The 56505-nt window shown below is 49.0% G+C and carries 63 protein-coding genes and 1 pseudogene (2 of these 64 cut by a window edge); 49 read left to right on the top strand and 15 right to left on the bottom strand.

Annotated elements, in window-relative coordinates; all coding sequences use genetic code 11:
* Nucleotides 1-527: the 3' portion of a YqaA family protein gene (locus L6439_RS13860; RefSeq protein WP_168182210.1), read on the top strand. Its footprint begins 85 nt before the window's first position; the window shows 527 of its 612 coding nt (coding positions 86-612); its start codon lies beyond the left edge, outside the window; it ends in the stop codon at nt 525-527.
* Nucleotides 528-572: 45 nt separating this feature from the next.
* On the opposite strand, the gene L6439_RS13855 is transcribed toward L6439_RS13860, so the two are convergent.
* The 3 genes from L6439_RS13855 to L6439_RS13845 all read right to left on the bottom strand — a co-directional run bounded on the left by L6439_RS13855 (nt 573) and on the right by L6439_RS13845 (nt 3163).
* Complete coding sequence (locus L6439_RS13855) at nt 573-1757, bottom strand: MFS transporter (protein ID WP_213469342.1); 1185 nt, start codon at nt 1755-1757, stop codon at nt 573-575.
* Complete coding sequence (locus L6439_RS13850) at nt 1754-2374, bottom strand: winged helix-turn-helix domain-containing protein (protein ID WP_331253386.1); 621 nt, start codon at nt 2372-2374, stop codon at nt 1754-1756. Before L6439_RS13850 ends, L6439_RS13855 begins: the two co-directional genes overlap by 4 nt.
* A gap of 282 nt (nt 2375-2656) precedes the next feature.
* Nucleotides 2657-3163, bottom strand: a complete 507-nt coding sequence (locus L6439_RS13845) for a DoxX family membrane protein (protein WP_168182207.1) — start codon at nt 3161-3163, stop codon at nt 2657-2659.
* Between the two features lie 280 nt (nt 3164-3443).
* Here L6439_RS13845 and L6439_RS13840 point away from each other — a divergent pair, with 280 nt between their 5' ends.
* The 3 genes from L6439_RS13840 (at nt 3444) to L6439_RS13830 (ending at nt 5799) form a co-directional block, all read left to right on the top strand.
* On the top strand, nt 3444-4091 hold the full coding sequence (locus L6439_RS13840; protein WP_213469343.1) for a DsbA family oxidoreductase: 648 nt from the start codon (nt 3444-3446) through the stop codon (nt 4089-4091).
* 672 nt (nt 4092-4763) lie between these two features.
* Complete coding sequence (locus tag L6439_RS13835) at nt 4764-5327, top strand: hypothetical protein (RefSeq protein WP_237096867.1); 564 nt, start codon at nt 4764-4766, stop codon at nt 5325-5327.
* Between the two features lie 25 nt (nt 5328-5352).
* On the top strand, nt 5353-5799 hold the full coding sequence (locus tag L6439_RS13830) for a hypothetical protein (RefSeq protein ID WP_213469344.1): 447 nt from the start codon (nt 5353-5355) through the stop codon (nt 5797-5799).
* A gap of 73 nt (nt 5800-5872) precedes the next feature.
* Here L6439_RS13830 and L6439_RS13825 read toward each other — a convergent pair whose 3' ends face one another.
* The gene (locus L6439_RS13825) at nt 5873-6517 is read right to left on the bottom strand and encodes a hypothetical protein (protein ID WP_213469345.1); all 645 of its coding nucleotides are present in this window, start codon (nt 6515-6517) and stop codon (nt 5873-5875) included.
* Nucleotides 6518-6682: 165 nt separating this feature from the next.
* Here L6439_RS13825 and L6439_RS13820 point away from each other — a divergent pair, with 165 nt between their 5' ends.
* From L6439_RS13820 to L6439_RS13760, 13 genes are all read left to right on the top strand, one after another.
* Nucleotides 6683-7063: a VOC family protein gene (locus L6439_RS13820; RefSeq protein WP_168182203.1), complete on the top strand. Its 381-nt coding sequence runs from the start codon at nt 6683-6685 to the stop codon at nt 7061-7063.
* A 156-nt stretch (nt 7064-7219) separates the two neighbouring features.
* A complete protein-coding gene (locus tag L6439_RS13815) occupies nt 7220-8341 on the top strand; it encodes an NAD(P)/FAD-dependent oxidoreductase (protein WP_213469444.1) in 1122 nt (373 codons plus the stop codon).
* Nucleotides 8342-8530: 189 nt separating this feature from the next.
* Nucleotides 8531-9544, top strand: coding sequence for a thiamine pyrophosphate-dependent dehydrogenase E1 component subunit alpha (locus tag L6439_RS13810; RefSeq protein WP_168182202.1), 1014 nt, complete (start codon nt 8531-8533; stop codon nt 9542-9544).
* Between the two features lie 12 nt (nt 9545-9556).
* Nucleotides 9557-10540, top strand: coding sequence for an alpha-ketoacid dehydrogenase subunit beta (locus tag L6439_RS13805; RefSeq protein ID WP_213469346.1), 984 nt, complete (start codon nt 9557-9559; stop codon nt 10538-10540).
* Nucleotides 10541-10558: 18 nt separating this feature from the next.
* Nucleotides 10559-11752 carry a dihydrolipoamide acetyltransferase family protein gene (locus L6439_RS13800; protein ID WP_213469347.1) on the top strand — a complete coding sequence of 398 codons (1194 nt, stop codon included), beginning with the start codon at nt 10559-10561 and terminating at the stop codon, nt 11750-11752.
* A 20-nt stretch (nt 11753-11772) separates the two neighbouring features.
* Complete coding sequence (locus L6439_RS13795; RefSeq protein ID WP_213469348.1) at nt 11773-12912, top strand: acyl-CoA dehydrogenase; 1140 nt, start codon at nt 11773-11775, stop codon at nt 12910-12912.
* 14 nt (nt 12913-12926) lie between these two features.
* On the top strand, nt 12927-14273 hold the full coding sequence (locus tag L6439_RS13790; RefSeq protein ID WP_213469349.1) for an acetyl-CoA carboxylase biotin carboxylase subunit: 1347 nt from the start codon (nt 12927-12929) through the stop codon (nt 14271-14273).
* A gap of 63 nt (nt 14274-14336) precedes the next feature.
* On the top strand, nt 14337-14549 hold the full coding sequence (locus tag L6439_RS13785; RefSeq protein ID WP_168182197.1) for an acetyl-CoA carboxylase biotin carboxyl carrier protein subunit: 213 nt from the start codon (nt 14337-14339) through the stop codon (nt 14547-14549).
* 22 nt (nt 14550-14571) lie between these two features.
* A complete protein-coding gene (locus tag L6439_RS13780) occupies nt 14572-15471 on the top strand; it encodes a hydroxymethylglutaryl-CoA lyase (RefSeq protein ID WP_168182196.1) in 900 nt (299 codons plus the stop codon).
* Nucleotides 15472-15488: 17 nt separating this feature from the next.
* Nucleotides 15489-17027, top strand: a complete 1539-nt coding sequence (locus L6439_RS13775; RefSeq protein ID WP_168182195.1) for an acyl-CoA carboxylase subunit beta — start codon at nt 15489-15491, stop codon at nt 17025-17027.
* A 149-nt stretch (nt 17028-17176) separates the two neighbouring features.
* Entirely contained in the window at nt 17177-18073 is an 897-nt protein-coding gene (locus L6439_RS13770) for a LysR family transcriptional regulator (RefSeq protein WP_168182194.1), read from the top strand.
* A gap of 171 nt (nt 18074-18244) precedes the next feature.
* Nucleotides 18245-19447 (top strand): macrolide family glycosyltransferase, encoded by a 1203-nt coding sequence (locus tag L6439_RS13765; RefSeq protein ID WP_213469350.1) that lies wholly within the window; start codon nt 18245-18247, stop codon nt 19445-19447.
* 251 nt (nt 19448-19698) lie between these two features.
* Nucleotides 19699-21222 carry a thiol-activated cytolysin family protein gene (locus L6439_RS13760; RefSeq protein ID WP_168182193.1) on the top strand — a complete coding sequence of 508 codons (1524 nt, stop codon included), beginning with the start codon at nt 19699-19701 and terminating at the stop codon, nt 21220-21222.
* 204 nt (nt 21223-21426) lie between these two features.
* On the opposite strand, the gene L6439_RS13755 is transcribed toward L6439_RS13760, so the two are convergent.
* Nucleotides 21427-22041 (bottom strand): DNA integrity scanning protein DisA nucleotide-binding domain protein, encoded by a 615-nt coding sequence (locus tag L6439_RS13755; protein ID WP_168182191.1) that lies wholly within the window; start codon nt 22039-22041, stop codon nt 21427-21429.
* A gap of 21 nt (nt 22042-22062) precedes the next feature.
* A complete protein-coding gene (locus tag L6439_RS13750) occupies nt 22063-22677 on the bottom strand; it encodes a diadenylate cyclase (RefSeq protein ID WP_168182189.1) in 615 nt (204 codons plus the stop codon).
* Nucleotides 22678-23026: 349 nt separating this feature from the next.
* On the opposite strand from L6439_RS13750, the pseudogene L6439_RS13745 reads away from it, so the two are divergent.
* The 11 genes and pseudogenes from L6439_RS13745 to L6439_RS13695 all read left to right on the top strand — a co-directional run.
* Nucleotides 23027-23196, top strand: a pseudogene (locus L6439_RS13745) (DoxX family membrane protein); the annotation flags it as partial.
* A gap of 71 nt (nt 23197-23267) precedes the next feature.
* Nucleotides 23268-23882: an NAD(P)H:quinone oxidoreductase gene (gene wrbA / locus L6439_RS13740; protein ID WP_168182187.1), complete on the top strand. Its 615-nt coding sequence runs from the start codon at nt 23268-23270 to the stop codon at nt 23880-23882.
* Nucleotides 23883-24169: 287 nt separating this feature from the next.
* Complete coding sequence (locus L6439_RS13735; RefSeq protein ID WP_213469351.1) at nt 24170-24763, top strand: NADPH-dependent FMN reductase; 594 nt, start codon at nt 24170-24172, stop codon at nt 24761-24763.
* 17 nt (nt 24764-24780) lie between these two features.
* Nucleotides 24781-25830: a 2,3-butanediol dehydrogenase gene (locus L6439_RS13730; RefSeq protein ID WP_213469352.1), complete on the top strand. Its 1050-nt coding sequence runs from the start codon at nt 24781-24783 to the stop codon at nt 25828-25830.
* Between the two features lie 526 nt (nt 25831-26356).
* Entirely contained in the window at nt 26357-26932 is a 576-nt protein-coding gene (locus tag L6439_RS13725; protein ID WP_168182181.1) for a sigma-70 family RNA polymerase sigma factor, read from the top strand.
* Complete coding sequence (locus L6439_RS13720) at nt 26922-27776, top strand: hypothetical protein (RefSeq protein ID WP_213469353.1); 855 nt, start codon at nt 26922-26924, stop codon at nt 27774-27776. Before L6439_RS13725 ends, L6439_RS13720 begins: the two co-directional genes overlap by 11 nt.
* Nucleotides 27751-28623, top strand: coding sequence for a carbohydrate ABC transporter permease (locus L6439_RS13715; protein WP_237096866.1), 873 nt, complete (start codon nt 27751-27753; stop codon nt 28621-28623). Before L6439_RS13720 ends, L6439_RS13715 begins: the two co-directional genes overlap by 26 nt.
* A 13-nt stretch (nt 28624-28636) precedes the next feature.
* Nucleotides 28637-29515, top strand: coding sequence for a carbohydrate ABC transporter permease (locus tag L6439_RS13710; RefSeq protein ID WP_213469354.1), 879 nt, complete (start codon nt 28637-28639; stop codon nt 29513-29515).
* Nucleotides 29516-29535: 20 nt separating this feature from the next.
* Nucleotides 29536-30696, top strand: a complete 1161-nt coding sequence (locus L6439_RS13705) for an efflux RND transporter periplasmic adaptor subunit (protein WP_213469355.1) — start codon at nt 29536-29538, stop codon at nt 30694-30696.
* 50 nt (nt 30697-30746) lie between these two features.
* Entirely contained in the window at nt 30747-32069 is a 1323-nt protein-coding gene (locus L6439_RS13700; protein ID WP_237096865.1) for an ABC transporter substrate-binding protein, read from the top strand.
* Nucleotides 32070-32118: 49 nt separating this feature from the next.
* A complete protein-coding gene (locus L6439_RS13695) occupies nt 32119-32748 on the top strand; it encodes a hypothetical protein (RefSeq protein ID WP_237096864.1) in 630 nt (209 codons plus the stop codon).
* A 551-nt stretch (nt 32749-33299) separates the two neighbouring features.
* Here the strand turns inward: L6439_RS13695 and L6439_RS13690 are convergent.
* Entirely contained in the window at nt 33300-34106 is an 807-nt protein-coding gene (locus L6439_RS13690; RefSeq protein ID WP_168182171.1) for a class I SAM-dependent methyltransferase, read from the bottom strand.
* Between the two features lie 322 nt (nt 34107-34428).
* On the opposite strand from L6439_RS13690, the gene L6439_RS13685 reads away from it, so the two are divergent.
* Nucleotides 34429-35430, top strand: a complete 1002-nt coding sequence (locus tag L6439_RS13685) for a hypothetical protein (RefSeq protein ID WP_168182169.1) — start codon at nt 34429-34431, stop codon at nt 35428-35430.
* Between the two features lie 212 nt (nt 35431-35642).
* On the opposite strand, the gene L6439_RS13680 is transcribed toward L6439_RS13685, so the two are convergent.
* Nucleotides 35643-36590 (bottom strand): choline kinase family protein, encoded by a 948-nt coding sequence (locus tag L6439_RS13680; RefSeq protein ID WP_213469357.1) that lies wholly within the window; start codon nt 36588-36590, stop codon nt 35643-35645.
* Between the two features lie 317 nt (nt 36591-36907).
* On the opposite strand from L6439_RS13680, the gene L6439_RS13675 reads away from it, so the two are divergent.
* The 18 genes from L6439_RS13675 (at nt 36908) to tnpB (ending at nt 50752) form a co-directional block, all read left to right on the top strand.
* A complete protein-coding gene (locus tag L6439_RS13675; protein WP_006677932.1) occupies nt 36908-37204 on the top strand; it encodes a BMC domain-containing protein in 297 nt (98 codons plus the stop codon).
* Between the two features lie 23 nt (nt 37205-37227).
* Nucleotides 37228-37521, top strand: a complete 294-nt coding sequence (locus L6439_RS13670) for a BMC domain-containing protein (protein ID WP_006677931.1) — start codon at nt 37228-37230, stop codon at nt 37519-37521.
* 36 nt (nt 37522-37557) lie between these two features.
* Nucleotides 37558-38700, top strand: a complete 1143-nt coding sequence (locus L6439_RS13665; RefSeq protein WP_213469358.1) for a 1-propanol dehydrogenase PduQ — start codon at nt 37558-37560, stop codon at nt 38698-38700.
* 95 nt (nt 38701-38795) lie between these two features.
* Nucleotides 38796-41303 carry a choline trimethylamine-lyase gene (gene cutC / locus L6439_RS13660; RefSeq protein WP_331253387.1) on the top strand — a complete coding sequence of 836 codons (2508 nt, stop codon included), beginning with the start codon at nt 38796-38798 and terminating at the stop codon, nt 41301-41303.
* A gap of 99 nt (nt 41304-41402) precedes the next feature.
* Nucleotides 41403-42365, top strand: a complete 963-nt coding sequence (cutD, locus tag L6439_RS13655) for a choline TMA-lyase-activating enzyme (protein ID WP_213469360.1) — start codon at nt 41403-41405, stop codon at nt 42363-42365.
* An 84-nt stretch (nt 42366-42449) separates the two neighbouring features.
* A complete protein-coding gene (locus tag L6439_RS13650; protein ID WP_168182216.1) occupies nt 42450-42803 on the top strand; it encodes a BMC domain-containing protein in 354 nt (117 codons plus the stop codon).
* Nucleotides 42804-42909: 106 nt separating this feature from the next.
* Nucleotides 42910-43614 (top strand): cobalamin adenosyltransferase, encoded by a 705-nt coding sequence (locus L6439_RS13645; RefSeq protein WP_213469361.1) that lies wholly within the window; start codon nt 42910-42912, stop codon nt 43612-43614.
* Complete coding sequence (gene eutJ, locus L6439_RS13640) at nt 43572-44411, top strand: ethanolamine utilization protein EutJ (RefSeq protein ID WP_213469362.1); 840 nt, start codon at nt 43572-43574, stop codon at nt 44409-44411. The genes L6439_RS13645 and eutJ overlap by 43 nt, the downstream gene beginning before the upstream one ends.
* Complete coding sequence (locus L6439_RS13635) at nt 44412-44732, top strand: BMC domain-containing protein (protein ID WP_168182154.1); 321 nt, start codon at nt 44412-44414, stop codon at nt 44730-44732.
* Nucleotides 44719-44982: a EutN/CcmL family microcompartment protein gene (locus tag L6439_RS13630; protein ID WP_168182152.1), complete on the top strand. Its 264-nt coding sequence runs from the start codon at nt 44719-44721 to the stop codon at nt 44980-44982. Before L6439_RS13635 ends, L6439_RS13630 begins: the two co-directional genes overlap by 14 nt.
* A 228-nt stretch (nt 44983-45210) precedes the next feature.
* Nucleotides 45211-45867 carry a cupin domain-containing protein gene (locus L6439_RS13625; protein WP_213469363.1) on the top strand — a complete coding sequence of 219 codons (657 nt, stop codon included), beginning with the start codon at nt 45211-45213 and terminating at the stop codon, nt 45865-45867.
* A gap of 14 nt (nt 45868-45881) precedes the next feature.
* Nucleotides 45882-46700, top strand: a complete 819-nt coding sequence (locus L6439_RS29690) for a BMC domain-containing protein (RefSeq protein WP_213469364.1) — start codon at nt 45882-45884, stop codon at nt 46698-46700.
* Nucleotides 46701-46727: 27 nt separating this feature from the next.
* The gene (locus L6439_RS13615; protein WP_213469365.1) at nt 46728-48200 is read left to right on the top strand and encodes an acetaldehyde dehydrogenase (acetylating); all 1473 of its coding nucleotides are present in this window, start codon (nt 46728-46730) and stop codon (nt 48198-48200) included.
* A complete protein-coding gene (locus L6439_RS13610) occupies nt 48200-48847 on the top strand; it encodes a phosphate propanoyltransferase (RefSeq protein WP_213469366.1) in 648 nt (215 codons plus the stop codon). The genes L6439_RS13615 and L6439_RS13610 overlap by 1 nt, the downstream gene beginning before the upstream one ends.
* A 12-nt stretch (nt 48848-48859) precedes the next feature.
* A complete protein-coding gene (locus L6439_RS13605; RefSeq protein ID WP_143800334.1) occupies nt 48860-49141 on the top strand; it encodes a BMC domain-containing protein in 282 nt (93 codons plus the stop codon).
* 105 nt (nt 49142-49246) lie between these two features.
* The gene (gene eutM, locus L6439_RS13600; RefSeq protein ID WP_087443500.1) at nt 49247-49528 is read left to right on the top strand and encodes an ethanolamine utilization microcompartment protein EutM; all 282 of its coding nucleotides are present in this window, start codon (nt 49247-49249) and stop codon (nt 49526-49528) included.
* Nucleotides 49529-49769: 241 nt separating this feature from the next.
* Nucleotides 49770-50381: a PocR ligand-binding domain-containing protein gene (locus L6439_RS13595; protein ID WP_237096863.1), complete on the top strand. Its 612-nt coding sequence runs from the start codon at nt 49770-49772 to the stop codon at nt 50379-50381.
* A gap of 206 nt (nt 50382-50587) precedes the next feature.
* Nucleotides 50588-50752 carry an IS66 family insertion sequence element accessory protein TnpB gene (gene tnpB / locus L6439_RS29685; RefSeq protein WP_213469367.1) on the top strand — a complete coding sequence of 55 codons (165 nt, stop codon included), beginning with the start codon at nt 50588-50590 and terminating at the stop codon, nt 50750-50752.
* 20 nt (nt 50753-50772) lie between these two features.
* Here the strand turns inward: tnpB and L6439_RS13590 are convergent, their stop codons facing one another.
* Nucleotides 50773-51219 (bottom strand): hypothetical protein, encoded by a 447-nt coding sequence (locus L6439_RS13590; protein ID WP_213469368.1) that lies wholly within the window; start codon nt 51217-51219, stop codon nt 50773-50775.
* A gap of 289 nt (nt 51220-51508) precedes the next feature.
* Between L6439_RS13590 and L6439_RS13585 the strand changes: the two genes are divergently transcribed.
* The gene (locus L6439_RS13585) at nt 51509-52213 is read left to right on the top strand and encodes a transposase (RefSeq protein WP_213469369.1); all 705 of its coding nucleotides are present in this window, start codon (nt 51509-51511) and stop codon (nt 52211-52213) included.
* A gap of 83 nt (nt 52214-52296) precedes the next feature.
* On the opposite strand, the gene L6439_RS29680 is transcribed toward L6439_RS13585, so the two are convergent.
* The 3 genes from L6439_RS29680 to L6439_RS13575 all read right to left on the bottom strand — a co-directional run bounded on the left by L6439_RS29680 (nt 52297) and on the right by L6439_RS13575 (nt 54005).
* Complete coding sequence (locus L6439_RS29680; RefSeq protein ID WP_420540595.1) at nt 52297-52377, bottom strand: hypothetical protein; 81 nt, start codon at nt 52375-52377, stop codon at nt 52297-52299.
* Between the two features lie 63 nt (nt 52378-52440).
* Nucleotides 52441-52851 carry a cupin domain-containing protein gene (locus L6439_RS13580; RefSeq protein ID WP_420540594.1) on the bottom strand — a complete coding sequence of 137 codons (411 nt, stop codon included), beginning with the start codon at nt 52849-52851 and terminating at the stop codon, nt 52441-52443.
* A gap of 410 nt (nt 52852-53261) precedes the next feature.
* On the bottom strand, nt 53262-54005 hold the full coding sequence (locus tag L6439_RS13575) for a YheC/YheD family protein (RefSeq protein ID WP_213469370.1): 744 nt from the start codon (nt 54003-54005) through the stop codon (nt 53262-53264).
* Between the two features lie 262 nt (nt 54006-54267).
* Here L6439_RS13575 and L6439_RS13570 point away from each other — a divergent pair, with 262 nt between their 5' ends.
* Nucleotides 54268-54411 carry an SGNH/GDSL hydrolase family protein gene (locus tag L6439_RS13570; RefSeq protein WP_237096862.1) on the top strand — a complete coding sequence of 48 codons (144 nt, stop codon included), beginning with the start codon at nt 54268-54270 and terminating at the stop codon, nt 54409-54411.
* A 120-nt stretch (nt 54412-54531) separates the two neighbouring features.
* On the opposite strand, the gene L6439_RS13565 is transcribed toward L6439_RS13570, so the two are convergent.
* From L6439_RS13565 to L6439_RS13555, 3 genes are all read right to left on the bottom strand, one after another.
* Nucleotides 54532-54915: a VOC family protein gene (locus L6439_RS13565; protein WP_168182124.1), complete on the bottom strand. Its 384-nt coding sequence runs from the start codon at nt 54913-54915 to the stop codon at nt 54532-54534.
* 147 nt (nt 54916-55062) lie between these two features.
* Nucleotides 55063-55527, bottom strand: coding sequence for a DinB family protein (locus L6439_RS13560; protein WP_213469371.1), 465 nt, complete (start codon nt 55525-55527; stop codon nt 55063-55065).
* A gap of 368 nt (nt 55528-55895) precedes the next feature.
* Nucleotides 55896-56505, bottom strand: the 3' portion of a protein-coding gene (locus tag L6439_RS13555; RefSeq protein ID WP_213469372.1) for a Cfr family 23S rRNA (adenine(2503)-C(8))-methyltransferase. 422 nt of this gene lie beyond the right edge of the window; the window shows 610 of its 1032 coding nt (coding positions 423-1032); its start codon lies beyond the right edge, outside the window — the gene reads right to left on this strand; its stop codon occupies nt 55896-55898.

Genomic DNA, 56505 nt, shown 5'->3' with positions numbered 1-56505 from the left:
CGATACCCGCTTTTTTCCTGCAGGTGTCGCTCAGCTTGCTCGATCCGTCCAATGCGCTGTGGCTGGCGACGATCGGCTATATCGCCTGCCTGCTCGGGACGCCGTTCGGCTATCTGATCGGCAAGGGGCTCGGCCATTCCATTATGTACAAATTTCTCAAGAAGGAATGGGTCGATTCCGCCAACGCGATGTTCAAGAAGAGGGGAGAAGCGGCCATTCTTATCGGTTCGTTCACGCCGATTCCGTTTAAAGTGTTCACGATATTGTCCGGCTGCCTTAACTTCCCGTTATGGCGCCTTATCGCGTATGCTGCCCTGGGAAGAGCGGTCAAGTTCTATGCTATCGGCATCTTGTTCTATCTCTATGGCCGTTCGGCGGAAGGGATGGTTCACAAGGTCTCCCTTTACATTTTCTTTATCGCGGTCCCGATTATTGTCGTATTCCTGCTGCTTCGCAAGAGGCATCTCAAAAGAAAGGAAGCGGCCGCTGCGAAAAATATCGAGCAGTCCAGCAATCATATCGGATGAAACATAGCCGGCACCGAAAGTCTATCGGAAGCCGGCTTGTTTGTTTTATGTACGGGGAAGGCTTTGAGCCGCACGGAATCGCCGGCGCGCGATCAGAACGGCTGCCATGCTCAAGGCCGCATAGATGAGCAGCAAAGCGGGCAGAGACAGCAGATCCAAGGTCATCCCCGTGAAGATGAGCGAGACTTGAATGGTCGTCGTTTCGATCATCCGCTTGAAGGAAAAGAATCGGCCTAATGCATCTTTTGAAATCAGGACCTGGGCTTCCATGTTGGACAGCGGGATGAATAACCCGGAGGCCAGCCCAAACAGCGAAAATGCGGCCAGTTGGAGCGGCATATTCGCAGGAATCAAGGCAAGCATACTGACAATGACCGCGAATGCGCCGGCAAATAAAATAGTGCTTTTTCCCCATCTTGCGGCAAGCCTCTTCATGAATACCCCCGCCACGAGAATGGAGGTACCTTCCACCGCATAGATAATGCCTTTTAAGCTGTCCATCCGATGCTGCTCGCTGATCTCTATCGTAAATAAGTTCAGGCCGCCAATGAACAAAAAGGGAATGCATGTAAGGATTAATAAGTTCGGTACGGCAGGCTCTGCCCGCATAAGCTGAAACAGCTCGGAGAAGGCCGGCTTTTGGCGGTTCTTATTCGTATGCGGATGGGGAGCATGCTCCATGCGCAGCATCAAAGTTAATGCAATTAATAGGAGATAGATAAGGCCGGACAAAATAAAGATAAGCTCCAGCGAGATGAACGTAATTAAAATTCCGCCCAGAGCGGTTCCGAGTATTCTGGCCACGGTAGCCAAGTTGAAATTGAGCATGTTGGCTCGCATGAGCTGCCGTTCCGGCACGAGAGCGGGAATGACGGCATTGATCGTTGGAAAATAAAACGTTGACGCGATGACGATGATCATTTGAAAGGCAACCATAAACCAGACGTTAGAGCTCCAAATGGCCCACATCATTAACGCGATGGCCAGTATTCGGATGATCCCGCTGAACAGCAAGATTCGCTTGGGATGAAAGCTGTCAATGATTCTGCCCGCATAGGGGGACAGGAAGATTCCGAATAGGGCTCCCGACACCAAGATCGAGGATTGGTAAAAGCGCGAATCCAACGTTTCGCTTAAAAACTGCAGGCTGCCGATGGTGCCAATCCAAGCGGCTGATTCCGATACGAACACGCCGCTGAGAAGGAGCCACATATTTTTGCTGGATGTCATGAACCTTCCTCTTCCTTTCCGAACACAGATGGACTGCTGTCTTGCCGTTGAAACGCGATGAGCGTCATCATGTACGGTTTTGCATCGGGCCCTGGCGTCTGTTCACTTCCCTTGAAATGCTTTTTATATAATTCTTTAAACTCCATGAGAAAGCTGGTGAATTCCGCCTCCGTCGCATGGAAATGATAGGTGGATGCAATATTTTTTCGGATCTCTTGATTGTCTGCGCTCAATTGAAATGTCTCGGGCGGCGCTTGCTCAATCTCATTGCGGGTCGTTAGCACTGTCTCTAAAAATACTTGTCGTGACGTCTCAATCAGCTCGTGGCTCGGAAGCAGGTCGTCGCTTGGAATAAATCTTCGGGCGATCGAACGATAAAATTTCTGCATAATCCCGTTTTTCTCTTCCTCTTTCACGATTTCGATAATCCCATGCTTCTCCAATTCTTTGAGATGAAAATAAATTTTCGTTTTTGGGATTTGCAGCAGCTCCGCCAGCTGCTGCCCGGTGTATTCTTTTTTGATCAGATTCATTAATATCTTGGTGCGCAGCGGATCGCTAATGATCTTCAGCTTATCCAGCGAATCAATGATAAACAGGTCCTGTTGGGTCATCATATTCACTCCCTATTGAACGTTCAAATTTATTTGACCATTCAAAAATAACATACAACCATGTTGGGATCAAGCTTCTTGGGTTCATAAAAATACCCGTGAAGAAGCTCACTTTGGTCAATCAAAGTGTTCCTTCACGGGTCTCGATCGGTTTAGGCTGGATGAGCGCGAAACGCGTATGGTATGATGGGCTTATCTTTGACAGGAATATATACGCTTTAATTTATGCGCCGAAAAGTGGGTCTGAGGCGGATGGGCCGCCTGGCACGGATAATCGTGACCGGATTATGCCGATGGCGCGGCGTTATGAGGCGATTGGCTGCGAGCCGGCTTCAGCTTGCTGAGCAAGTAGCGATCAAGACCGAAGCGGCCGGCGTTCGTGTAAGCCACCAGAATGAACATCGTTAGGAGCATCATCACCGGGTTGATGCTAATAGAGCCGCTTAGCAGAAATGACGTATTCATCACGATGCCGAAAAAAGCGGAGGTGCGGGTCAGTACGCCCAGGATGAGGCCGATGCCTACGAGAAGCTCGCCCCACTGCACCATAAGGCTGAACAGATTGGCATGGGGGAGCGCAACATGCTCCAGGAACGACGCCCACCAGCCCTGAACGACGGGACTTTCTCCGCCGGCTTTCGCCACGGCGCTCTTCAAAAATCCGCTCGCGTCAAAGCTTCCGGCAAATAGCTTGTGAATGCTGGCCGATATCCAGGTGTAGCCCACATATATGCGGATTGCCAAAAGCAGCACGGATGCCCACACGTTCCTCCTTAAAAATTCGATCATCAACAATTCCTCCTTCAATTTTTGGGAATATGCCATAAATAGGCTACATAAACACTTTAAAGCGCAAGTGTCAAAATATCAAGATTCAAGAAGGAGATTTTGCAAAAAAATACGCCCAAATGTATTACATATTCATCGTGTTGGTATAAGAAACAAAGAAGTTGACTATCATTTAAGTTGTAACTATAATAGTTACATCAGGCCGTGAATGGCGGCTATTTTTTGAATTGGTTGTAACTATTAATGTTACACCATGGAATGTTCAGAAGGTGAGGGAACGATAATGACGGTAAAAATCAAAGCCTATTCCGATTTCATATGTCCATTTTGCTATCTGGGAAAAGGTCCGTTGGACGAGATTGTGAACGAGAAGGATGTCGAGGTAGAGTGGATGCCATTTGAGCTGCGCCCAGCGCCTTATCTGAAGATTGATCCTTGGAACGAGCCGGAGAAGCTGCGCTCATGGGAGGCCTTTATTTTGCCGACAGCGGAGAAGCTTGGGCTCGATATGCGCCTGCCTCGGGTGTCCCCGCATCCGTACACATATTTGGCATTTGAAGGATATCAATTTGCGAAAGAGCAGGGGAAAGGCAACGCCTATATGAATCGCGTGTTCGCCGCTTTTTTCCGGGAGGAGCAGAACATTGAAGAGATCGATGTGCTGACGAAGCTGGCAGGGGAAGCAGGGTTGGACACCGCTGCCTTTCGCGAGGCTCTCGTCTCCCGCAAATACCGGGATGCTCACCAAGAGGCCCTCAAGCATGCGTATGAGGACCGCATTACGGCCGTGCCGACCTTCATTATCGGCGACCAGATCATTCAGGGACTTGCCAGCAAAGAGCGGTTGGCCCAGGCCATTGAACGGGAAGCATCCAAGCAGCCGGCGCAATCTGTCGAGGGATTGCAATGCCGTATTGACGGGCGTTGTTAATCCCGTATCGTCAAGGAGACGCTTCGTTCCCGGGTACCGGCCGAGAATTTTGAAGCGGCCAAACCGGTGGAAGAGGGATGAAGCAGTGAAATGCTGCGTGGATGCATCAATTTCTGCTTTTTAAGCCGCTATTTGGTGAAATTCCTGCAAAAGTACATTATTTTCATCGATTTTTGTTTTTTATCGATTGGGTTGTCAGAAATTGATGCTGTTATGCAGGATTCCCTGTAACGGAGTACACATCATAAAGGAAAGGTGCATTTTTGGAGTTTTCGGCGAGTCGAGCTGAGAATCAGGGGGGCGGTTTGCGATTGCTCTTGTAGATGATCCCATCCAAACTCTTGATATGTCATCTTATTTTCAACATGTAATCTATTTACTCGCGGCCCAAGCTGCCTGGCTAAGAACGGCTTTTAAGCTCCTGTTTCCCTTCATGGTTCGGGAGCTTTTTTCTTCCCCGCACTTTCGTCGTTCCCCGGACTTAGCACCTCAGCGTTCACAATCGATTCGAGTAAGGCTCTTCCGGATAAGCCAAGCTGCATCATTTGGGACCGCCCCATGTTGTATACAATATTTTAAAACATATTCGGCTATTGATTGTAATCGGTAGAAATGGTAAATTAAATCTAGTAATAGAATATTTTGCTAGATTAGCGGGGTGATGATGAGTCTTTGCGTAAAAAAATCATGGTTCCCATCATTCTTTTCATCGCAGCGGTTAGCACCACGGTATACCTGCAAGAGAGCAGCCCCCTGTTTTCCCGATCCGAAGAGGTAACATTGCAAGAAGCCCTTGCGCTCGGCATGGAGAAAGCCTTGGAATGGGATGGGTCGGCCGTGCCTTTTTATTTAACCAGCGTGGACGATGAATTCGGAACCCTAAGCGGGGAACAAGGCAGAAGAGAACGTTGGAATTTGCAAGTAGGAACGCCGGATAACAAACGAGCGGTGATCGCGATTCGCAAGGGCGTTGTCGAAGGAATTTATCCCGGTGTCGGTCCGTTTGTAGACACTCATGTAATCAAGAGAGAAGAGGTGGTGTTCGATAGCCCGGAGTTATTGACCAGGAGCAGGGCAGAGCATGATTTGCTGCCGGGCAAGGACTGGGCGAACGGCTATCACTTTGTGCTCCAAGTGTTGGATGGCAAAGCAACGATTACGGTCATTGGCTTGGATAAGGCATCCCATCAGCAGAAAATCGTATTTGAATCCTCATCAAGTTTGACGATGAATTAAGCGAATGTAATCGGGAGGGAATCGAATGAAAAAAAGTGTACTGGCCATTCTTCTCGCCGCTATTGCAACTCTATCGCCCACCGCTCCAGTCTCTGCTGCCACGACTTACACGAATCAAGATTTCACGGCTTATCTTGGCCCGGCCGGCGTGAGCAAGCCCGTATTTGCCAGCGGCGCTTCCGCATATATCGGAGGAGTTGCGGTCCATCCGTCCTCCTGGGGGAGCAGCAATTGGAACAAGCCCATCTATCCCTTCGGCACCATGTTGGTGTTAACGGGGAATAACCGGATTGTGACTCCGGATGGTTCTTCCTTGAACACATTTATCGTGGAAGACACCGGTGACCTGAACAATACGAAGGGTCTCTCCTATCGATGGGTGGATGTGTATTTTGGAAAATATTCTACCGCGAACTATAGTGCCGCCATTCAATTCGGCAAGAAGAAATTCAGCTATACCGTAATTGATTAGAGCGCTTTAGAGCGCTTTGGATGCCTAGAGAACGCCGCTGACTTCCAAGTGGGAGCAGAGCGGCGTTTTTACGTTAAAAGATACTATAGTCGATCTCGTCGCCGGTTGAAGTCGATAGCTGAAAATATATCGATCTGCCGGGGGCCGGATTATCGATCGTAACGATTTTCAGGCCGGAATGCACGGGTGTTCCTTCAATGACGACCTGCCGGTTATCATAAATTATCTTTTTGACGTCGGTATTCATCACCACGACCAGGATTTTGTCCAGCGGCAGCGAAGTTAATTGGTTATAAGCATTCTCCATCTCTTTCACGATGCCCACGTTATGAATAAAGTCATACAGCGCGGAAGCATTCGTTGGGGACGTGAACAACCGATGCTTGGCGAAGTGGATTCGATTGGGCACATATGACCAGCGCTCGTAGGTGCTGTGCCAATAAGGCAAATAAGAAGGCCGATCCCATTGGGGAAGATCGGCAATCACCTTATAGGCGATCGTTTTTCCTTTCTTCCGTACATCAGAAATTGCCCTTAAATTTTCGGGCGGCTTTGACTGCTGAAAGGGCGGATTAGGCAACGTAACGGGAGATGGCGGTTCAAGGTTCCCTAATTGTTGCTTGTTAGGCGGAGACAGCGCATAGGACAGCGAATGAGGCGCGACCGCGCCGAACGTAATTATCGTGATGAACAGCAACGATTTGAGGCTCGTATTCATGGACGGCTCCTTATTGAAATTTGTTTTTAGTTTGTTTCTTTCAGGAAGAGTTATTCCGGGCATCATGCTGGCGCAATAGCGAGAGGGGGGATGGCTGCAGGCCGGACAGGACAGAATTAGGGCTGGATGGGTTCGTATTTGCAAGTAGAAGGGAGCAAAAAGTTGATGATTCATAAAGTCGGTCAGATTATGCTGTATGTAAATAACCAGGATGAGGCCGTGAAGTTTTGGACCGAAAAGTTGGGCTTTCAAGTTATTTCTGAAGAAAATAACGGTCAAGGCATGAGATGGATTGAAATTGCCCCGACCGAGGGCGCCGAGACAAGCGTCATTCTTCATAATAAGGAGTTCGTTGCTACCATGTCGCCCGAACTCAATCTGGGAACCCCTTCTTTACTATTTTTTACGGAAAATCTCGATGAACTGCATCAGGATCTAGCCAATAAAAATGTCAAGGTCGGAGACATTGTAACCATGCCGTCCGGCAGAGTGTTTAACTTTGCGGATCAGGAAGACAATTACTTTGCCGTGATGGAAAAGAAGTAAGTAAATTCTTCCATGAACAATTCGGAGATGAAGCTGCCGGCATGATCGGCAGCTTCGCTTGCGTTTACGGGTTGGCTTGGGATAAAGCGCTGCGGAATATACTTCGACGCAGGATGCGCTATAATGGATACAGTGATGGAAGAAAGGGACGTGTTCATGAAGAAAGTCATTGTAATCGGAGCAGGGATTCTAGGGGCATCGACAGCCTATCAGTTAGCAAAGCTGGGTGCGGATGTCCTGATCGTCGACCGCAATGATAAAGGGCAGGCTACGGATGCCGCGGCCGGCATTATCTGCCCCTGGCTGTCGCAGCGGCGCAATCAGGCCTGGTACCGGCTAGCCAGAGCCGGCGCGCGTTTTTACCCCGGGTTGATCAAGGAACTCATGAGCGAAGGGGAGACGGACACCGGCTATGCCCAGGTTGGCGCTCTGAGTATCCATGATGATAGGGAGAAAATCAGAAAGATGGAGGAGCGGGCGCAGTTGCGAAAAGCGGATGCGCCGGAAATCGGTGACATTACCCGGCTGAATGAGCAAGCAACCCATGAGCTGTTTCCTCTGTTGGCGGAAGGGTATCATTCGGTTCATATTAGCGGGGCCGCCCGTGTCGACGGCCGCGCGCTGCGCGATGCGCTCGTCCGATCGGCTCGAAGAAACGGGGCTGTCCTGATCAACGGGGATGCTGCGCTCCAATATCAGTCGAACCGCGTAACCGGAATCGCGGTCGGTTCCCGAAGCTTCTCGTCTGACGAAGTCATCGTGTGTGCAGGGGCGTGGGCCAATCAACTGCTGCAGCCCTTAGGCATTCACTTTCAGGTAAGTTATCAAAAAGCGCAAATCCTGCATTTACAGGTTCCGGATAGGCAAAACACGGGCGTCTGGCCGGTCGTGATGCCGCCTTCCGATCAATATCTGTTGGCTTTTGACCAACAAAAGATCGTGATGGGAGCGACTCACGAAGATGATATCGAAGGCTATGATACAAGGGTAACCGCAGGGGGAATCCAGGAGATTTTGAATAAAGGCTTGGGCTTGGCGCCGGGCTTGGCGAACAGCACGGTTCAAGAGGCGAGAGTCGGTTTTCGTCCTTTTACGCCCGGCTTTCTTCCGGTGATAGGCGCTGTGCCTGGCTGGGATGGCTTGATCGCGGCCAACGGACTTGGAGCGTCCGGCTTGACGATGGGCCCATTTATTGGGTTCCAGCTCGCAAAGCTGGCCTTAGGAATGGATCCGGATATCGCTATCCATGATTATGATATTCGCAAAGCAATGGCGTGAGCATCAACAAAAACAGACCAAAACTGTAACCGTACAGTCTTGGTCTGTTTTTTCTGTTCATTCGCTATCGTTGGCTATATTTTTTAGGCATAGTTTCTATGCACAATATATATTTCTCGCTGGAAATGACGGTATGTAAAATAAAGGGAACCGCAGTATGCAGCGGCACAATTGTCGGAGGGATACGATATGAATAAAACCGGACATGGTCAAGCCGAGAACCGGCACCAGGCGCTAGGATTATCGGATCAGCAAGTCCTTGAAATGTATCGGAATATGGTGTTGGCCCGAAAAGTAGATGAACGGATGTGGATTCTGAATCGTGCGGGAAAGATCCCTTTTCTCGTGTCTTGCCAAGGTCATGAAGCAGCGCAGATTGGAGCGGCTTATGCGTTGGATCCAACGACAGATTTTCTGTGTCCCTATTATCGGGACATGGGGATGGCCATTGTTTTCGGGATGACGGCCAATGAATTGATGCTTTCCGCATTTGCCAAGGCGGGAGATCCCAACAGCGGAGGACGTCAAATGCCGGGGCATTACGGGAGTAAAAGACGGAATATTCTTTCGGGGTCGAGTGTCGTATCGAGTCAAGTGCCGCACGCTGTTGGAATCGCTTTCTCTGGAAGAATGCAGGGAGAAAAGCTTGTCGCGTTAACGGCCTTTGGCGACGGGGGCAGCAATCAAGGAGAGTTTCACGAAGCGGCGAACTTCGCGGGGGTGCACAAGCTTCCTGTCATTTTCTTCTGCGAGAATAACAAGTATGCCATCTCTGTTCCCTTTTCCAAGCAGGCGGCTTGTGAAAGTATCGCGGATCGGGCAAAAGGTTACGGGTTTCCCGGCATCAGTGTCGATGGCAATGATCCCTTGGAAGTATATAGGGTCACGAAAGAGGCGGCCGATCGGGCAAGAAGAGGAGAAGGGCCAACGCTTATCGAGGCGGTCGTCTATCGTTTGGTTCCTCATTCCAGCGACGACGATGATCGAACCTACCGTTCCCGTGCAGAAGTGGAAGAAGCCAAGAGGAAGGATCCGCTCATAACCTTCAGCAATTATCTTAAAGATTTGGGGCTATTAGATGAACCTGCAGAGAAGGAAATCCATGACCGGCTGCTCATGGAAGTCGATGCGGCCACGGAATATGCGGAAAATGCTCCGGATTCGGCTCCGGAAGATGCCCTGAAGCACGTTTATGCAGAATAGGGGGAGTGAGAAATGGCCGTAATTTCTTATCTTGATGCCGTGACCCAAGCTCTTCGGGAGGAAATGCAGCGAGATAAAAGGGTGTTTGTGCTAGGAGAAGACGTCGGCGTACGCGGAGGAGTGTTTCGGGTTACACAGGGGTTCATTGAGGAATTTGGAGAACAAAGGGTTCTCGATGCGCCGCTGTCGGAAGCGGCCATTGCCGGTGTGTCGGTCGGGGCAGCCGCTTATGGATTGCGGCCTGTGGCGGAGATTCAGTTTGCCGAGTATATCATGCCTGCCGTCAACCAAATCGTGAATGAAGCAGCCAAGATGAGATACCGCTCGAACGGAGACTGGAACTGTCCTGTGGTCTTTCGCGCTCCTTATGGAGGCGGAGTTCGCGGCGCCCTCTATCATTCCCAATGCGTCGAAGCCATGTTCTGCAATATTCCCGGCCTAAAAGTGGTCACGCCTTCCACTCCATATGATGCCAAAGGACTGTTAAAAGCGGCCATTCGCGATGAAGATCCGGTCCTTTTCTTCGAACATAAGCGATGCTACCGATTGATCAAAGGCGAAGTGCCGTCCTCGGACTACATTGTTCCCATCGGGAAGGCGGATATTAAGCGGCAAGGAGAAGACATCACGGTTATTTCTTACGGACTTGCCTTGCATTTCGCGTTGGAAGCCGCAGAGAAACTTTCCCAAGAAGGGTACAGCGCTCACATTCTGGACCTGCGCACCCTCTATCCTCTGGATAAGGAATCGATTGTGGAGGCTGCCCGCAAAACCGGCAAAGTGCTCATTGTTCATGAAGACAATAAAGAGGGAGGCGTTGGGGCTGAAGTAGCGGCTGTGCTGGCGGAGGAATGCCTTTTTGAATTGGATGCTCCGATCAGGCGCCTGTGCAGCCCGGACGTCCCCGCCATGCCGTATAGTTCGCCGATGGAGAAATTCTTCATGCTCAATCCGGATAAAGTATATCAGGCCATGAAAGAATTGGTCCAATTATGATCGGAACGGGAGGAGAATATGGCTGAGAAGATCGTTATGCCTCAGTTAGGGGAAAGTGTGACGGAAGGAACCATCTCCAAGTGGCTCGTAAACATCGGAGACAAAGTCCAAAAATACGATCCCGTATGCGAAGTGATTACCGATAAAGTTACCGCAGAGGTTCCTTCTACCGTGAGCGGCACGATATCCGACATTGTCGTCGAAGAAGGCGAGACGGTGGCGGTAGGAACTCTCATTTGCTATATTGCGGCTGAAGAGGAAGCGAGCACGCCGGTTGAAGCGAAGCCTGCCGCTCAAGCTCAGGGAGCCGATAACGCGGCGGCACAAGCAGCCGTGGACCAACGGTATTCGCCGGCCGTGCTTAAGCTGGCGCAAGAAAACAACCTTGATCTTTCCCGTATCGAAGGATCAGGCGCTGGCGGACGCATTACCAGAAAAGACATCTTGGAGATTGTGCAAGGAAAGAGGCCGGTTGATGACCCGTCTGCCGCCCATTCTCCGCTGCATCCAGACGACGAGACGGTCCCGGTTACCGCCATCCGCAAAACGATTGCCAAACGAATGGCGGAAAGCAAGCGGGAGATCCCACACGCCTGGCTTATGATGGAATGCAATGTCACCAATCTGGCGCGTTACCGCGACCGGATCAAAGAGGAATTTCAGCAAAAAGAAGGCATCCCTTTAACTTATTTGCCGTTCTTTATCAAGTCGGTTGCCGAAGCCTTGAAGGAATTCCCGATCTTAAATTCGCAGTGGGCAGATGATCGCATTATCGTCAAAAAAGCGGTTCATATCTCGATTGCCGTTGCAACCGATCAAGAGTTATTCGTTCCCGTCATTAAGGACGCCGACCAAAAGAGCATTTCCGCTCTTGCCAAAGCAGTGAATGAATTGGCCAAAAAGACGAGAGAGGGCAGGTTAACGGCCGAGGATACGACCGGCGGAACGTTTACCGTCAATAACACAGGCTCTTTCGGCTCCGTTCTGTCAGCCCCGATCATCAATCCTCCGCAAGTGGCCATTTTGACTGTCGAAGCCATCGTAAAACGCCCGATCGTATTGGATAACCAGATTATGGTCCGCGATATGATGAACATCTGTCTTTCTCTCGATCACCGGGTGTTGGACGGTCTGGTGTGCGGCCGCTTCCTGCAGAGAGTCAAAGAAAAGTTGGAAGGTTATGGCGCGGATACCGGCACCGGACTCGAGTAAAGGAAAGGGGCGATGAAATCGTGCATTTTGATTTAACCGAGGAGCAAGCGCTCATAAAGAAGACGATGCGTGATTTTGCGGAAGGCGAGGTGGCCCCGGGTGCAGATGAACGGGATCGCACGAAACAATTTCCGGAGGAGGTCTTCGATAAATTAACGAAGCTGGGAGTCATGGGGCTGCCTTTTCCCGAACAATACGGCGGCGGGGGAGCAGATACGATAAGCTTTGCTATTGCTGTCGAAGAATTAAGCCGGGTGTGCGCCTCCACGGGCATCACCTATTCGGCCCATATTTCGTTAGGCGGGGCGCCTATCCATTTATTCGGAACGCACGAGCAAAAGGAGAAATACTTAACCCCCCTGTGTACCGGAGAATACCTGGGGGCGTTCGGGCTGACGGAACCGAATGCCGGATCCGATGCAGGCGGAACCCGAACGACAGCGAAGCTGGATGGGGATCAGTGGATCATTTCCGGTTCCAAATGTTTTATTACCAATGCAAGCTACGCCAAAAGCCTGGCGCTCACGGCCGTAACGGATCGCTCCAAAGGGACGGATGGAATCAGCGCGTTTATCGTGCCTACCGATGCGACAGGATTTACGGTCCTTAGCAATTATGAAAAGATGGGCCTTCACGCGTCGAATACGACGGAGTTGATTCTGGAAAATGTAAACGTTCCCAAGGAAAATCTGCTGGGGAAAGAAGGACATGGATATAAGCAGTTTTTAGCTACGCTTGACGGAGGGAGAATCGGGATCGGGGCCATGGCGGTCGGGATCGCGCAAGGGGCTTATGAAAAATCACTCCAATATGCCAAAGTAAGAAAACAATTTGGCCACAGCTTATCATCCTTTCAAGCTATCCAGTTCAAACTGGCCGATATGGCCATGAATATTGAACTTGCCCGCAACATGGTGTATAAAGCGGCATGGCTTAAGGATCAAGGAAGAAAATTCAAGAAGGAAGCGGCGATGGCCAAATTATTTGCTTCGGAAATCTGTATGAAGGCATGCGATCAGGCCGTTCAGATCCATGGCGGTTATGGTTATATGAAGGACTACCAGGTGGAGCGGTTTTTCCGGGACGCCAAGCTGTTGGAGATCGGGGAAGGAACTTCGGAAGTGCAACGAATGGTGATTGCACGCCAGATCGGCTGTTAAAGGGGGTTGGTGCTATGTTCAAGAAGATTCTAATCGCGAACCGGGGGGAGATTGCGGCTCGAGTGATCCGTACTTGCCAATCGCTGGGCATTGCCACCGTCAGCATATATTCGAAAGTGGATAAGGAAGCACCTCATGTCAAAATGGCGGATGAGGCCTACGAGGTCGGAAATCCCAGAGTAACAGACAGCTACTTGAAAATCGATAAAATTTTAGAAATCGCCCGTCTTTCAAAAGCGGATGCGATTCACCCCGGCTACGGGCTTCTCTCGGAAAATGCCGAATTTGCCCGCCGCTGTGAGGAGGCGGGAATCGTATTCATCGGTCCATCCGCGGATGTCATCTCCCGCATGGGCAGTAAAATTGAATCCCGGAATATCATGGAAAAAGCGGGTGTGCCTGTCGTCCCCGGCATGTCCTATCCATTAGCGGATGCGGAAGATGCAGCACGGGCAGCCCATCGTATCGGCTATCCGGTCATGCTCAAGGCTTCGGCCGGCGGCGGCGGGATCGGCATGCAGATCGTGGCTAACGAATCGGAAATGAAGCAAGCATTTGAAGGGAACCAGAAACGAGCCTCTGATTTCTTCGGAGACGGGGCCATGTATATCGAGAAGGTCGTGGAAAATCCCCGGCACATCGAAATTCAGATTTTGGCCGATTCCTATGGGAATACCGTCCACTTAGGGGAACGGGAATGTTCCATTCAACGCCGTCATCAAAAAGTAGTGGAGGAAGCCCCTTCCGCCTACTTGGATGAACTCACGAGAAGCAAAATGGGAGAAGCGGCGGTAAGGGCGGCTCAATCCATCGGATACCGGAATGCAGGAACGATCGAGTTTTTAGTCGACGGGAATAAAAACTTCTATTTCCTTGAAATGAATACTCGTCTGCAGGTGGAGCATACGATTACAGAAGAGATTACCGGCTTGGACTTGGTTGCGGAGCAATTGCGGATTGCGGCCGGACATTCCTTGAATTTTGGTCAATCCGATGTGACACGCGACGGTCATGCGATTGAAGTGCGGATTTATGCGGAGGATCCGAAGACGTTCTTCCCATCTCCGGGAGTGATTACGAAGTTGGCTGTACCTGAAGGAGACGGAATCCGCCATGAGTTGGCTGTACATGACGGTTCCATGGTCACTCCTTTCTATGATCCGATGATTGCGAAACTCATCGTCAAAGGGAAGGATCGCGACGAAGCGATTGACCGGCTTCAACAGGCGCTGGCCGCTTATCAGGTTGAGGGCATCAAAACAAACATCCCGATGCTGCAAGAAGTCATCGCGCATCCCGCATTCCGTTCAGGCGATACGACAACGGGGTTCGTTGCGAACTATTTAATGGAGAAGACATGACTTGATCGGATAGGGCCTGGCGAGTTACCGAAAGGCTATTCGTAGAACAGGAGGTTATATGAGATGAGCAAAATAGCGGCGGTTATGGCGGGGAATGTGTATCAACTCCTTGTCAAGCCTGGGGATCAAGTCGAAGCGGGACAAAACGTGGCCGTGTTGGAATCGATGAAAATGGAGATCACGATTACCGCCGGTTCCGGCGGGACGGTAAAAGAAGTACTCGTGAGCGAAGGCGACTTTGTAAATGAAGGAGATCTATTGATCGAGCTGGATTAAACGTATGCTGGGGGTTGGGGAGATGAACTGGCCGGCGAGTGTGACGATCAAAGAGGTTGGTCCAAGGGATGGATTACAGAATGAGAAGGTCTTTGTGTCGACAGAGGATAAAATCGCTTGGATCAACCAATTGTCCGGCACCGGTATCCCATCGGTTGAAATCACTTCGTTTGTAAATCCCAAGTGGATTCCGGCGCTGGCCGATGCCGCTGAAGTGGCGAGAGGAATTGAACGAATGCCCGGCATCCTTTATTCGGCTCTCGTTCCGAACCGTCAAGGTCTGGAGCGAGCGCTGGAAGCCGATGTGGATGAAGCGGCCGTCTTTATGTCTGCGAGCGAAACTCATAATCAAAGGAACATCAACAAGCCGATTCGCGCTACCTTTCCCATTCTAAGTGAAGTGGCGCAAGAAGCCCTTGCAGCCGGAAAGTCAGTCCGCGGTTATGTGTCCACCGTCTTCGGTTGTCCCTATGAGGGGCCCGTGTCCGTCGATGACGTGATCCGGGTAGCGGAAACGTTGTTCGAAATGGGGATTGGCGAGTTGTCTCTCGGGGATACGATCGGAATTGCCAATCCGAAGCAGGTGCAAGAGGTATTGAATAGTCTATTAAAGCGTTTTGATGCCAAAAAACTGGCTCTGCACTTTCACGATACGCGCGGGACGGCGCTGGCGAATATTTTGGTGTCCATGGACATGGGGATCACGACGTTCGACTCGTCCGTCGGCGGGTTGGGCGGATGCCCGTATGCGCCCGGGGCCTCGGGCAATGTGGCTACGGAGGATTTGCTTTACATGTTGGATGCGATGGGGATTCACACGGGGGTAAATCGGGAGAAGCTGCTCTCCGCGGCCCGTTTTATTCAGGAAAAGATAGGAAGGGAGTTGCCAAGCCGCAATCTTCAGGCCGGCAGCATTTTGTAGAAAAGGAGGAGTAGGGGATGTCCATTGATATAAAGCCGGAGGAGCTGCAGGAACGCCGTTCACGGATCCTCAAAGGGGGGGCGCAGGCCTATCATCAAAAGAATGCGGAGCGGGGAAAACGATTTGTTCGCGACCGTTTAAAGCTATTGTTTGATCCGGGTTACGAGCTGGAGGATGCATTATTTGCCAACTGCGCGGCAGAAGAACTTCCGGCCGATGGCGTGGTTACGGCGATTGGCAAGATTAACGGGAGAATCGTGTGCGTGATGGCCAATGATTCCACCGTAAAAGCCGGTTCTTGGGGAGCGCGTACGGTAGAGAAGATCATTCGAATACAAGAGACGGCCGACAAAATGAGGGTGCCGTTGATTTACCTTGTGGATTCGGCAGGCGCTCGCATTACGGACCAGGTCGAGATGTTCCCCGGCAGGCGCGGGGCAGGCCGCATTTTTTACAACCAGGTCAAATTGTCGGGTAAAATCCCTCAAATCTGTCTGCTCTTCGGTCCTTCGGCTGCAGGCGGGGCATACATTCCGGCATTTTGCGATATCGTGATTATGGTGGATGGAAATGCATCCATGTATCTCGGTTCCCCGCGGATGGCGGAGATGGTTATCGGGGAGAAGGTTACGTTAGAAGAGATGGGTGGCGCGCGCATGCATTGCTCGGTATCCGGATGCGGCGATGTGCTGGCCCAGAACGAAGAAGAAGCCATTTCGATGGCACGGCGATATCTCTCCTATTTTCCCGCCAATTTTTCCGGGAAGCCGCCGGTCATGGAAGCAGCGGCGCCACAGTCCTTCGAGAAATCATTAGAAGAGATCATCCCCTCCAACCAGAATGCTCCGTTCAATATGTATGACCTGATTGACCGGATTATTGACGAGGGGTCATTCTTTGAGATGAAGAAGCTGTTTGCCGGGGAGCTCATTACGGGATTGGCCCGAATGAACGGAAAACCGGTTGGGATCATCGCCAATCAGCCGCGGGTGAAAGGAGGCGTGCTGTTTCACGATTCGGCGGATAAGGCAGCCCGATTTATTACCCTTTGCGATGCGTTTCATATTCCGCTTCTGTTTCTCGCCGACGTTCCCGGCTTTATGATCGGAACCAAGGTGGAGCGGGCAGGAATTATCCGCCATGGCGCGAAAATGATCTCGGCCATGTCCGAAGCGAGCGTGCCCAAAATCTCGGTGATCGTCCGTAAAGCATACGGAGCAGGCCTCTATGCGATGGCTGGTCCCGCGTTCGAACCGGATTGCTGTCTCGCCTTGCCTACGGCTCAAATCGCGGTGATGGGGCCGGAAGCTGCGGTCAACGCCGTCTATGCCAATAAAATTGCGCAGCTGCCTGAACACGAGCGGGCGGCTTTTATTGAACAACAACGGGAGGAATATAAGCGGGATATTGATATTTACCGGCTCGCCTCCGAGATGATTGTTGACGGAATTATTCCGGCCAATTCGCTGCGCGACGAGTTAGTGAGCCGATTTGAGGCTTATTCATCAAAGGTCGTCGTCTTCTCTGAGCGGAAGCACCCGGTCTATCCGGTTTAATTCATGGCCTTTCTGAACGAACAGCACCAAGCGCGCAGCGGCGCGCCGGTGCTGTTTTTTGCTTGGACGGCATATCATGATCTTGAGCCGGAGGATGAATGGTTTGGATACCGCTTTGCCTATAGGGGAAGGAGGCAGATCCGGATCAGATGGATATTCGACAGCTTCATTATTTTACAGAAGTGGCCAAACATAAAAATTTTACAAAAGCTTCGCAGGTCCTGTTTGTATCTCAGCCATCCATCAGCAAGATGATCAAAAGCCTGGAAGACGAATTGGGAGTTACTTTGCTTGACCGTTCCGAGAGGGAGGTTGTGCTCACGGATACTGGAAAGCTGGTTCACGACAAGGCTATTAAAATTTTGCAGCTGCTAGAGGAATTATCTTCTTCGGTTAATGAGCTGGTTCAAGTGCAAAGAGGAAAGGTGAAGATGGGAATCATGCCTACAATCGGGGCATTGCTATTCCCCAAAATCATTGCCGGCTTCAAGAAGAGATATCCCAGGATTGAGATTCAAATGGCAGAATACAGCGCGAAACAGGTAGAGACGCAGATGGAGCAAGGGAATATCGATTTTGGGGTCACGGTGCTGCCGGTGAACACCCGGTTGTATGGAACGGTTTCCTTGTTATCCGAGGAGCTGGTTATCATTGCCAGCAGTCACCACTGGCTTGCCGGAAGAAAATCCGTCAGTCTGGTTGAATTAAAAAATGAGCCGTTTATTCTGTTCACCAAGGAATTCGCCCTTCATGACGTAGTGTGGCAAGCATGCTTGCAGGCCGGGTTCGAGCCCGAGGTAGCTCATATGACCTCCCTGTGGGATTTCTGCTGCGAGATGGTGGCGTCTCAGTTAGGAATTTCATTGATCCCCCGATCGATGGCGAACCGTTTGCATCATCTTGCCGTTCATGCCGTTTCGATCTCCCATCCGGAGATTGCTTGGGAGCTGGCGCTTATTTATCCACGGGATAGATACCTTTCTTATGCATCCCGGGAGTTTATTGCCTATATCCAGGCCAATCCGCCGAATCAGCCGGGATTATGAACGGCGCCGGGTCCCATCATCAATGAGAGTTGACGTAGAATTGGCAGGTTGCTACAGTTAATCAATAGCCGTCTCATGAAGGAATGAACCGGGAGTGATCTGGAAAAGCTGAAGCGATAAACGCAACCGCGGGTGCTCGGCGCGGCGTACTTCGTGATGAAAGGTGATGTTATGGCACGCGTATTGGTAATCAATGGAGGTTCCGAAGGACATATCAATCCAACCCTTGGCGTGGTGCAAGAACTTATCCGTCGTGGCGAAGAGGCGGTTTACTTTATCGCGGACCAATATCGTGAGCGCGTCGAGCCGACGGGCGCAGAGGTGATCACATTCGATAGCGGCAAATTTGTGGAGGCGTTCCTTGCCGGAGGAAGAAATCCTTGGGCGCGAGTGGGTGGACTGCTGCGCACCGCCGACATTATCATTCCCCGTCTCCTGGAGCAAATCAAAGGAAAACGCTTTGACTACATCATTCATGATTCGATGTTCGGCTGCGGGCGTCTGGTGGCACAAATACTCGACCTGCCAGCAATCAACTCGTGCACGAGTTTTGCAATTCAACAAAATAGCTTTGAACATCTGCAAGATCACCTTTCGCGCCCTTTTCCGGCAGACGTGAATGAACGTGCGCAGCAAGAGTTTCAGCAGCTGGCCAGCAACGTAGAATCGAGATACAATGTGCAGATTACCTCCGGCTACGAAGTTTTCTGCAATCCCGCGCCATTAACGATTGTCTACACGTCGAAGCGCTTCCAACCCGACGGAGACAGCTTTGACGAGACGTATAAGTTTGTTGGACCGTCAATCGTGCCGCGCTCACACCGTCATTTTGATTTCTCTTCTATGGACACGGATCATCTGATATACATATCACTCGGTACGGTTTTCAATCAAGCGGTGGAGTTTTACAAGCTCTGTTTTTCGGCTTTCGCCGGCACGAAGTACACCGTGATTCTATCCGTCGGCAGACAAACCCGAATTGCGGACTTGGGAGATATTCCTGCGAATTTTATCGTTCGAGACTACGTCCCGCAACTCGACGTACTGCAGCGCGCCAAATTGTTTATCACACACGGCGGGATGAACAGCACCAGTGAGGGGCTATATTATGGAGTGCCGCTGATTGTGCTTCCCCAAAGCGCCGACCAACCGATGGTGGCGCGGCGTGTGGCTGAAGTCAATGCAGGCATTTACCTGAATCAGGAAGGCTTACTCGCGGGCGATCTTAGAGAGGCGGCAGAGCGCGTGCTCACTGAGGCGTCAATTCGAAAGGCATGCGTCGAGATTGGCGATTCGTTCCGATCTGCGGGCGGGTATCATCGGGCCGTCGAGGAGATCTTCGCGCATACACGAAGTCTAGGCTTGACCCATTAAAATAAATGAAGTAACGATATCGATAGCATATGACACGAAAAAAAGCCGGTTTTTCCTTCCTTAGGGCAGGAAAAACCGGCTTTACTTCTATGGCGAACAAAATATTCCCTTCATCCGCATTTTGGATTCTAATCCGGTTCTTGCCTATAACTAGTGTTATAAAAGTTACGGGATTTTGTAATTTCCCTAGAAATATCAAAATGAGATGCCAAAATACCGATACAGTTTTTACATAAAAGGAGGAGATCTTCATGAGGAAATCAAAACAGAGGCGAACAAGACAGGTGAAGGGAGTAAAAGTGCTCCTAAGTCTACTCATTAGTTTACAAGTGGTGTTCACTTATTCGAGTATTTCCTTTGCTGCAACAAATGAACTTCATGATATTGATGCCGGGATCGCAAGCCTAAATTATGATCGCAATGAAGTTTTGGCCGTAAAAGGCGATCAGATCAGCAGTTTTGTTCCCAAAGAAGGCCTTCATTCCAATGGGAAATTTATCGTGGTTGAACGGGATAAGAAATCACTCACAACCTCGCCCGTAGATATTTCAATTATTGATTCGATCACGAATCGCACGTATCCAGGCGCAATCCAGCTTGCAAATCAGGATTTTGCGGATAATCAGCCTAGTCTGGTCATGGCCGCGAGAAAACCATTAGATATTACGATTGATCTGCCCGGGTTGAAGAGCGAAAATACAATTACCGTTCAAAATCCAACTTACAGCAGTGTTTCTAGCGCCGTTGATCAGCTCGTGTCGACTTGGGGCGAGAAGTATTCCGACACGCATACACTGCCTGCGAGATTACAGTACGCCGAATCCATGGTGTACAGCCAAAATCAAATTGCCAGTGCGCTGAACGTGAACGCTAAAGTGCTGAACGGTACGCTCGGAATCGACTTTAACGCGGTCGCAAGCGGCGAGAAAAAAGTGATGGTTGCCGCTTATAAGCAAATCTTTTATACCGTAAGCGCAGCCCTTCCTAACAATCCATCGGACTTGTTTGATGACAGTGTGACGTTTGCTGAATTAGTGCGTAAGGGGGTAAGTAATGAAGCTCCGCCACTGATGGTATCTAACGTAGCTTATGGAAGAACCATTTACGTGAAGTTGGAGACGACCTCAAAGAGCAGCGATGTACAAACCGCATTTAAACTATTGCTCAATAATCCGAGCATACAAGCTAGCGGACAGTACAAAGATATTTATGAAAACAGTTCGTTTACGGCTGTCGTATTAGGCGGCGATGCCCAGACACATAACCAGGTCGTCACGAAAGACTTCAATGTCATCCAAAATGTAATCAAGGACAATGCACAATTTAGCACCAAGAATCCAGCTTATCCTATTTCATATACCAGTGTCTTCTTGAAAGACAATTCCATAGCTGCGGTTCACAACAATACAGAATATATCGAGACGAAAACGACCGAATATACGAAAGGCAAAATAACGCTTGATCATAGCGGTGCATATGTAGCTCAGTTTGAAGTATCTTGGGACGAGTTTACCTTTGATGAGAATGGACAAGAAGTCATCACTCATAGAACTTGGGAAGGAAATTGGCAAGATAAAACAGCGCATTTCTCGACAGAGATTCCACTTCCGCCTAATGCCAAGAACATCAAAATTTTTGCAAGAGAGTGCACGGGTCTTGCCTGGGAATGGTGGAGAACCATTCTGGATGAACCTAACGTTCCGTTAACCAGCAATATTAAAGTTTCGATTTGGGGAACCACGTTGCATCCGTCAGCATCCATAAGTCATGACTAGTCATTTCAGAGAATCTTCCCATTCATTTGGGGAGATTTTCTTTTTGGCAAGCCCACGCTTACCCTGACCGAACTGTCCTGTCTTCATCGGCCCCGCCCTGCCTAAGAGCAGGGAATGTACGGGGAGCGGCAATGAAGTAAGCCAAGCGTATAGTATCGTGGGCAAAATGGATGATAACGGCAGCAGCTCTCCATTCGTCGCTGTCTAGGAGACGGAAAAAGGGAAGAGATTGCCCTCTAATGAAAAATAGGTTGATCCACGGTCCGTGATCAATATAATCAATGCATCGCTCTGCTCGGACAAGCCTATTGCCGATAATTCTCGAATATCTGCTACTCTATCCCAAAATATTTGATTCGTTACAGGTAAGGTATTAGAGGCGGAAACAATCACATCGGATTGAATCAGAACGGCGCCTTCTTGAAGTAAACTGTCGGGATGAAAGATGGACTCCAATAATTGGCTTGTAATAATCGCATTAATCGGTACCCCTCCCTGTATAAGAGGGGCAACCGGGTCGTTCGCCTCGATTACAAAGAGAGCTCCATGACGTTTTAGGCTAAGTCTGTGAATGGCAAGAGACAGTTCATTGCTGCACTTCGTATATTTGGACAAGAGACGATTAAGTAAGTATGTCGATGCCGTTGTTTCCAACTCGAGCAGTTCCCGAGATAATTTTTGCACACTGTCAATGATGCGAATATCGTTTTGACTCAGAGTGGAGATCTTCTGCTCTACCTTTTTCTTCATGTTCCTGAGCTTTTCTGTTATTTCAAGCCGGAGCTGCGAGAAATCATCATTGAAATCATTTTTTTTCATTGCAACATTACTCTCCTAGAGTTATTCATCAGGAATCTCGAATCCGTACAGCGAGCCGTTGAAGGTAAATGATTTCCCCCCTGTCTCCTCGGATACGATGAACGTCAATGCATCTGTTTTCTCCGATAAACCGATAGCTGCACGGTGTCGGGTGCCCAGCTTGTTTTTGTACAGCTTCCGGGTGAGAGGAAGTACATTGGCGGCGGAGACAATCGTGTTATTCCGAATCAGTACCGCACCGTCGTGCAGCGGGCTTCCTACATGAAAAATGGAAACTAACAGCGTACTTGAGATCTTCGCGGACAGGGGCGTGCCCGTCGTGATCCAATCGTTGATTTTATCTTCTCTTTCAATCACGATAAGGGCGCCTTTGCGTTGAGCGCTCAGCAATTTAATGGCATTAAAGATTTCATTGCATTGATTGGTGTAAGGAACCAGAAGCCGGCTCAAGTGATAGGCGGATACCAACTTTCCTGTGTCGGAGCATATTTGAGACAGCAGTCTAAGATTCTTTAAAATATCAATTCCTTCTTGATCCATGGAAGACAACATGTTTTGCATCTGGGTGGACATGTATTGAAATTGTTGATAGACATCTGAATACTCCGGCGATAATTTTTTGCAGTTATTTTCCATGGGCATCCTCCTTTATCAGTAATGTTGTGTCCAGAACCGGAGCCAATTATGTGTATCGAAGATGCTGTGGCTGCATAAAGAAAAAGTCACAGGATATCCTAAGAACAATAATCGTGACATTCTGAAAAAAAGAAGCGGGCCAGCTTTGAAAAAATATCGGAGGCGTCAAGGCTGTTTCCCCTTGCCAAAGTTTTACGATTACCAAGAGATCAACCAGGCTTTCGAAGATTCGAAAACAGGAATCACCATTATACCCGCGCTGAAGCAAAATAATTCGAAGGCCCTCACGTTATGTTGCGGGCACCCGGTTAAGCCGTTTCCATGTTGAGAACCCTGGAAGTGCTTCGTCATGATGAATCTTGGTTTGCTTATCATTCGTTTGGTAATAGGAATCAGCTTTATGGGGCACGGCGCTAAAAAGCTCTTCGGTTGGTTCGGGGGGATGGTCTAAAAGGAACGGGTGGCTGGATGGAGTCCATCGGCATCAAACCGGGTGTCCTGATGGCGGTATTCGCTGGCTAGGTATTTCCTCCATCGCCGCGGTTCATAATAAAGATTGTAGAACCAGGGAATCCGCTGGAGGTGACAAGATGTCCAACGTAAATCTTGCCGTAATTTATTACAGTTCGACAGGCACCAATTATCAACTGGCTCAATGGGCGGCTGATGGAGGGAAAGAAGCAGGAGCCGAGGTAAAAATATGCAAGGTTCCGGAACTGGCTTCCCAGTCGGTCATCAATGGCAACCCCGCTTGGAAAGCCCATGTCGAGGCCACCCAAAACGTTCCTGTCGTCACGCCGGATGATATTTTATGGGCGGATGCGGTGATCTTTAGCACTCCGACCCGCTTCGGAACTATGGCATCGCAAATGAAACAATTTCTGGATACCACCGGCGGTATTTGGTTTCATGGGAAGACCGTGAATAAAGTGGTAAGCGCGATGACATCCGCTCAGAACGCTCATGGAGGACAGGAAGCCACAATTTTGTCTCTATATACCATTATGTATCATTGGGGAGCAATCGTTGCCGCTCCAGGATATACCGATCAATCCATCTTTGCTGGCGGCGGCAATCCATATGGAACGAGCGTGTCGGTAGATCAGAACGGAAAGATGAAAGAAGATGTTCGCGGAGCGGTACTGCATCAAGCAAAGCGTACGGTAACCGTTGCGAAGTGGGTCAAACAAGGTCAACAAGGCTGATCAGGAACCTTGGCATCCCAACTGAAACAATGCGAAGCGTCCGCAGGGGCTTCGCATTTTTTATTCCCATCCAATCGAAGCGGTGAACTGCGCGCAGACAGCGCAAATAAAGATTTTATTCGGGAGCAGCGCATGAAGATTCATTGTTCATGTTTCATTGACTTATTATTTGCAAATTTCCCAGAATAGAAAAGTTGACGAAGTATGAATGTTCGTGTTACTATAATCTCGAATTCAAGATATATGAATTCAAGGTTTTTGACACTTTTGTAAGGTGGGATTCAGAAATGGGTTTCTTAGGTAAGCTCTTTGCTTCAAATAAAAAGGAGGAAAAAGAAATGGCAGAATTAAATATCGGAATCATTATTGGATCTACACGTGAAGGGCGTGTAAGTCCCCAAGTGGCACAATGGGTAAAAGAAATTGCAGATCAACGAGGAGATGCGAATTATACCATTATTGATATTGCAGATTACAAATTGCCTTTACTGGGTGAACCGGGACAAGATGCTTCTGGTGCGCAAGCTTGGTCAAAAATAATTGCGAAGCAAGATGGATTTGTATTCATCGTACAAGAGTATAATCATTCCATTACGGGTGCTCTCAAAAATGCACTTGATTATTTACGTGAAGAATGGAATAACAAAGCCGCGGGTATTGTTTCTTATGGCTCTGTAGGCGGTGCACGGGCAGCTGAACATTTGCGCGGCATTATGGGTGAGCTATTAATTGCAGATGTACGTGTACATCCAGCATTGTCACTGTTCACAGATTTTGAAAATGGTACTGAGTTTAAACCAAAAGCCGTGCAAACCGATTCTGTGAATCAAATGTTAGACCAATTAATTCCTTGGTCCAAGGCTTTATATACCATTCGTTAATCTTGGAGGGATTTAGAATGAAAGCAGCAGTATGGTATGGTCAAAAAGATATTCGAGTCGAAGAAAGAGAATTAAAACCATTAAAAGACAACGAAGTAACCGTTCGTGTAGCATGGGCTGGTATTTGCGGCTCAGATCTGCATGAATATCAAGAAGGACCTGTTTTTGTTCCCGTAGACGCGCCAGATGAATTAACAGGCGAGGTTGCACCGATTACGATGGGGCATGAATTCGCCGGTGTAGTAGAAAAAGTCGGGTCAAAAGTTACAAAATACAAAGCAGGTGATCGAGTAGTTGTAAACCCTACAATTACTCACGGCAACAAACCAGAAGACATTGACAGTTATGATGGCTTTAGTTTTATCGGACTTCATGGCGATGGTGGTTTTGCTAAATATGCAAATGCTCCAGAACATAATATTTACAAATTGCCAGATACACTGACTTTGCAGGATGGTGCACTCGTAGAGCCTACTGCAGTAGCTGTCCAAGCAATAAAAGAAAGTGGCATGCAATTTGGTGACACAGTTGCCATTTTTGGCGCCGGTCCAATCGGATTATTAACAACCATTGCAGCTAAAGCAGCTGGCGCAAGTAAAATCTTTGTATTTGACTTATCTGAGACACGTCTTGAAAAAGCAAAAGATCTTGGCGCAACAGAAGTATTTCATTCTGGAAAAATCAATCCGGTTGAAGCTGTGAAGCAATATGCTCCAAATGGCGTGGATGTCACATTTGAAGTAGCAGGTGTTGCACCAACATTTAGATCATCCATCGATGTGACTCGTGCTCGCGGGACAGTTGTCATCGTCTCCATTTTTGCGCATTCTATTGATTGGAACCCAATGCAATTAACGAACACAGGTGTTAAAGTTACTTCCACAATTGCTTATACACCAACTTCATTCCAGCAAACCGTTGATTTAATGGGTACGGGACAATTAAAACCACAAGGTATCATTACTTCCCAAATTGAGCTGGATGAGATCGTAGAAAAAGGATTTGAAGCATTAACAAATGACAAATCTCAAGCGAAAATTCTAGTTAAATTAAGTGGAGAAATGTAATTAAGCAACATGAAGCATCATTTATTTCGGGGCTATATCCGCTTACTGGAATGTAGATATTTTCTTGCCTTTGTCATTAGCGAATAAAGAGCAACCCTTTCTACAGGGCTGACCCCATCATGTGAGACAAAACCTAAACACCTTCAAGAGAATGTCCTTGTGTCGCAAGATATGAAGACAACCTTGGAGGTGTTTTTGTGTTCCGGGGCTTCAGGAGCAAAGTATTTCGGAGATCGAAAAACGGAACGAGTATGAAACCCTATCTTTGGTTAAAGAACAATGGTAGTGCGCGACGGGAGCAGCAGGATGTCATTGCGTCGTTTTTCCAAAGTATAATACTGTGGGAGTACGAATGCTAAACAGGTATACGGACAATTATAAAGAAGTTCAACTACGGCAATCGCGTATAGCCGTACGAAACTATACTACCCCAAAATTTATTTCATTTTCTTCGGGTTTCCATCGAACCTTTTCGAATGAACGTGGCAATATAGAGTGTAAGCTTACGAAGGAGGGCCCTTTTTTCATGGAAGACATCAATATAGAGCATTGGATTGAACGGATGAAGGAGGGGGATCCATCTGGATTTCAAGTAATTTATGAATGGTCATTCCCTGAAATCTACCGCTCCGTTGTCTTTTTGATGACGGAAAAAAATGAAATCGAAGATGTAATGAACGAAATTTATTTTCAGCTGTGGCGCTCCATCGACAGTTATGATGCAAAACGTCCCTTCCGCTTCTGGATGCATGGCCTTGTGCTGAAGCAAATACAGAAGTGGAGGACCAAAAGCTGGAGGAGGTTCCGAATCTTAGAGAAGAAGCGGCTCTTGGAGGTGGAAGAGCATATTTTCTCGGATCGTCAGGTGCTTGAGGCCGAGACGCATCAGGAGATGCTGACCATCGTTCATCAGTTATCGTACAAACTTCGCACGGTGATTATTTTGCGCTATTATCACGACTATACATTCGATGAAATCGCTGAATTGCTGAACATCCCTGCAGGTACGGTCAAATCGAGACATCACGCAGCACTGGAGAAGCTTCGCAAGCTCAGCCCATATTGTGAAGCAGTAAAGGAGAAAGAACTTTATGTCCATTGAACAACAACTGCGCACGAAGCTGCAGGATTGTGCGGACGCAATGGAACATCCGTCCGAAATGCAGAAGCGCATTCAAGAAGTTGCTTATGAACGTTATCGCTATGAAAAATATAAAGCAAAATCAAAGCTGAAGGTTCGCATGGTCGCATGTATGCTTGCGGCTGTACTCCTCGTGCCGGTTGTCATTTATACCGGGCCTGCCGTAGCGGCGCAGATTCGAGCCCTGCTCAATCTATCCGGGACGGAAGATCTGCGGAGCTTCATCACCAAGGATAAGGATGCGGATTATGTCACCACGAACTTGTATGCGGATGAGATTAGCGGCAATCAGACGGCACAGGAATTGCTGGCGCGCATTTACCGCGGGTTTCCTGAGACGAAGGACTTCAATATCGCGAGCGCGCAAATTACAAAGGGCATCCATGGAGGAAGACAGATTCATCAATTGAATGTCATTCTGATCGAGAATGGAAAGACCTACGAGGAACCGCACAAAGAGGTTGTAGCCAATGTCGATGTGGAGACAGGACAGATTCATTTTGTTCAAACGAGCGGTTTAGAGCCATTTGCTCCCCATGCTTCGCAATTGCAGGATTCGGAAGCGATCGCGATGGCCAATGCATTCTTGAAGCAATTGGATGTGAATATTGATGGATATCAGCCTGAAGTGACAGGAGCCCATGGGGATGAAGCGCAAGGAAACGGTCAAGCCATCGTCATCTACAAGGATGCAGCGGATGGCAAGGAGATGTTCCAGGTGAACCTCCAGGAAGGAAGTACAAGTGTTGCATTCTTCTCTTCGGAGAAGCCGGGAAGCCATGATGCGGAATCGTCTCAGCCGTAGAGAAGGGATGGTGGCCGTAACGTTCTTGTTGCCGAGCGCTATTGGCTTTGCCTTATTCTATCTCATTCCGTTCGGGATGGGGCTTGTCTACTCGGTATTGGACCGGACGGTGGGCGGTTCGTTCGTCGGACTATCGAATTATCAGGAGCTGCTGAGCAGCGATTCCTTCCGCAAAGCCGCCTCGAATACGTTCTGGTTCATGGCGGTGAATGTCCCGCTGATGCTTATGCTGTCACTTGGAATCGCGCTCGTGCTGAACCGGAATCTCTATCTGCGTCAATTTCTCCGGATGGCTTATGTTCTGCCGTTGGTTGTGCCCGTAGCCTCCGTCGTGATGGTGTGGCAAGTGCTATTTGATTGGAACGGATCACTTAACGCCTGGATGCACGCTGCCGGGCTTGAACAGATAGACTGGATGAAATCGGCCTGGGCGCGAGGGGTGATCTCCGTGTTCTACTTATGGAAGCATATCGGCTACAACATTATCTTATTCCTTGCAGGGCTGCAGAGCATCCCCCGAGATTACTATGAGACGGCTGAGTTGGAGGGTGCGGGCAAATGGCGTCAATGTTATGGAATTACCCTTGTCTATCTTACGCCGACGATGGTCTTTGTCATCCTGATGTCGATAATGAATACGTTCAAAATATTTCGTGAAACGTACCTGATCGCAGGAGATTATCCGCATGACAGCATCTATACGCTTCAGCATTATATGAACAATATGTTCCTCGCGATGGATGTACAGAAGCTGTCGGCGGCTGCGACGCTTATGGTGATCGGGATCTTTATCATCGTGGCTATGCTTCTTCGGCTCGAGAAGCGATATACACAATTTATGGAATGATGCGGGAGGAAGAATGAAGAAGAGGGGGTTCATTCGGAACCTGGCGGTCACGCTGGTGATGGCATGTATCGGGCTCATGATGCTTTTCCCTATTGTGATTACATTCACAAACTCGCTCATGACGGAGCATGAAATTCGCGGCAATTACGAGCTGGTAGGTAAAATGCCAGTCGCTGCGCAAGGGGAGCCTCCTGCATTCGTGAATCTGAAGCTTATCCCGGATTGGCTGTCCTTCGAGCAGTACAGGAACATATTGCTGGAGACGCCGACGTATTTGTTCATGTTATGGAATTCCGTCGCGATGGTCGTGGCGATCATTGCGGGACAGACGGTTGTAAGCGCACTGGCAGCGTACGCCTTTGCCAAGCTCCGGTTCAAGGGGAGAGAAGTCTGGTTTCGGGTATACTTGATGACGATGCTCATGCCTTTCCAAGTGACCTTGGTTCCGAATTATATTATTGCTGACAAGCTGGGATTGATGAATACGGCTAGCGCGATTATTTTGCCAGGGATATTCGGGGCCTTCGGTGTGTTCATGCTGAGGCAATTTATGCTGTCGATCCCGTATGCGCTGGTTGAAGCGGCTCAGATGGATGGCGCCGGTCATTACCGTATTTTCTATCAGATTATGCTGCCTTTGATGAAGCCGGGGATTGCGGCGCTGATCGTCTTGCTCTTCGTTGATTATTGGAATATGGTCGAGCAGCCGCTGATTTTTTTGGAGGATGCATTCAAGCAGCCATTATCGCTCTATTTATCCAGAATTCATAAGGAAGCCCAGGGCATCGGCTTTGCCGCATCGCTCATCTATATGACGCCAATGGTTCTCCTGTTCCTGTATGCGGAGTCTTATTTTATCGAAGGGATTCAAATGTCGGGGATTAAAGGGTAGCTCATGAGAGGAGGGATAGGATGGCTACAGGGTTCACCGAAGCGCTGGATGCGAGAAAAAAACGAAACATAGCGTGGCTCTCCGGCCTGTTCTTCAGCTTGCTCCTTTTCCTTACCCTGGCGAGCAATACATTGCTGACGTTACATCTGCCGAAGGTGCGTATCGAACAAGGGAGGGAAGGGGCGTTAGTCACTACGTGGCGCGGGACGGCCCGGCTGATGCCTCGGCAGCATATCGACTTGTCGAACAAGACGGAATGGTTCATTAAGAAGGTTCATGTCAAAGAGGGGGATCGCGTAGCTAAGGGGCAGACGTTAATCACCTATGAGAATCCTGCTGCTGCGCAGGAAATCCTGGATGAACAGGCGGGACTGGCACAACAGCGGCTATCGTTAGTTGACTTGCAGGATGCTTATATTGAAGCCGTACAAAATAACGACGAGATCCAGGCGCGCCGATCGAAGCGGGAATTAAAAAGTGCGCAATTAGCCATTGGTGTCCAGGAGCGAAAATTGAGCACGATGCAGTCGGAGGCGATGGATCGCAGACGCATCGTTGCGCCTTTTGACGGTGTCGTGACACAGGTGCGTGCGACGCCGCAGCTGCCATCAGGGAGCGGCGGGCCGGATATCAGCGTAGCGAGCAGGCAGCAAGGCTATCAATTTGAGATTGTCATCCCGGATGCCATGGCCGTGACATTGCGTACCGGGGAGAAGATGAACGTTCAGATCGAGCACGAGGGGGAAAGTATTCCGGTTGAGGGGATCATTGCTGACATTCGTCCGGCGGCAGGCGTTGATGAAGGGACTTCTCCCCAAGAGGGAGGGGGAGGAAGTGCCTCGCAGGCGACTTCGAGTCAACGTGTCGTTGTGAAGATTCAGCATCCGGATGTTCAAGGGAATGAGCTTGTGAGCGTGGAATTGACACGATCGGCGAAGAGCGGTGAAGGCATGCTCGTACCGAACGAAGCGATTCATCAGGAAGGGAAGGGCAGCTATGTCCTTGTCATCGAGGAACGTTCCGGCCCGCTGGGCAATACCTTTATTGTTCGCAAGGCTCCCGTCCGATTAGGAGGGACGAATGGCCAAGAAACCTTGGTGCTGCAAGGGGCATACATGAACGATCAGATCATTGTCGAGAGCAGTGAACCGTTAACAGAAGGTCAACGAGTAAGGATCTAATGCGCTTGGTCCGCATCGATCGCATGGAGAATGGAGAGGAGAGGGATAGGATGAAAAAAAGTGCTGTGCTTAGTCTGATCATGGCAATCACGATGATATTGGCTGCATGTGCCGGCAAACAGGTTGATGAGGCGAAGCAAGAAGGGCAGCAGGGACAAGACGGGAAGAAAATCGTTGTCTTATCCGTACATCAGGCGGAGCCTGTGTATGCTCAGGCTGAGAAGATGTATGAAGCGAAGCATCCCGATGTAGATATTCAAATCAAGGAATACAGCCAAGGGGAAGGATCGAATCCTGAAGGTGATCTTGAGAAATATGTGAATACCACCAATACCGAGCTATTGTCCGGCAAAGGGGCCGATTTGATTGCCCTGGATGTGAGCGGGCTGCAGGTGGGGAAATACATAGACAAGCAAGCGCTTGTGAACTTGAGCGATTTGATGAAGCAGGACCCTTCCTTTGATTCCGGTTCGTATGAGATGAACATCCTGGAGGGGGCCAAGATGAAAGGGGGGCTCTATTCGCTGCCTCTACGGTTCTTTTTGGACGGTCTTATGGGCGATGCCAAGGCAATTGAGCAATCCGGCGTAACATTCGATGACAGCACCTGGACATGGGGGGAGTTCACCGCGGTAGGCAAACGTTTGGCGGCAGCCGGCGGGCACACGTATTCGCTGGTGAATACCCCGCCCGAGCAGATGTTGAACAATCTGTTCGTCGATAACTATACTCGCGTGGTCAATGAGGAACAGCGCCCGGCCAGCTTCGATGTCAATGCATTCGTTGGACTGATGGAGCAAGTGAAGACGATGTATGCGGATAAGGTGATTACGGATGCGGCGGTGGACGCAGGAGATTCTTTTTTTGCACCTTCTTTGATTCTGAATCCTGAAGATTATTTCGAAGGGCCAGGGCTCTTTTATGAGCAAGGAAGGATCTATCGCAAGCCGCTCTCGGCGGGGCAGCAGGCTGGAGTCACCTTCGTGATTCATAAGGAATTAGGGATAAACCGGAATTCGAAGGTGCAGACGGAGGCGTGGGACTTTATGAAGTTCTTATTGTCGGAGGAAGTACAGACGATGCCTGGACTGCAAGGGTTCTCTGTCAATAAAAAGGTGAACGAGAAAACGTTCCAGGATCTTGCGGACAAAGGAGCTATCGAGTTGCCAACGGGGTCCTCGCTCCCGATTGAGAAGACAGACATCGACATGCTCAAACAGATGCTCACCGATGCGGCCACGCCGCAAAAGCACGAGTCGAAGATTCAAGCGATTATCGAAGAAGAAGCGAAGGCTTATTATAGCGGTCAAAAATCGGCCCAAGCGGTTGCGGAATTGGTCGCAAACCGTGTGACGACCTATTTAAATGAATAGACGCGGTTGGGGGTAGATGCCAATGCGAAGAGAGAGGGATCGAAACAGGTTGAAAAAGTGGATGGTTCTATTGGTGCTTTCGGTAGCAGTCAGCATTTCTGCTTGCAGCTTCTTAGGCAGCGAGGAGAAGAATGCTGGTGAGCCCAAGAGGGTCTCTTTGACTCCGCAGCAGGAGGAGCGGGGACAAGAGCAAGAAGAACAAGAAAATAAGACTACGGAAACTGAGGCTCATGAAGAGGGAAGAATTAACGTGTTCTCGAATATGATGACACTGAAGCTCCCGCAAGGACTAGAGGTGCAAACGAATGAGACAGCGGACTCGAAGCTTGTCTATACGGATAGCCATAAGAAAGTTAGGCTTGAGATACGTCATGATCCAGAGCAGCTCGTGAGCGATGATGAAATCGATAAGGTACGATTAAAGATGAAGGTGATTTTGGAAAATGACAGTGAAGGAGAAAAGCTGGAGTGGTTGAAAAATGAAACGTGGCTCGTGCATGGGAAGCACATTGCAATCAATGAAGTCATCATGCCTTCGCAGGAGGGAGATATTTATCGTCTCGTCGGCTGGGCGGAACTAAATGGAGCACTTCTCGAGATTTATTTTAGCGCTCCAGCCAGTGAGAAGGACGAGTGGCAGACGGCTGTTCAAGAGATGCTTGAGTCGATTCAGATGTAGCCATAATGGACCGTTTAGCAGCGCGGCTAAACGGTTTTTTTCTTCATATTATACAATTTATAAGTTTTCGGGGGTGGAAGCGGGTCTTTCGCCATCTATTGCAGGGAATTGATGCGATTTTACAGGAATTTCGGCTCAATGCGTCCGCCTCCCGAGAAAATGCTGCACAGCTGCATCAATGTAGGCCCTTTTGAGCTCAGTTGAAGGGAAACGGGTGAAATTGCTGCCGTTGTGCAGGATTCCCTTTCTGCTGAAGATGTCCCTATCGAATTGCTGTATTTTAGCAGGATTTTTCTTTCCAAGCAAGCTGCTGAGCAAGCGTACCGAATCGGCGTGTCTGGAACAATCGCGCAGTTATGCGGATTTCGCCTACCGGCTCCAGGGAAATTGTGCAGTTTTCACACAAAAAATTAGGCGGCCGATCACCGGTAGAATACCCGGAATCGATCGCCGTGTAAATTCACTCAATCTCAACTGTCTGCTTGACGGGGATATGACCAGACGGGAGATGCTTTTATCATCAAAGGTATCTTGTTGGCGGGAGTCGGATACTACAGTTTCCTTGCTTTGATTACAAAAGTAACAGGCAGCATCTGTGCTTTTTTTGCAAAATCGCTGTTATCGGATTGCATCATTTCATCATCGGATTGTTCAATCATTTGCTCAATTACAAATCCCGCTTGTGCCAACGCATTTACATAGGTTGATAGCTTACGGTCCGCTAATGTCAGCGTACCTTCATCAAGGGATACCGAATACCAAGATTCATCGAAATAACATTTTTTAAAAGCAAGCATATTATTTTCTGCAACAACACATTTATGGATAGGGTGAGACCAACTAAAAATAAATACGCCATCTTTTTTAAGATAAGAAGCGATACGGCAAAAAGTGCCCTCAAGGTCGGTGGTCCAGCCTATGGCATAAATCGAATACACAAAGTCAAAATAATTCATTGGTATGCCGCATTCTTCTTCCATGGGAGAGCAGATAAATTTTGCTGAAACGCCGCATGCCGTCAAATGTTGCTTTGCCTTTTCGATTTGTTTTTCTGATATATCGACAGCCCATAGTTCAGATGCTTGGCGTTCCCCCAGATATTGCAAGGATTGACCGTTTCCACAGCCTATCTCCAGCATCTTTTTCCCGGAGACATCGCCAAAAAGCTGCAATTTTTCTTCTGAGACAAAGGCTCCATAAAAAGGAAGCACGATTGCTCCCAAGAAGTCATTTCCTTTTGTATCCCAATAGAAGCTGTTTGTTCGATACACCGAATTTTTGTCCATATCGATCGAGATAGCGCTGCCAACCTCGCCAGCGCCTATAATGTTAGTTCGATACACCGAATTCTTGTCCATGCCGACGCCCTCCCCAAATATAAATAATATGAGCCTAAACGTATATCCCGACTTGCGCGTTATCCCAATAACACATATCGAACACGAACACTTTGCGCTATTGAGCCCAAAACAATGTACCATTTTCCTATGAACAAATACAGTTAAAATCATCCATCCAGCGTCTATATGCCATATAGCGAAGAAATGAAGATTAGGACATTTCGTTTTTTATTGTTTCTTAAGATTATATTCATAGAAAGATAAGTTAAATATTGGATATTGCATGTTAGTATGAGAAAAGCATGTTCATACAATGACAAAAAGGAGACAATACAATAATATGAATCTAAAAAAAGCTATTTTAGCGACTATGATCGTATCTAGTATGGTTATGACCTTGGCAGGCCCGATTCCTGCAGGAGCTGAGGCAGCGCAAGAGGTGCAGAAAGAACAGCTATTGGTCAAGAAAATGAAAATCGACAAAACGATGGCTGCCAAGCTGCAAAAAGCAGTAAAAGATTTTGCGGGGAAAGAGGTTAAGCTGAATCTGCAGGATGCTTCCCGACACATAAGCGGTCTGGTGGAGGTTAAGTCGGCAGATGGAAAATACGGCATTGACTATCAACAAAAAACAGGAGAAATCATTACTATTACCGGCAACCAATCCATCGATAAAGTCAGTACGGAGGATCAGAACGAAGTTCTGAACGTGTTAAAAGGGCTGGATGCGAAGAAAAAGTATACATTTGATAAAGAAGTTCATGTCAGTCAGTACAATAATAATAAAGGAAAAAAGACGCCTTTCTACACGTATATGTTAAGAGGGGAAGGATTCACTGCCTATTTATGGAAGAATAATCCGAATCATTCGACAAAGACTCGTGTAGAGGCCCAAATCGAAATGGCCAAGGACGATCTTGATCCAAAGCTTCTGGAAAAGGCAACCAAAGCAGTGGAAACGGCATTAGGCCGTGATTTTGACGTAACGAAAGCGCTACTTAGGGGTGACACCAAAAAAAATCAATGGCAGCTCCGAAGCGACGATGTTATGCTGGCTTTGGATGCAAAGACAGGGAAAACAGAATATGTCTATGATTTGTCGCGAGAACGGGTGATGTCGAACAAAGATATCACGGAAAAAGAAGTGAAAGAAATCGTTGCACCGATTGCGAAACAATTGTTCAATATGGACATCCAGGGACTTGAAGTGAAATGGGACAGCTTCGGAGATTTCTGCTTCAAGCAAAAAGAAGATACGAAAATGACAGTGGCGCTGGATGCCGATAAAAACATAGTATACATGTTTCCCGGAATTAGAATGAGTCTAGCGAATGTGAAGTGATCGCGTTTTATTCGTAAAGTGCTGGACGCAACGCCAAAAAGTCTCAAGAAAGAGTGCGCCGTGCGATCCGAGGCATTTTAGATGCTCCAGACTCACATTGTCAAATACCAAAAAACCTGTACTTTTTTATCCATGAAGATAAGAAAGTACAGGTTTTTGTATCTGATCTAACCTCCGAAGGCTTCTCATTCCAGAGCAAGCAACGACGAGTGCTAACGCATCACCATGTCGGCAATAGGGTAATCCGGCTGCTTGCTTAATACTTGAATATTTCGACGCAGGCGGTTATAGCGCAGCGAGCAGTAATCCAGGTAATCATCCCCCGTATAATGGCGCAGCAGGGCCCATACCGTCCATAACAAATCTTGGGCCATCATATAACATTTGACCTTCATCAGATCATCCTGCGTAAACGTATTGCCGTAATAGGCTTCCAATAGTTGGTCAATCGCCTCTGCTGTCAAACGCGATTCGATGATATACGCCGCAATATCAAAGGCCGGATCGTTCATTCCGGAATATTCCCAATCTATCAAATAGACACTGCCATTCCCATCTACGAGAAAATTCTCGGGAACCGTATCATTATGGCAAGGTACGGAAATGACATTCTTGACATTCACATCCATGAAACGAAGCAATTGCTCTTTTAAGGAGGCGTAGTCAAAAAACAATTCTCCGTTGATTTGCGTGACAATGGCTTCATATTTGGCAAGTTCACCGAGCCAATCAAACTTGTTGGGGAAATGTTTGGGACTGCCGTGAATCTTTTTCAATAAAGAAGACACAGCCTGCAAGCTTGGCAAAGCCAACGGGCCTGCCGCGGCCAGCGTTTTGCTGTCGGGAATATACTTGCTGATCTTAATGCCGCTTTCCTCATCAAAAAATATACATTCCGAATTCACGCCAAACTCCGAAGCGATGCCGTTGTTCACACGTTCTATCCTGCGGTCGATCATTTGATCCGTCAGGTTGCCGGGCTTGCGAATCACATACTCCGTTCCATGGATATTCATAATGTAGTTATAATTGGTCAACCCGCCCGCAAAACGAGATTTGTCAAAAACAATCCGATCATCTTCAAAAAAAAGACGTAGTTTTTGCTGCACCAGGTCTTCCATATTTATTTGTTTGGATAAAAAGTCGTTTAGAGGTTTCATGATGACCTTTTCTCGGCATTCCATATGCATGCGTTAAACATGGCACACATTCGCCGCACAGATTTTGCCACAATTATAGCAAGACAGGCGGAGAAATTCAATGAAACGAACGAGCTTGAGGGCATTCTGGTACTTGTGATGCAAGAAAGACGTTTTTGTACCAGATTGTCGGCAAAAGGGGCATTAGAATCCTAAAATCAGCTACCGAATCCTCCATAATCACGAGGCGAACCTATGTTAACCTGCTAGTAAGAGTTAAATACCTGCTATTACAGCGGATTCACAAATAAAAATGACCCAGGTGAGGTGAGGTTCGAATGGAATACCGGGGAGAGGAAGCTCTCGGGCTTGTGGAAACTTTGGGCATGGTTCCTGCTATCCAAGCGGCGGACGCTATGCTTAAAGCGGCAGATGTTGTTCTGGTATCCTACGAAAATGTTGGTTCCACACTCGTAACGATCATGGTAAAAGGTGATGTCGCGGCGGTTCGTTCGGCAGTAGAGGCTGGCGCTGAAGCGGCAGCGAAGATTGGCAAAGTCACTGCCCATAATGTGATGCCGCGTCCGCTCCGTTCTATTGCAGGAATCGTGAAAGCGCATGCAATTAACGCATAATTGCCGGGAGGGGAGACAGGTTCATGAGCAAGCATGATGCACTGGGGTTCATTGAAACCTTTGGCATTGTATTCGTCATGGAAGCGGCGGATGCCATGTGCAAAGCGGCCGATGTAGATTTGATCGGTTACGAAAACGTGGCGTCCGGTTATATATCTGTCCTTGTTCGTGGAGATGTAGGAGCTGTAAGGGCTGCCGTAGATGCTGGTGTCGCCGCTGTACAGGCGATGGGGACTGAGGTGTACTCTTCAAACGTGATTCCCAACCCGCATCCGGACATCGAAAAGATCATTGCCCGCTATGCCCTTCCATCTTAGGGGCAGGTTATCTGCAGAAATTCAAGGGAGGTGCCCGTGATAAACGACATCTTTGTTATGAAATCGAAGGTCTTTTCAGGCGAACAGTCACTGAAAAAACTAGCGGAAATACAAGGCACGAAAGCCTGCATCGTATCCGATCTGATGATGGAGAAGCTGGGATATCTGGGTCAGGTGGTTGATCTGCTGCAAAGCGGTGGAATCTCCACTGCAGTGTTTACGGGTGTTAAGCCTGATCCGAGCGTGAGCATTGTGGCTGAAGCGCTTCAAGTGTATTGGGAAAGCGGCGCTGATGTGTTGCTCGCGCTGGGCGGCGGCTCTGTCATTGATACAGCGAAAGGTGTCCTGTACTTCGCCCGGCAATATGCGCAGGAGAAAGACGAGCCTTTTGTCAAACCATCGTTTGTCGCCATTCCATCCACCAGCGGCACCGGATCGGAAGTGACCGACTTTTCGGTGATTACGGTGGATGGAGACAAAATTGTTATCGTGGACGATTTTATCGCACCGGACATCGCGATTCTCGATTCCGCCCTTACCAAGCAATTGCCAAACAAAATCGTGGTGGACACCGGAATGGACGTTCTTACCCATGCGCTGGAGGCTTATGTCTCTACCCAAGCGACCGACTTTACCGATGCGTTGGCTGAAAAAGCCGCCCAATTGGTATTTGCTCATCTGGAAACGCTTTACCATGATCCGGCAGATGCCGAGGCGCGGGATCGGGTGCAGAATGCGTCCTGTATGGCGGGAATGGCATTTACTAACGCTGGTCTTGGGATCATTCACAGTATGTCCCACGCCTTTGGCGGAACGTTTCACATTGCTCACGGACGGGTGAATTCGCTGCTTCTAGAGGCAGTAATGGAGTATAACGCCAACCTGGGCGGAAAAGCCATAGACAGGGTTTGTGAACGTTATGCTAGACTCGCTTCGCTGCTGCGCTTGCCGGCACGGACTGCCCGTGAAGGAACCGTAAGTCTGATTCAGGCGATTGGCAAGCTGAAACGATCTATCGGGATCGAAAATGGAATCCGTGAGCTCGGCGTTGACCAGGATGCTTTTGACGAGGCGTTGTCCCGCATGGCGCAGACCGCGATGGCTGACCGCTGTACGCCAACGAATCCTCGTCAGCCAACAGCGGAAGAGTTGGTGCACATTTATCGTAAAAGCTTTTAAATGCTACCTCTATATATGAAATCCTACTAGATTGCGAGGGAATAATATTGGATATTCATGAGTTTTCAAGCAAATTTGCCAAAGCAACGAGTGCCATGGCTCCCCAAGAACGAGAAGCCATCATGAAGCTGTTCCAGGGAATTTCAAAACAGCTTGCGGATAAGGGAGCTCAGCCGCTGACAGCAGACGGATCGAGCCAGCTTCGCAAGGAAGAATGCGCATACCCGGAAGGAATGACCGAGCGTTTGCGGGCTTTGAAAGAACATTATTTGACCGCTACGCCAAGCATTACAACCTATCGTGCCAGAGCCTTTACTCAGGTGTACAAGGAAAATCCGGGTCTGCCGGCGATTATGCTGCGTGCGAAGGCTTTCCGCAAAGCGTGTGAAGAGGCTCCGCTGCTCATTCAGGACAACGAATTGATCGTTGGTCATCCTTGCGGCGCGCCGCGCGCGGGCGCTTTCTCGCCTGACATAGCGTGGCGCTGGACCCGGGATGAGCTCGATACCATTCACAACCGTCCTCAGGACCCGTTCTACATCTCCGAGGAAGACAAGCGGATTATGCGCGAGGAGCTGTTCCCGTTCTGGGAAGGCAGATCGGTGGATGAAATATGTGAACAGCAATACCGGGATGCTGGTCTTTGGGAGTTTTCCGGCGAAGCATTCGTCAGCGATCTTTCCTATCATCAGATTAATGGCGGCGGAGACTCCAACCCAGGCTACGATGTCATTTTAATGAAGAAAGGGATGCTGGATATCCAGCGGGAAGCCAAGGAGCATCTTGCGAAGCTGTCCATGCAAAACCCGGAAGACATCGACAAAATTTATTACTATAAATCCGTGCTGGATACGACGGAAGGCGTGATGGCGTATGCCAAACGGTTGTCTGAATACGCCTACCAGCTGGCCGCGAAAGAAACCAATCCGAAGCGCAAGGCAGAGCTGCAAAAAATCGGCGAGATCAACGCACGCGTACCGGCTCATGCGCCGACTACCTTCCATGAGGCCATGCAAGCGGTCTGGACCGTAGAATCTTTGCTCGTGGTGGAAGAAAATCAGACAGGCATGTCTGTCGGCCGTGTGGACCAATATATGTATCCTTTCTATGAGGCGGACAGAAAAGCCGGACGTCTGACAGAGTTTGAAGCATTCGAGATTGCAGGCTGTTTCCTAATCAAATGCTCGGAAATGATGTGGGTTTCCAGCGCGGGCGGCTCCAAGTTCTTTGCCGGCTACCAGCCGTTCGTCAATATGTGTGTCGGCGGGCAAAAACGGGAGGGCGGCGACGCCTGCAACGACTTGACTTATCTGCTCATGGATGCAGTGCGTCATGTCGGCGTTTATCAGCCTTCACTCGCTTGCCGTATCCACAATAATTCTCCTCAGAAATACTTGAAAAAGATTGTGGATGTCGTCCGTGCGGGTTTGGGCTTCCCGGCCTGCCATTTCGACGATTCCCACATCAAGATGATGCTGATGAAGGGCTGCAGTATCGAAGATGCCCGCGATTACTGTCTGATGGGCTGCGTGGAGCCGCAAAAATCCGGACGCTTGTATCAGTGGACCTCCACTGGATACACCCAGTGGCCGATTGCCATTGAGTTCGTCCTGAACCGCGGCAAAATGCTCTGGCACGGAAGCACGCCGGGATTGGACACGGGCAATTTGAGCAACTTCAGGACCTATGAGGAATTTGAAGCGGCGGTGAAGAAGCAGGTAGAATACATCACCGAGCTTTCCGCAGTAGGTACGGTAATCAGCCAGCGCGTTCACCGCGATTATGCGCCGAAGCCGCTGATGTCGATCATGTATGAAGGCACGATGGAGAGCGGCCGCGACGTGTCCGCCGGCGGCGCCATGTATAACTGGGGACCTGGCTTGATTTGGTCCGGCCTGGCCACTTACGCCGATTCGATGGCTGCCATCAAGAAGCTGGTTTACGATGACAAAAAATATTCGCTCGAGCAAATCCGCGACGCGCTGCTGGCCGATTTCGAAGGTTATGAGCAGATCCACAGGGATTGTCTGGACGCGCCAAAATTCGGCAACGACGACGATTATGCCGATCGCATCGCCGCCGATATCACGGGATGGACGGAGAACTATCACCGCAAATTTAAAACGCTGTACTCTACCTTCAGCCATGGCACGCTTTCGATTTCGAACAACACGCCTTTCGGCGAGATGACCGGTGCTACCGCCAATGGGCGTAAAGCTTGGTTGCCGCTGTCCGACGGCATCAGCCCTACCCAGGGCCATGACAAGAAGGGACCGACGGCTATCATCAAATCGATTAGCAAGATCGATGTCGAGGCCATGAATATTGGCATGGTGCATAACTTCAAGCTATTGCGCGGTTTGCTGGAAACACCGGAAGGAGAGAACGGACTGATTAATCTGCTCCGGACGGCCTCCATTCTCGGCAACGGCCAAATGCAGTTCAGTTATGTGGATAATGAAACGCTGATTAAGGCGCAGCAGAATCCCGATCAATATCGTGATTTGATTATTCGGGTCGCCGGCTATAGCGCATACTTTGTTGAATTGTGTAAAGAAGTGCAGGATGAAATCATCAGCAGAACGATGATTGAGCATTTCTAAAATAACCCTGTGCCTCTTCTCCGGCGCTGCACGCCGGGGAAGAGACATCATGGTATTGAGATATGCGTTAGATATGCGGCAAAGGAAGGAGCCACAGCTATGGAGTCAGGTATGCCGGAAAGGCAGGCACGCATTTTCAATATTCAAAAATATTCCATATACGATGGCCCCGGTATCCGGACGCTTATTTTCTTCAAGGGATGTCCCCTGCGCTGTCAGTGGTGTGCGAACCCGGAGGGTCTGGAAAAGAAATATCAGGTGATGTACCAACGGGATCTGTGCAACGATTGCGGCGCATGTGTTGCGGCGTGTCCTCGGGAAATCCACCGTTTGGACACTTCCGGATCGCAGGAGCCGTCCAAGCCGCAGCATGTGGTTGACCGGAATATCGAGTGCATGGGCTGCCGGAAATGTGAGAAGGTTTGTCCCGCGCGGGCGCTCTCTATTGCCGGGATGAATATGACAGTATCGGAAATTGTGGAAATTGTAGAGCAGGATATGCTGTTCTACACGACATCCGGCGGCGGCGTCACCTTGGGCGGCGGCGAAGTATGCTCGCAATCCGAATTTGCGATCCATTTGCTCAAGGAATGCAAGCGCGCCGGAATTCATACGGCCATTGAAACCTCCGGGCATGCCAAACCGGAAGCGATTTTGGCCATGGCCGAATTCACCGATCTGATATTGTTCGATGTGAAACATATGGATTCGTATCGTCATTATCAACTTACGGGTGTACGCAACGAGCGCATTCTCGACAATTTGCGGGAACTGATTACCCGCAAGCATAACGTGATGGTGCGGATGCCGCTGATGAAGGGGCTCAATGATGATGCGGACACCATCCGCAAAACGGTGGAGTTTCTGCTTCCCTATAAGGAATACCGGAATTTTCAAGGCATCGATTTGCTCCCGTATCACAAGCTGGGCATTAACAAATACAGGCAATTGGATATGGTTTACAGCATTGAACGCGATTTAAGCCTGAATGAAGCTGATCTGGAGCGTATTCAACGTCAAATCAGCCAATACGATCTTCCGGTTCGGGTAGTCAAACATTAAGCGGTTGCTGTCGAAGCCAGTTTTGTTCGGTAAAGCTAGCGCTTTGCAAACTCGCAACACTTGTAGGAGGAGGCGAGGTCGTTGATGCAGCAGCCTGATGGGCCGGATCTCGGGCGGATGATTCAGGAGTCGGTGCCGGGCAAACAAGTGACGCTGGCCCATATGATTGCTTCACCTGTGCCTGACATGTATGCAAGACTGGGCATTGATGAAGCGGGGGCTATTGGCATATTAACACTGTCGCCCGGCGAAACCTCCATTATTGCTGCCGATATCGCTACCAAGGCGGCAGATGTGGAAATCGGCTTTCTGGATCGCTTTACGGGTTCGGTGCTTCTCACGGGAGATATCGCCAGTGTGGAAGCAGCGCTGCGAGCCATCATTGAGACGTTCTGCAATCGTCTGGGTTTTGCGACGGCGGAAATTACACGGACATGAAAAAACGGGATAGGCCGAGCCTTTTTCCGCATTAGTCTTCCCGCGGGAAGGGGAATCGGGGAATGGAAACGTTATTTGTTCGGGTAATAAGAGTGGAGTTGATACCATGAAATTTATTACCGAAATGGAATTGCGCAATGTGTACAGGACAGCGCCTTTTACATCCTACATGGTGGAGCATGGAAGCCGATTGACGCCGGAGGCGCGCCAGTTTTTGACGGATCGCCAGATCGCCGTGTCTTATCGTACGCAAGAGCAAAATCAAGAACAAAAGCAAGAGCTGCTCCCCAATCCGGAGCAACAGGCGGGACAGCGGGATTGGCGGCGCGGGAAGCTGCGCTGTCAGATGCAATCCGTCTCAGCCCTGTTCTTGTTAACCGGGCAGGAGCTGCTGGAGCGGGATGTGCTGCTCGCCCAGAAGGTGCTAGAGCTGTCGAGGCTGTTTTCGGCCCTCCAGAAAGGGGAAGGAGGCGGCGCATCCACTGCCGATTTCTTTTTCCAGGGTTGTACCGGCATTCCTGCCGATGTTCTTGGTGAGGATGCGGGAGATTGCTTTGAGGTAACCGAGTTTCACATTCAGTTGGAAAAGGGAAGAGAAATTGCTTTGCTCCACCGTTTGCGCTGCGCTTTGCGGGACCTTGGGTTTGCGGTGTTGGAGGCCGCAGCAGGCAGTCCCCAAGAAAAGCTGGAGGAATCGATTATTCCTGGAGTCAACTATGTGATTAACGCATTGAGCTCGCTTATTTGCAGAACGACAGGAGGTAGAACATGCCAGAGACAAAACCCTTTGCATACTGCGATCAACTCCTAGAGCAATTTGAAGCCGTCATCCAGACACCGATTCCAGGACGGTCTTCGTTCTATTATACCGGTGTAGATCTGGGAACGGCCTGTGTGGTGCTTACGGTGTTGGATGACACCCGGAAGCCGGTGGCGGGAGCTTACCGCTACGCCGATGTCGTCCGCGACGGAATGGTGGTGGATTACTTGGGAGCGATACAGATCGTAAGGGAGCTTAAAGCACAGTTGGAGCAGCAATTGGGTGCAGAACTTGAATATGCGGCTTCGGCGATTCCTCCGGGAACCGATGTACTGGATGCTGGCGCCATCAAGCATGTGCTCCAGGGTGCGGGTTTTGAAGTTACGGCTATACTGGATGAACCTACGGCGGCTAATGCCGTGCTGCAAATATCCGATGGAGCCATCGTAGACATTGGCGGAGGTACGACGGGCATTTCGATTCTGAAGGATGGCAAGGTGGTCTATGTCGCCGACGAAGCAACGGGCGGCACCCACTTTTCTTTAGTCATTGCCGGGGCATACCAGATGAGTTTTTCAGAAGCAGACTGCTTTAAGCGCGACCCTGCCCGCCACCAAGAATTGCTGCCGCTGCTCCGGCCGGTCATCGATAAGGTTGCCTCCATCGTCAATCGCCATGTTGCGGGTCATGAGGTCAAGGAATTGTACTTGGTAGGGGGCACCTGCTGCCTGTCCGGCATGGAGACGATCATGGAGCAAAAGACCGGCATTGCTACCTATAAGCCTAGCAACCCCCTGTTTGTCACACCGCTGGGCATTGCTCTGAACTGTACACAGGAGGCGATGTGAGTGGAATTTCGGATTATTAAATCTCCCTCCAAGGGGGCGCTGGACATTTTGCTGCGTCGCAGAGGAGCGCCCAGCAGTCGGGAAGTTCCCCCATGCGACGCAGTCGGACTGGTGCAGGGAAGGCTGATTGACATGGTATGGGCTGCTGATGCCGCTGAAAAAGCGGCGGGCGTAACCGTGGAGGATATTCGAGGCAGCTGCCCGCAGAATATGATTCTTCTCGCCATTTTTGGCGACACGGCTTCCGTAGAGGACGCCATCGCCGAAATTAAGCGGAGGAGCGGAAAAGCGGGGAGGAAGGACTGCTGTGATTGCGGCTAAATTGATTCACAATATCTGGTCTACCCGTAAAGCCGATTCCCTGGTGGGAATGAAACTGATGCTGGCTGAGGTGATTGGTGGAAGCGACGACGGGCGCCGCTTGATTGTAGTCGATACGATCGGCGCTGGCATAGGCGATCGAGTGATTGTCTGCACCGGCTCTTCGGCCCGCAAAATGCTCCAAACAGACGATGTTCCTGTGGATGCCGTCGTCGTCGGCATCATTGACGCAGACTGCATGTTCGAATAAATATTCGAACAGAAATCTTATAGAGGTTGTTCAAAAAGTCCCCCTTTGATCACGAAGAAACACTGAATGCATATTCGACATCGAATCTTGAATTCAGCCGGGCCTTCCGGTGCTCACGTACCCAAAACGTACGCTCCGCTCCTCAGGCCCTAGCTTCATCCAACCTTCTCGGTGCTGAAAGTCTGACTTTTTGAACACTTACTTATAATTCGAAAGGGGGCGAGAACGGTGAAAAAACTGATATGCGCTGCGGATGTGGAGGAATGGGCGGCTTCCGGACAGAAGCGGTGCTGCATTGACAGCAACACGATTGTGACACCGGCGGCCCGGGATAAGGCAAGGGAGCTGGGGGTGGAGTTTACCCATGAGCCATGTGGGACTTTGAGCTCCGGGGCCGCAGGCTGCCAAACTCAGGATGATCTCGACATGAACGCCATTTTTACATTTTTCAAGATGTTATCGGAAAAAGGACTGGTTGAAAAGCTGTTGGGTACGGCTCTTGAGCCGCCTTATCAGGCGGAGACGGACCCGGCTGGCTTGAAGCTTGTGCGGGGCCGGACGGTAAAAATGGAAGCTTGCGAAACGGGAACATCTGGTGCCAAGGTATATCGGCAAGAGGTAATCGGGAAGCCGGATTGTTCCATGAGCGCCGGATTTCTGACTGTCGATCACGATAGCTTCTCACAGGTGACGGCCCGCGAAGAAACTTATATCGTGCTGGAAGGCACGCTTGATGTCACTTTGAACGAGAGAACGTTCACCGCCCGTGAGGGGGATGTGATCTTCATCCCCAAAGGGGTGCAAGCGACCAAGGGATCGCCGGACTGCGCGAGGATGTTTTATATGACTTATCCGGCGGGCGAGCCTGATCGGAAGCTGCAGTAACAGGAGGTGACAGCATGCAGGCGCTTGGATTAATCGAAACGCGGGGCCTTCTTCCGGCGATTGAATGTCTGGACATCATGCTCAAATCAGCCCAGGTAGAACTGATAGAAAAGTGCAATGTGGGCGGCGGGCTAGTGACGATCATGGTAACCGGCGATGTCGGCGCTGTTCAAGCATCTGTGGAAGCAGGTGCCTCGGCGGCGCAACAGTTGGGCAGTGATATGCTGGTCAGCCGGCATGTCATTCCAAGACCCCACAACGACATTGCGAGCATCATCGGCCGGCGCTGCGTTTCGAACCTTGCCCAGGAGAAGTACGAGCCGGCGTTGCCAGTACAGCATAATAAGGCAGCAGAACCGTTTGCGGAGCAGATGCCCAAGCAAACGACGAAGCAGACTCTGGAACCGGATGCAGTGTCTGATGCTCTACTGGACGCGGCACCCGATGTTCCACTGGACGAAACTTCTATAGTTTCACTGGAAGCGACGCCCGATGTCTCAATCAATGGCGGTATTGAAGAAGGATTCCCTGTACTGGCGGCCGAGCCCGCTCAGGATCTTTCGTCTGAAGACGACAGTCCGGCAATGGACAATGAAAATCCGGCAGATGGAGATCAGACAGTGCCGGACAGTTCTTTCAAACACCAGATTGACGTGCTGGTAAAGGAAGCCGGGCTTGACAAAGCAATGGAGCAACTGGAATCGATGACAGCCGTGAAGCTGCGCCGACTGGCCAGAGAGTGCGGTCCTGCGTATGGGATGAGCATGACGACCATTTCCAAGGCCAACAAGGTGAAGCTGCTCAAGCGGTTCCGCCAGTATTATCAACAGTAAGCAGGATTCGAGAGGGGGATGTTTCACTTGGAAAATTTGGATTATGACTTGCAATCGATTCAGGAAACCCGGGAATTGGCCCGTGCAGGAAAAGCCGCCACCGATATCCTTGCAGGGTACAATGCTGAACAGATTGACAAAATTGTACAACACATGGTGCGGACAGCGGAGGTCCATGCCACCGAGTTGGCTGCCCTCGCAGTGGAGGAAACCGGATTTGGCAAGGTGGAGGATAAAATCTTCAAAAACCGCCTGGCTTCGACGCAGCTGTATGAATCGATTCGGGATACGAAAACGATTGGGGTTATCCGCGAGGATAAGACCAATCAATTAATAGAGATTGCCGAGCCTGTTGGACTGCTCATGGGCATTATTCCATCGACCAATCCGACATCCACTACGATTTTCAAATCGATCATTGCGATAAAGGCTCGTAATGGAATCATCTTTTCGCCGCATCCTTCGGCGAAGAAATCCATCATGCGGGCCGCAGAACTCATGCACGCAGCCGCTGTCGAGGCAGGGGCACCCGAAGGAATCATTGGCTGCGTTACCAAGCCTTCGATGCCAGCGACACAGGAACTGATGAAGTGCGATGAAATCGCCATGATTATCGCCACAGGCGGCTCGGCGATGGTGAAATCCGCCTACAGTGCGGGCAAGCCGGCGCTGGGGGTCGGACCGGGCAATGTGCCGGCCTTTATTGAGCGCACCGCTGATATTCCACAGGCAGTCGCAAATATCATTGCCAGCAAAACCTTCGATTATGGCACAATCTGCGCCTCTGAACAGGCTGTTATCGTCGAGGAATGCATCCGTCCTCAGGTGATCGCGGAGTTTGAGCGACAAGGCGGTTACTTTATGAATCAGGAGGAAACTGCCAAGGTCGCGTCCAAGCTGTTTGTCAAAGGCCATGCCATGAATTCAAGACTGGTGGGACGTTCGCCTCAGGTGATTGCCGAAGCGGCCGGCATTCAAATTCCAGCAGGGGTCAAGGTGCTGTTGGGCGAACAGCAGGGCGTGGGAGAGAAATTCCCGCTGTCCTATGAAAAGCTTACTACGGTATTGGCATTTTACACGGTACAGGACTGGCGTGAGGCTTGTGATCTAAGTGTCCAGCTGCTGCGTAATGGAGGAATTGGCCATAGCTTCTCCATCCATACACAGAATCACGATATGGTCATGGAATTTGCGCAAAAACCTGTATTCCGCATTTTGGTCAATACAGGCTCCACTCAGGGCGGCGTGGGCGCAAGCACCGGGCTTGCTCCGGCCTTCACTTTGGGATGCGGAACCTGGGGCGGCAGCGCTACTTCGGATAATGTGGGACCACAGCACTTGATTAATATCAAGCGTGTCGCTTATGGAATTAAGGACTGTACGGCACAAAGCCCGGATTCTGTTTCCTCTTCACAACCGCCGAAGCAAGAGGAGGATGCGCTGCTGTTAAATCTGGTCGATGAGCTGATGTCGATTTTGCAGAAAAGCGGTGACCGCTAATGGGGAACTATGAGCAAGTGCTGTCCTTGTTAATGGAGGTTGTATCCGGTGCTGTCAAGGCGGAAGGGGAGACTCGCTCCATCCCTTTAGGGATTTCAAACCGCCATGTGCATCTGTCTCAGGCTGATGTGGAGACGCTCTTCGGAGCCGGATATACGCTATCCAAAATGCGTGATTTGTCCCAACCCGGACAGTATGCATGTAATGAGACTGTTACGGTCTGCGGTCCAAAGGGGGCCATTGAAAAAGTGCGCGTTCTTGGCCCAGTGCGGAAGCAGAGCCAGGTAGAAATTATGCGGGGAGACTGTTTTAAGCTGGGCGTGAAAGCTCCCGTGCGCTTATCCGGGGAGCTGGAAGGCACACCGGGCATCACGTTGGTCGGGCCTAAGGGAAGCGTATATATTGCCTGCGGCTTGATGGTTGCACAGCGCCACATTCATATGACGCCTGATGATGCCCTTTACTTCGGCGTAACCAACGGAGAAATGGTCAGTATTCAATTTGATGGTCTCCGGGGCGGAGGGTACCATCAGGTCGCAATCCGAGTTAGCAGCGACGCCGCTCTCGACTGTCATATCGACGTTGAAGAGGCTAACGCGATGGATCTGACATCGGCGTCTGTGGTCAAAATCATAAAAAATCGCTAGGAGGAAATGAACATGAGATCGGAAGCTCTTGGTTTGGTTGAAACAAAAGGATTGGTAGGTTCTATCGAAGCGGCGGACGCTATGGTCAAAGCGGCCAATGTCACCTTGATTGGTAAAGAGATGGCAGGCGGCGGCCTTGTTACCGTGATGGTACGGGGCGATGTAGGTGCGGTGAAGGCGGCGACGGATGCCGGCGCCGCGGCCGCGAAGAATGTAGGGGAACTCGTGTCGGTACATGTGATTCCTCGTCCCCACAGCGAAGTGGAGATCATCCTTCCGACGACTAAGGAATAATTAAAAAAGCTATAAAATAAGCCTATGCTTCCGAAGCAAGTTTTGTTCGGTAAGCTAGCGCTATAATCTTACAAAACTTTTAAAAACTTCTAGGAGGAATGCAACATGAAATCGGAAGCATTGGGTTTAATTGAAACAAAAGGATTGGTAGGTTCTATCGAAGCAGCAGACGCAATGGTCAAAGCAGCCAATGTCACCCTGATTGGCAAAGAGATGGTAGGCGGCGGCCTTGTTACCGTAATGGTACGTGGCGATGTAGGAGCGGTGAAAGCGGCAACGGACGCTGGTGCCGCAGCCGCACAGCGCGTAGGGGAACTGATATCCGTACATGTGATTCCTCGTCCTCACAGTGAAGTGGAACATATTCTTCCCGCTGCGAAGCAATAATTTATTTCGATGCCCTGCCAAAGGCCAAAACCCGGTAAAACGGGTTCTGGCCTGTTTATTTTTGTCTGCGAGATCCCGGTTGTAGTCGTGGTGCATTTCTCTAAATAGGGTTTTGAGGGGGAGGGATGTACTATTTCCAAACAGGTTGAAAATTGCTATAATAGAGATGATATATTGTGAAAAATTTAGCATGAAACATCTATTTTCCCGTTCATTTTCGGTGAAAGGATGCAACGAGATTATGCTGAAAACCAATAGTCCGATCGCAACCAAGGTATACGCACGATACAGCGGCATCCTGTCTCTATCCAAGTTCTCGCTGCTGCTGCACGATAACAATGGAGACGTGTTGCTGGAGTTCAATCCATCCCCTGATTTCTGCAGGCATATTTGTTGGGAGAATCCTACGCGGCCTTGCGCGGATTATTTGAAACGCTTTAAGTCAGGCGAACAGGGGCGATTTGTTTGCTGTTACGGCATGGAGAATATTTTGCTGCCCATTATGGTCGAAGATGAGGTTGTTGGCTTCATATCGGGGATGCAAGCGTATTCCCAGGAGAGGGAATATCAGAAGTATCTGATTAACACGGCGGAATTGGCCGAAATGAAGGGGCTGGATTTGGAATTTGTCGCGAAGGCGATATCGGCTTTTCCAACCATTGACAAGGATAAAGCAGATGTTCACGAGCAGCTTTGCCATCATATCGCTAGGAATATTGCGCTCGACATCGCTGAAAGCACGCAGGATAACACCGGGATTATCCATCGTCTGTCTGCGGAAAAGGAAATTCTGGAGAAAAAAGTGATTGACTTGGAAGCCAAAAATATGTCTCTCGTCATCAATCCGCATTAAGGCATTTTTTTGCAACTAGGTATGACGCGGGCCATTCTTCATTTCAAACATACACAATGGGTCCGATAGTTAAGTAACATTCTTTTTCGGGTTTAGCTTTTACACAAAACCCGTATTTTGTACATATGTCAGTCGGTTGAATTTATCTCTATTCTACTTTGTACAGTATTATATCATTTAATGCCTGATCGCTAAAATATACAGACATGCGCAAATCGATCGATGGACTGGCCGCGATTGTACAGGAACAATTTGAGCTCAATCCGTTTTCCTCGGCCCTGTTCGTGTTTTTGAACCGGTTACGGATATTCTGGTTTTTCTCGGAAACTTCGCCTATCCAAGAATGTAATAAGGTCTACTCCATTAGATGAGTAGACCTTATTACACATATCTATAAGTATTTGAGTAATTGAAGGATATCTTTTTTAAATTCTGCACTTGATGATTTTAATAAGGACGGGACCTCTAAAAAGTGCACAATAAGAGCTCTACTAACTTTGTAAGAGTAGTCTTTTTTATCTCCTGTAAGTAGATCCACGATATCTCTTTTCAACGAATTACTAACTTTCCCCCATAAAAATTCCGATTCTTCCAGGTGCTTATCAATGAATATTTTAACATGATTAATAAAGGGATCATCTTTATGCTGGATAGTAACCCGTAACTGAGTAATCGTTATTTCTTCTGCTTTAAGTGATTGGTTCACATTAACCTGGTTCTTATTTTCAGCGGCACTTACACTCGTTGCGATGACACCAAGACTACTAAATCCAATTACACTTGCTAACGCAATTCCTGTACATTTTTTCACTAGCGATTTTGGTCTTTTTGTTTTCAAAACTATCCCTCCCAATTTGGATGTAATCCTTCTTTCAGGTAAATTCTACCACGAAATAAAATAGGGGGAATGTATAATATGTTACGATATTGTTAAAGAATGGAACTTTGAAGTATCCCTGAATCCGTGAAACAAAAAACTGAAAAGGTTAGAAAAACAGCCCCCGGTGAAGTAAACTAACGAAAAGGGAAGAATTCCCGTATGTCTTGAATTCACCTGGGAGGTGCACACATGAACCCTATGCGTTTTCAACTCGATCAGTCCGTGGAGTGGCTCACCGCTCTCCGGTTTGGCTCTCATTGGCCTGCTTCTTTCTCATACTCGAATTGCCAAACGTCTCATTCGGTACTCTCTGCCCGGTGCACAGCACCCTACCGTCACTCACCCGGATGTGGTCCTGGCTTATCTTGGATTGCTGTGCCAGGGGAAAAGCGATTTCGACCAGATCGAACCCTTTCGGGAGGACCGGTTTTTCGCGAAATCCTTAGTCCTGAAACATGTCACGTCCTCTCCCACTCTTCGGCAGCGGCTGGATTTAGCCGCCGCCCACAGCTACGACTGGCAGACGATTCTGCTCGAAGAGTCGGCGGACTTGCTGCATGCTCTGAACGCACCGCTGACCCCTGTTCAGGTCACCCTCCCTGAAGGGAAAACGTTGTCCTGGCTCCCCCTGGACCTGGACGTCTCGCCGTTCGACAATAGTCATACCCGGAAAGAAGGCGAAGAAGGCGTGTCCCCGACGTACAAAAAGGTGGAAGGCTATGCGCCGTTTTTTGCCTATCTAGGGCAGGAAGGCTATGGCATCAACGTCAATCTGCGCGAAGTCAGCAGGCATGTGCAAAAAGAAGCGGCTGCGTTTCTATCGCACAGTCTGGACTATGCCCGCCGAATCACCGATTCGCCGCTGCTCGTGCGCATGGTTCAAGAACTTTGGGACATGAATGACAAGAACTTGAGGACATTCCTATTCTATGTAACAAAAAGTAACAAATAAAGTGCCCGTATGAATTACAGGCACTTTGATAAAAATTTGATTTAGTTCTGACGATTTAATCAACCTTGTTGATTGTTGCTTGATCAATGTCCACTTGGGTCAATATATTTCGGCAGATTATTCTGCACATACATATACCGATTCCAACTCAGCGGGTTCGTCAGTTCCCCTTCATACGTATCCTCCGATATAAACCGCTTATCCTCCGGCGAGTAGAAATTAGAATGTTACGCTTGTTCTGCCCAGTTAGCCGGATATGTTACATAGATAAATCGTGCATATTCTGGCACAGAAAATTGAATCTTACTTCCTTTTGGAATCAGGATCACTTCTCCTGGACCAGCTGACACCTTTGTACCATCAATGATAACATCCAGATGTCCCTCAATCACATAATCAATTTCATCATAGTTAAGTGTCCAGTCAAAGGTTGTTTCTTTCATCTCCATGATACCGCAGCCAAGTCTCGGACTTTCCTTTAGCGAAAAAAGATCTTTGCAATAGACGATATCATTAGGGTTGCCTGTATCGAGACGATCCTCTTCTGTTACTTTCATATTTGGCACTTTAACAGAAGTAATCCCTCCAGGACCTCTATGAACGTTCTGTTCAATAGCATCAGCCCCTACTTTTTCCATGATGATTTTACGAACCATCTCTTCAATCATCTTTTTATCGATACTCATGGGTACCCTCCTCTGAGGTATGAAACAAAGTTCACTACGCTATATGACTTCCTCTAACAATTCTTCTGCCCTTTCCTGATTTCCCCATACCAGAAAATAGGCGCAAAGAGGCCTAAAGTTATACCGCTTCCTATCAAGTAGGAATGCGATAACCTTAAGCCTCTTTGCTTCAGCAAGACTACGCCTTTGTAGTCCTCTATTCCATTTTAATCGTGAATGAAACTGTTGTTCCACACGCCGTAGATTCAAATTGCATGCTCCCTTTTAGTTTATCCTCTAACTAGCTATTTACAATAGATAAACCTAAACTATTTTGTGAACATTCTTCAACGTTGAGTCCTTTGCCTTATTACACGAACTTTTCAGCTATTTGCTTCTGTCTGCTTCTTTGCAAGAAGATATCTTCGGTATTGCACAGGATCGAACTTGTTTAATCCGTGAAAGCTAGGTCTCGTGTTAGCCTCGATAAACCATACCTTTCCTTTCTTGTCGATCCCCATATCCAATCCGACGATTCGAAGGGGGAAACGAGAACCCAATTTACGTGCGATTTTGCAGGAAACACCGCTTAACTCTTTCAGAACTGCGGGTACGTTTAGCTGTTGGTCGGCTCCTCGAAGGACTTCCTTAATATTCGCATCGCGAGCTCCTTTTGCCACATTCGTGACGATGGAATTCGATCTAGGCGCGACTTTGGCGCTCATCCAGGTAAGCAACCACTGGTTGGAGGGTTTCTGCAGCACAATCCGCAGATCAAAAGGTTTCTGTCGATAGGTCGCTAGTGGAATCCCTTGCTGGATAATGTACTTTTTTTCGCGGTGCATTCTCTTTGCTACTTCGGATGCGATTTGTGTATTGGGGTACTTTTTGGACGATTCCTTGAATGAAACCAGACTTTCCGACTTATTAAGCCTCTTGACCCGGATAATCCCCGTTCCTGAGGAACCTTTATCGGGTTTGATATATAATACAGCGAAGGATTGGAGCATCTTGGTAAGAGTCGCGGCATGATACCAATGGGTTTCCGGAACGTGACGAGATAGGACGTGATCCTGTGACAAGGGCTTTCCTTTTAGCATTTTGCTGTTGATGAATTTATGTCTCATGCACTCACCTCCATCCTACATTATTCTAGCCCCTTTATCTGGATAACGGCTGATATCCATTCTGGTTGAATATTACGCGTGTCTACTGTGCGGGGAGCATATCAATGTTCAATGCTCCCTTGAACCTCGTCAACATTTGCTGCAACATTTCCCTAGGGGCGTTGTCCTATCTGAACAAACTGGATCCGGCGAATGTCATCGCCCCGAGCGGTGCGGCGCTCGATCTCGCCCTCCTACGTACTTCAACCACGCGCTTGAACAGTTGGCCGATGAAGACAACGTCGAATATGTGGACTTGTCACCCCTCTTCGCCGCCAACAAAATCCCTTACGCGGACAACGGCGTTCCCTTCAAGCCGGATTTCTATCCGCTGCTCCCGGACTATTTGAAGGGGCTTGTAAAGTAGGGAGATGGCCGGTTAGCTGGCAAGCGTCAAACAAGCTGGGATGGTGGCTCGAAATTGCTGAATCATCACTTTGCAGTCGTGCTGAGGTTCTCCCTTAGCGCTTCAAACGTCGTCATCAAGTTACTTCTGCACGATCTGAATAAGGTTGCCGCATGTATCGTCGAAGACAGCTATTGTGACCTTGCCCATTTCTGTCGGTTCCATAGTGAACTTCACGCCTTTTTCCATTAATCGTTTGTACTCTTTATGAATATCAGCAACGCCAAACATTGTTACTGGGATGCCTTCGGCAAACAGCTTCTTTTGGTACTCCTTTGCGGCTGGATGGTCATTCGGTTCGAGTAAAAGCTCGGTACCCTCTGGATCATCGGGAGAAACAAGCGTTATCCACCTAAATTTCCCCATGGGAATGTCCTCCTTTTTTACAAACCCCAGTTTTTCTGAATAAAACTCCAGTGCCTTGTCTTGATTTTGGACGAATATACTGGTAACAATGATTTTCATACTGTTTTTGCCTCCTTTGATATTTATGACGATGGTGCTGTGCTAACAATTGTGATGAGTTTTCGCCAAGAACATTCCGGATAGAAATTACTGAACTCGGCTATTATTCTGTCTCATGATCAAGGAGTGGTTCTTTTCCCAATTATTTTATCGAACCGTTTGAAGATATTTTCTTATTTGTTCTTCGTGGTGCTTATCATGGTTAATAAACATTTCTTGCAAAAAAGTTTCCAGCGTATACGCGCTATTATGGAATTGTCTGGCGAATGCTGATTCAGACACCATATTGAGTTTTATTATCAGTTGTTTGCGTTGGGAAATTGCTTCCTGTAGTAAATCTTGCAGTTTCATTTTTCTGCCGAAAGCCACGGATGCTTCATTAAAGGCCTGTACATCGTGATGTTCTTCCAGTTTTACTTCTTCATTGTTTATAACCTGGTTAAGTGTCTTGCTAAAGTTTTTGTCCCAACCCATAATATGACTAATAATGTCCCGAATCGACCATGCACCAACTATTGGTGTGCATAGAACATCATCAGAGTAAGGGATTAAATTAGAAATAAAAACTGTAAATCTCTCTAAGTCCTGAGAGACCTCTGCAATCGTTGCCACATTACATTCCTCCAAATGATCGTTTTGAAAATCGGCAAGCCTTTTCATTGCTTCAAATCTAAGGAAAAATCAATCAAGATGGAGGATCGATTATAGCACGTATGTTCGCAAAAGTCCATCGACCCGCAGGTTACCGTATGCCTTGACGAGCTTCAAGTCGGTCTGCCGAGGGCCCTGAAGGATACCTCTTTTTAAAGGGTATATCGATTGACCATTCATTGCGAGATCCCTTAAAGTTACTGCACAATTATGTAAAAATCGCGTCTCTTAACATAGCAGAAAACGGCTGCCTTCTTCACGGCAACCGTTTCTCTTGCCTGTCGCAAATGCATTGCGGCAGGCATTGTATGTTACATTTCAAACGTCGACTATTCAGTCCGGTATAACTGTCCACATGCCGCATTAATGTCTGATCCGAATTGAGTTCGGACCGTAACGTTCACACCATTTCTTTTCAATGTCCGAACGAACATTTTGATCCTTTCAGGGTCAGATGGCAAGTAGCTTTGAGGCGTCACTTCGGTCGAATTGTAGGGAATTAGGTTCACGTGGTAAAGATGTTCCCAAGATCCCCTTCCCCTTAACAGGGCGGCAACCGCTTTCGCATGCTCCGCCGAATCGTTGAATCCTCGAAGAAGAATATACGCGATATACACCTTTCTTCCCGTATGCCGGATATGGCGATCCAACGCATTCAACACGTCGCGGAGCGGATACCGCTTATTGATCGGCATCAGTTCGCTCCGTTGATCGTCGAACGGCGAATGCATCGAGAAGGTTAGATTGACCTGTGGGAACTCCCGCGTCAACCTATCGATTCCTGGCAACAGGCCGATGGTGGAAATCGTAATTCTTCTATGTCCTAAACTGAAAAGATGCGGGTTGGTCAAGATCGCCAGCGCATCGAAAAGGTGCGGGTTGGCGAGCGCCTCCCCCATGCCCATGAAAGACACGCTGTCCAGGGCGTGGCCATTCAAG

Origin of the sequence: Paenibacillus dendritiformis, from assembly GCF_021654795.1 — a bacterium.
In the GTDB taxonomy this organism is placed as follows: domain Bacteria; phylum Bacillota; class Bacilli; order Paenibacillales; family Paenibacillaceae; genus Paenibacillus_B.
Note: the sequence above shows the minus strand (reverse complement) of the source record. Positions and strands in the feature narration are given on the sequence as shown.

What these genes read in the sequence shown, in the direction of transcription:
- tnpB (WP_213469367.1), top strand. Translation starts at nt 50,588, where the DNA reads ATGCGCAAATCGATCGATGGACTGGCCGCGATTGTACAGGAACAATTT.
- L6439_RS13680 (WP_213469357.1), bottom strand. Translation starts at nt 36,590, where the DNA reads ATGAAACCTCTAAACGACTTTTTATCCAAACAAATAAATATGGAAGAC.
- L6439_RS13840 (WP_213469343.1), top strand. Translation starts at nt 3,444, where the DNA reads ATGACGGTAAAAATCAAAGCCTATTCCGATTTCATATGTCCATTTTGC.
- L6439_RS13785 (WP_168182197.1), top strand. Translation starts at nt 14,337, where the DNA reads ATGAGCAAAATAGCGGCGGTTATGGCGGGGAATGTGTATCAACTCCTT.
- L6439_RS13850 (WP_331253386.1), bottom strand. Translation starts at nt 2,374, where the DNA reads ATGATGACCCAACAGGACCTGTTTATCATTGATTCGCTGGATAAGCTG.
- L6439_RS13800 (WP_213469347.1), top strand. Translation starts at nt 10,559, where the DNA reads ATGGCTGAGAAGATCGTTATGCCTCAGTTAGGGGAAAGTGTGACGGAA.
- L6439_RS13610 (WP_213469366.1), top strand. Translation starts at nt 48,200, where the DNA reads ATGGGGAACTATGAGCAAGTGCTGTCCTTGTTAATGGAGGTTGTATCC.
- L6439_RS13775 (WP_168182195.1), top strand. Translation starts at nt 15,489, where the DNA reads ATGTCCATTGATATAAAGCCGGAGGAGCTGCAGGAACGCCGTTCACGG.
- L6439_RS13595 (WP_237096863.1), top strand. Translation starts at nt 49,770, where the DNA reads ATGCTGAAAACCAATAGTCCGATCGCAACCAAGGTATACGCACGATAC.
- cutD (WP_213469360.1), top strand. Translation starts at nt 41,403, where the DNA reads ATGGAGTCAGGTATGCCGGAAAGGCAGGCACGCATTTTCAATATTCAA.
- L6439_RS13825 (WP_213469345.1), bottom strand. Translation starts at nt 6,517, where the DNA reads ATGAATACGAGCCTCAAATCGTTGCTGTTCATCACGATAATTACGTTC.
- L6439_RS13750 (WP_168182189.1), bottom strand. Translation starts at nt 22,677, where the DNA reads ATGGAAAATAACTGCAAAAAATTATCGCCGGAGTATTCAGATGTCTAT.
- L6439_RS13720 (WP_213469353.1), top strand. Translation starts at nt 26,922, where the DNA reads ATGTCCATTGAACAACAACTGCGCACGAAGCTGCAGGATTGTGCGGAC.
- L6439_RS13675 (WP_006677932.1), top strand. Translation starts at nt 36,908, where the DNA reads ATGGAATACCGGGGAGAGGAAGCTCTCGGGCTTGTGGAAACTTTGGGC.
- L6439_RS13575 (WP_213469370.1), bottom strand. Translation starts at nt 54,005, where the DNA reads ATGAGACATAAATTCATCAACAGCAAAATGCTAAAAGGAAAGCCCTTG.
- L6439_RS13755 (WP_168182191.1), bottom strand. Translation starts at nt 22,041, where the DNA reads ATGAAAAAAAATGATTTCAATGATGATTTCTCGCAGCTCCGGCTTGAA.
- cutC (WP_331253387.1), top strand. Translation starts at nt 38,796, where the DNA reads ATGGCTCCCCAAGAACGAGAAGCCATCATGAAGCTGTTCCAGGGAATT.
- L6439_RS13700 (WP_237096865.1), top strand. Translation starts at nt 30,747, where the DNA reads ATGAAAAAAAGTGCTGTGCTTAGTCTGATCATGGCAATCACGATGATA.
- L6439_RS13855 (WP_213469342.1), bottom strand. Translation starts at nt 1,757, where the DNA reads ATGACATCCAGCAAAAATATGTGGCTCCTTCTCAGCGGCGTGTTCGTA.
- L6439_RS13705 (WP_213469355.1), top strand. Translation starts at nt 29,536, where the DNA reads ATGGCTACAGGGTTCACCGAAGCGCTGGATGCGAGAAAAAAACGAAAC.
- L6439_RS13815 (WP_213469444.1), top strand. Translation starts at nt 7,220, where the DNA reads ATGAAGAAAGTCATTGTAATCGGAGCAGGGATTCTAGGGGCATCGACA.
- L6439_RS13780 (WP_168182196.1), top strand. Translation starts at nt 14,572, where the DNA reads ATGAACTGGCCGGCGAGTGTGACGATCAAAGAGGTTGGTCCAAGGGAT.
- wrbA (WP_168182187.1), top strand. Translation starts at nt 23,268, where the DNA reads ATGTCCAACGTAAATCTTGCCGTAATTTATTACAGTTCGACAGGCACC.
- L6439_RS13725 (WP_168182181.1), top strand. Translation starts at nt 26,357, where the DNA reads ATGGAAGACATCAATATAGAGCATTGGATTGAACGGATGAAGGAGGGG.
- L6439_RS13565 (WP_168182124.1), bottom strand. Translation starts at nt 54,915, where the DNA reads ATGAAAATCATTGTTACCAGTATATTCGTCCAAAATCAAGACAAGGCA.
- L6439_RS13790 (WP_213469349.1), top strand. Translation starts at nt 12,927, where the DNA reads ATGTTCAAGAAGATTCTAATCGCGAACCGGGGGGAGATTGCGGCTCGA.
- L6439_RS13715 (WP_237096866.1), top strand. Translation starts at nt 27,751, where the DNA reads ATGATGCGGAATCGTCTCAGCCGTAGAGAAGGGATGGTGGCCGTAACG.
- L6439_RS13690 (WP_168182171.1), bottom strand. Translation starts at nt 34,106, where the DNA reads ATGGACAAGAATTCGGTGTATCGAACTAACATTATAGGCGCTGGCGAG.
- eutM (WP_087443500.1), top strand. Translation starts at nt 49,247, where the DNA reads ATGAAATCGGAAGCATTGGGTTTAATTGAAACAAAAGGATTGGTAGGT.
- L6439_RS13710 (WP_213469354.1), top strand. Translation starts at nt 28,637, where the DNA reads ATGAAGAAGAGGGGGTTCATTCGGAACCTGGCGGTCACGCTGGTGATG.
- L6439_RS13820 (WP_168182203.1), top strand. Translation starts at nt 6,683, where the DNA reads ATGATTCATAAAGTCGGTCAGATTATGCTGTATGTAAATAACCAGGAT.
- L6439_RS13580 (WP_420540594.1), bottom strand. Translation starts at nt 52,851, where the DNA reads ATGGAAAAAGTAGGGGCTGATGCTATTGAACAGAACGTTCATAGAGGT.
- L6439_RS13670 (WP_006677931.1), top strand. Translation starts at nt 37,228, where the DNA reads ATGAGCAAGCATGATGCACTGGGGTTCATTGAAACCTTTGGCATTGTA.
- L6439_RS13645 (WP_213469361.1), top strand. Translation starts at nt 42,910, where the DNA reads ATGAAATTTATTACCGAAATGGAATTGCGCAATGTGTACAGGACAGCG.
- L6439_RS13735 (WP_213469351.1), top strand. Translation starts at nt 24,170, where the DNA reads ATGGGTTTCTTAGGTAAGCTCTTTGCTTCAAATAAAAAGGAGGAAAAA.
- L6439_RS13810 (WP_168182202.1), top strand. Translation starts at nt 8,531, where the DNA reads ATGAATAAAACCGGACATGGTCAAGCCGAGAACCGGCACCAGGCGCTA.
- L6439_RS13650 (WP_168182216.1), top strand. Translation starts at nt 42,450, where the DNA reads ATGCAGCAGCCTGATGGGCCGGATCTCGGGCGGATGATTCAGGAGTCG.
- L6439_RS13730 (WP_213469352.1), top strand. Translation starts at nt 24,781, where the DNA reads ATGAAAGCAGCAGTATGGTATGGTCAAAAAGATATTCGAGTCGAAGAA.
- eutJ (WP_213469362.1), top strand. Translation starts at nt 43,572, where the DNA reads ATGCCAGAGACAAAACCCTTTGCATACTGCGATCAACTCCTAGAGCAA.
- L6439_RS13830 (WP_213469344.1), top strand. Translation starts at nt 5,353, where the DNA reads ATGAAAAAAAGTGTACTGGCCATTCTTCTCGCCGCTATTGCAACTCTA.
- L6439_RS13765 (WP_213469350.1), top strand. Translation starts at nt 18,245, where the DNA reads ATGGCACGCGTATTGGTAATCAATGGAGGTTCCGAAGGACATATCAAT.
- L6439_RS13770 (WP_168182194.1), top strand. Translation starts at nt 17,177, where the DNA reads ATGGATATTCGACAGCTTCATTATTTTACAGAAGTGGCCAAACATAAA.
- L6439_RS29690 (WP_213469364.1), top strand. Translation starts at nt 45,882, where the DNA reads ATGCAGGCGCTTGGATTAATCGAAACGCGGGGCCTTCTTCCGGCGATT.
- L6439_RS13760 (WP_168182193.1), top strand. Translation starts at nt 19,699, where the DNA reads ATGAGGAAATCAAAACAGAGGCGAACAAGACAGGTGAAGGGAGTAAAA.
- L6439_RS13805 (WP_213469346.1), top strand. Translation starts at nt 9,557, where the DNA reads ATGGCCGTAATTTCTTATCTTGATGCCGTGACCCAAGCTCTTCGGGAG.
- L6439_RS13605 (WP_143800334.1), top strand. Translation starts at nt 48,860, where the DNA reads ATGAGATCGGAAGCTCTTGGTTTGGTTGAAACAAAAGGATTGGTAGGT.
- L6439_RS13685 (WP_168182169.1), top strand. Translation starts at nt 34,429, where the DNA reads ATGAATCTAAAAAAAGCTATTTTAGCGACTATGATCGTATCTAGTATG.